General features: G+C 43.5%; 49 protein-coding genes, 3 pseudogenes and 1 other annotated feature. Of the genes and pseudogenes, 24 read left to right on the top strand and 28 right to left on the bottom strand.

The genetic code is table 11. The annotated features are described in order from the left end of the window. Window positions 1–170 (bottom strand): IS630 transposase-related protein (locus tag BM122_RS08420; protein WP_143083316.1); only part of this gene is annotated, 170 nt, incomplete at its 3' end. Window positions 171–496: 326 nt separating this feature from the next. Between BM122_RS08420 and BM122_RS23220 the strand changes: the two genes are divergently transcribed. The 6 genes and pseudogenes from BM122_RS23220 to BM122_RS08440 all read left to right on the top strand — a co-directional run bounded on the left by BM122_RS23220 (window position 497) and on the right by BM122_RS08440 (window position 1,991). Beyond that, a complete protein-coding gene (locus BM122_RS23220) occupies window positions 497–679 on the top strand; it encodes a helix-turn-helix domain-containing protein (protein ID WP_177198079.1) in 183 nt (60 codons plus the stop codon). After that, a complete protein-coding gene (locus tag BM122_RS22335; protein WP_218152041.1) occupies window positions 639–974 on the top strand; it encodes a hypothetical protein in 336 nt (111 codons plus the stop codon). Before BM122_RS23220 ends, BM122_RS22335 begins: the two co-directional genes overlap by 41 nt. A gap of 39 nt (window positions 975–1,013) precedes the next feature. Beyond that, window positions 1,014–1,208: pseudogene (locus BM122_RS22340) on the top strand (transposase); the annotation flags it as partial. Between the two features lie 175 nt (window positions 1,209–1,383). Then, complete coding sequence (locus tag BM122_RS08435) at window positions 1,384–1,623, top strand: hypothetical protein (RefSeq protein ID WP_143083369.1); 240 nt, start codon at window positions 1,384–1,386, stop codon at window positions 1,621–1,623. Next, window positions 1,620–1,754 carry a hypothetical protein gene (locus tag BM122_RS25005; protein WP_256211960.1) on the top strand — a complete coding sequence of 45 codons (135 nt, stop codon included), beginning with the start codon at window positions 1,620–1,622 and terminating at the stop codon, window positions 1,752–1,754. The genes BM122_RS08435 and BM122_RS25005 overlap by 4 nt, the downstream gene beginning before the upstream one ends. A gap of 9 nt (window positions 1,755–1,763) precedes the next feature. Continuing rightward, the gene (locus tag BM122_RS08440; protein ID WP_074905160.1) at window positions 1,764–1,991 is read left to right on the top strand and encodes an HAD-IC family P-type ATPase; all 228 of its coding nucleotides are present in this window, start codon (window positions 1,764–1,766) and stop codon (window positions 1,989–1,991) included. Here BM122_RS08440 and BM122_RS24120 read toward each other — a convergent pair. The 3 genes from BM122_RS24120 to BM122_RS08450 form a co-directional block, all read right to left on the bottom strand. After that, window positions 1,979–2,203: a transposase gene (locus BM122_RS24120; RefSeq protein ID WP_218152042.1), complete on the bottom strand. Its 225-nt coding sequence runs from the start codon at window positions 2,201–2,203 to the stop codon at window positions 1,979–1,981. The genes BM122_RS08440 and BM122_RS24120 overlap by 13 nt on opposite strands. A gap of 15 nt (window positions 2,204–2,218) precedes the next feature. Further along, window positions 2,219–2,383, bottom strand: coding sequence for a hypothetical protein (locus tag BM122_RS24125; RefSeq protein WP_218152043.1), 165 nt, complete (start codon window positions 2,381–2,383; stop codon window positions 2,219–2,221). A 61-nt stretch (window positions 2,384–2,444) separates the two neighbouring features. Further along, complete coding sequence (locus tag BM122_RS08450) at window positions 2,445–2,804, bottom strand: IS630 transposase-related protein (protein ID WP_074905161.1); 360 nt, start codon at window positions 2,802–2,804, stop codon at window positions 2,445–2,447. Window positions 2,805–2,855: 51 nt separating this feature from the next. Between BM122_RS08450 and BM122_RS08455 the strand changes: the two genes are divergently transcribed. Beyond that, window positions 2,856–3,131 (top strand): hypothetical protein, encoded by a 276-nt coding sequence (locus BM122_RS08455; protein ID WP_074905162.1) that lies wholly within the window; start codon window positions 2,856–2,858, stop codon window positions 3,129–3,131. A gap of 572 nt (window positions 3,132–3,703) precedes the next feature. Here the strand turns inward: BM122_RS08455 and hpf are convergent. Further along, window positions 3,704–4,252, bottom strand: coding sequence for a ribosome hibernation-promoting factor, HPF/YfiA family (gene hpf, locus BM122_RS08460; RefSeq protein WP_074905163.1), 549 nt, complete (start codon window positions 4,250–4,252; stop codon window positions 3,704–3,706). A gap of 35 nt (window positions 4,253–4,287) precedes the next feature. Further along, window positions 4,288–4,740, bottom strand: coding sequence for a CBS domain-containing protein (locus BM122_RS08465; RefSeq protein WP_074905164.1), 453 nt, complete (start codon window positions 4,738–4,740; stop codon window positions 4,288–4,290). Window positions 4,741–5,304: 564 nt separating this feature from the next. Between BM122_RS08465 and BM122_RS08470 the strand changes: the two genes are divergently transcribed. From BM122_RS08470 to BM122_RS08485, 4 genes are all read left to right on the top strand, one after another. Next, complete coding sequence (locus tag BM122_RS08470) at window positions 5,305–6,801, top strand: PAS domain-containing sensor histidine kinase (protein WP_256211961.1); 1,497 nt, start codon at window positions 5,305–5,307, stop codon at window positions 6,799–6,801. Then, the gene (locus tag BM122_RS08475) at window positions 6,798–7,421 is read left to right on the top strand and encodes a response regulator transcription factor (protein WP_074905165.1); all 624 of its coding nucleotides are present in this window, start codon (window positions 6,798–6,800) and stop codon (window positions 7,419–7,421) included. The genes BM122_RS08470 and BM122_RS08475 overlap by 4 nt, the downstream gene beginning before the upstream one ends. Before the next feature lie 140 nt (window positions 7,422–7,561). After that, a complete protein-coding gene (locus tag BM122_RS08480; protein ID WP_074905166.1) occupies window positions 7,562–8,137 on the top strand; it encodes a nitroreductase family protein in 576 nt (191 codons plus the stop codon). A gap of 485 nt (window positions 8,138–8,622) precedes the next feature. Next, window positions 8,623–10,536 carry a glycosyltransferase family 39 protein gene (locus tag BM122_RS08485; protein WP_074905167.1) on the top strand — a complete coding sequence of 638 codons (1,914 nt, stop codon included), beginning with the start codon at window positions 8,623–8,625 and terminating at the stop codon, window positions 10,534–10,536. 15 nt (window positions 10,537–10,551) lie between these two features. Here the strand turns inward: BM122_RS08485 and BM122_RS08490 are convergent, their stop codons facing one another. The 8 genes from BM122_RS08490 to BM122_RS08530 form a co-directional block, all read right to left on the bottom strand. After that, window positions 10,552–11,730 (bottom strand): O-antigen ligase family protein, encoded by a 1,179-nt coding sequence (locus BM122_RS08490; RefSeq protein ID WP_256211962.1) that lies wholly within the window; start codon window positions 11,728–11,730, stop codon window positions 10,552–10,554. A gap of 120 nt (window positions 11,731–11,850) precedes the next feature. Continuing rightward, window positions 11,851–13,029 carry an N-acylneuraminate cytidylyltransferase gene (locus BM122_RS08495; RefSeq protein ID WP_074905169.1) on the bottom strand — a complete coding sequence of 393 codons (1,179 nt, stop codon included), beginning with the start codon at window positions 13,027–13,029 and terminating at the stop codon, window positions 11,851–11,853. Further along, complete coding sequence (locus BM122_RS08500) at window positions 13,029–13,907, bottom strand: N-acetylneuraminate synthase family protein (RefSeq protein WP_074905170.1); 879 nt, start codon at window positions 13,905–13,907, stop codon at window positions 13,029–13,031. The genes BM122_RS08495 and BM122_RS08500 overlap by 1 nt, the downstream gene beginning before the upstream one ends. A 26-nt stretch (window positions 13,908–13,933) precedes the next feature. Continuing rightward, entirely contained in the window at window positions 13,934–15,334 is a 1,401-nt protein-coding gene (locus BM122_RS08505) for a surface carbohydrate biosynthesis protein (protein ID WP_074905171.1), read from the bottom strand. 25 nt (window positions 15,335–15,359) lie between these two features. Continuing rightward, on the bottom strand, window positions 15,360–16,451 hold the full coding sequence (locus BM122_RS08510; protein ID WP_074905172.1) for a phospholipase D-like domain-containing protein: 1,092 nt from the start codon (window positions 16,449–16,451) through the stop codon (window positions 15,360–15,362). After that, on the bottom strand, window positions 16,442–17,746 hold the full coding sequence (locus BM122_RS08515) for a sugar-transfer associated ATP-grasp domain-containing protein (RefSeq protein WP_256211967.1): 1,305 nt from the start codon (window positions 17,744–17,746) through the stop codon (window positions 16,442–16,444). Before BM122_RS08515 ends, BM122_RS08510 begins: the two co-directional genes overlap by 10 nt. 1,188 nt (window positions 17,747–18,934) lie before the next feature. Continuing rightward, window positions 18,935–20,008: a glycosyltransferase family 2 protein gene (locus BM122_RS08525; RefSeq protein WP_083398406.1), complete on the bottom strand. Its 1,074-nt coding sequence runs from the start codon at window positions 20,006–20,008 to the stop codon at window positions 18,935–18,937. Window positions 20,009–20,119: 111 nt separating this feature from the next. Continuing rightward, window positions 20,120–21,451 carry a hypothetical protein gene (locus tag BM122_RS08530; protein ID WP_074905175.1) on the bottom strand — a complete coding sequence of 444 codons (1,332 nt, stop codon included), beginning with the start codon at window positions 21,449–21,451 and terminating at the stop codon, window positions 20,120–20,122. A 279-nt stretch (window positions 21,452–21,730) separates the two neighbouring features. Between BM122_RS08530 and BM122_RS25010 the strand changes: the two genes are divergently transcribed. The 3 genes and pseudogenes from BM122_RS25010 to BM122_RS25020 all read left to right on the top strand — a co-directional run bounded on the left by BM122_RS25010 (window position 21,731) and on the right by BM122_RS25020 (window position 22,678). Then, complete coding sequence (locus BM122_RS25010; protein WP_256211963.1) at window positions 21,731–21,916, top strand: hypothetical protein; 186 nt, start codon at window positions 21,731–21,733, stop codon at window positions 21,914–21,916. 335 nt (window positions 21,917–22,251) lie between these two features. Further along, a complete protein-coding gene (locus tag BM122_RS25015) occupies window positions 22,252–22,440 on the top strand; it encodes a Kdo hydroxylase family protein (RefSeq protein ID WP_256211964.1) in 189 nt (62 codons plus the stop codon). A 5-nt stretch (window positions 22,441–22,445) separates the two neighbouring features. Beyond that, a pseudogene (locus tag BM122_RS25020) lies at window positions 22,446–22,678 on the top strand (Kdo hydroxylase family protein). Window positions 22,679–22,966: 288 nt separating this feature from the next. Here the strand turns inward: BM122_RS25020 and BM122_RS08540 are convergent. From BM122_RS08540 to BM122_RS08555, 4 genes are all read right to left on the bottom strand, one after another. Next, window positions 22,967–23,305, bottom strand: coding sequence for a rhamnan synthesis F family protein (locus tag BM122_RS08540; RefSeq protein WP_371264906.1), 339 nt, complete (start codon window positions 23,303–23,305; stop codon window positions 22,967–22,969). Window positions 23,306–23,840: 535 nt separating this feature from the next. Then, window positions 23,841–26,309, bottom strand: coding sequence for a vitamin K epoxide reductase family protein (locus tag BM122_RS08545; protein WP_143083370.1), 2,469 nt, complete (start codon window positions 26,307–26,309; stop codon window positions 23,841–23,843). 330 nt (window positions 26,310–26,639) lie between these two features. Beyond that, window positions 26,640–28,214, bottom strand: a complete 1,575-nt coding sequence (locus BM122_RS08550; protein WP_074905177.1) for a bifunctional aminoglycoside phosphotransferase/ATP-binding protein — start codon at window positions 28,212–28,214, stop codon at window positions 26,640–26,642. Between the two features lie 28 nt (window positions 28,215–28,242). Then, entirely contained in the window at window positions 28,243–28,641 is a 399-nt protein-coding gene (locus tag BM122_RS08555) for a TraR/DksA family transcriptional regulator (protein WP_074905178.1), read from the bottom strand. 884 nt (window positions 28,642–29,525) lie between these two features. Here BM122_RS08555 and BM122_RS08560 point away from each other — a divergent pair. The 8 genes and pseudogenes from BM122_RS08560 to BM122_RS08590 all read left to right on the top strand — a co-directional run bounded on the left by BM122_RS08560 (window position 29,526) and on the right by BM122_RS08590 (window position 36,630). Further along, on the top strand, window positions 29,526–29,762 hold the full coding sequence (locus BM122_RS08560) for a hypothetical protein (protein ID WP_074905179.1): 237 nt from the start codon (window positions 29,526–29,528) through the stop codon (window positions 29,760–29,762). A gap of 448 nt (window positions 29,763–30,210) precedes the next feature. Continuing rightward, the gene (locus BM122_RS08565) at window positions 30,211–30,660 is read left to right on the top strand and encodes a nitrosocyanin (protein ID WP_256211965.1); all 450 of its coding nucleotides are present in this window, start codon (window positions 30,211–30,213) and stop codon (window positions 30,658–30,660) included. 744 nt (window positions 30,661–31,404) lie between these two features. Further along, the gene (locus tag BM122_RS08570; RefSeq protein ID WP_218152044.1) at window positions 31,405–32,562 is read left to right on the top strand and encodes an endo alpha-1,4 polygalactosaminidase; all 1,158 of its coding nucleotides are present in this window, start codon (window positions 31,405–31,407) and stop codon (window positions 32,560–32,562) included. Window positions 32,563–33,425: 863 nt separating this feature from the next. After that, window positions 33,426–33,542, top strand: a sequence feature (AL1L pseudoknot). Next, a complete protein-coding gene (locus BM122_RS26555; protein WP_177198080.1) occupies window positions 33,468–33,635 on the top strand; it encodes a hypothetical protein in 168 nt (55 codons plus the stop codon). Its footprint overlaps the feature before it by 75 nt. A gap of 76 nt (window positions 33,636–33,711) precedes the next feature. Next, window positions 33,712–33,903: pseudogene (locus BM122_RS26560) on the top strand (hypothetical protein); the annotation flags it as partial. A gap of 1,072 nt (window positions 33,904–34,975) precedes the next feature. Then, window positions 34,976–35,920: a hypothetical protein gene (locus tag BM122_RS08585; RefSeq protein ID WP_074905181.1), complete on the top strand. Its 945-nt coding sequence runs from the start codon at window positions 34,976–34,978 to the stop codon at window positions 35,918–35,920. A gap of 173 nt (window positions 35,921–36,093) precedes the next feature. Further along, the gene (locus tag BM122_RS22345; protein ID WP_143083371.1) at window positions 36,094–36,336 is read left to right on the top strand and encodes a hypothetical protein; all 243 of its coding nucleotides are present in this window, start codon (window positions 36,094–36,096) and stop codon (window positions 36,334–36,336) included. A 66-nt stretch (window positions 36,337–36,402) separates the two neighbouring features. Then, window positions 36,403–36,630: a hypothetical protein gene (locus tag BM122_RS08590; protein WP_074905182.1), complete on the top strand. Its 228-nt coding sequence runs from the start codon at window positions 36,403–36,405 to the stop codon at window positions 36,628–36,630. Between the two features lie 566 nt (window positions 36,631–37,196). On the opposite strand, the gene BM122_RS08595 is transcribed toward BM122_RS08590, so the two are convergent. After that, on the bottom strand, window positions 37,197–38,081 hold the full coding sequence (locus BM122_RS08595; protein WP_074905183.1) for a hypothetical protein: 885 nt from the start codon (window positions 38,079–38,081) through the stop codon (window positions 37,197–37,199). A gap of 1,492 nt (window positions 38,082–39,573) precedes the next feature. Here BM122_RS08595 and BM122_RS08600 point away from each other — a divergent pair. Beyond that, on the top strand, window positions 39,574–40,686 hold the full coding sequence (locus BM122_RS08600; RefSeq protein WP_218152045.1) for an endo alpha-1,4 polygalactosaminidase: 1,113 nt from the start codon (window positions 39,574–39,576) through the stop codon (window positions 40,684–40,686). A 123-nt stretch (window positions 40,687–40,809) separates the two neighbouring features. On the opposite strand, the gene BM122_RS08605 is transcribed toward BM122_RS08600, so the two are convergent. From BM122_RS08605 to BM122_RS08635, 7 genes are all read right to left on the bottom strand, one after another. After that, on the bottom strand, window positions 40,810–41,910 hold the full coding sequence (locus BM122_RS08605) for a hypothetical protein (RefSeq protein ID WP_143083372.1): 1,101 nt from the start codon (window positions 41,908–41,910) through the stop codon (window positions 40,810–40,812). Window positions 41,911–42,116: 206 nt separating this feature from the next. Further along, window positions 42,117–44,522, bottom strand: coding sequence for a Lon protease family protein (locus BM122_RS08610; protein ID WP_074905185.1), 2,406 nt, complete (start codon window positions 44,520–44,522; stop codon window positions 42,117–42,119). Between the two features lie 141 nt (window positions 44,523–44,663). Further along, the gene (gene dnaK / locus BM122_RS08615) at window positions 44,664–46,559 is read right to left on the bottom strand and encodes a molecular chaperone DnaK (RefSeq protein ID WP_074905186.1); all 1,896 of its coding nucleotides are present in this window, start codon (window positions 46,557–46,559) and stop codon (window positions 44,664–44,666) included. 326 nt (window positions 46,560–46,885) lie between these two features. Further along, window positions 46,886–47,236 (bottom strand): DUF488 domain-containing protein, encoded by a 351-nt coding sequence (locus BM122_RS08620; RefSeq protein WP_074905187.1) that lies wholly within the window; start codon window positions 47,234–47,236, stop codon window positions 46,886–46,888. Between the two features lie 251 nt (window positions 47,237–47,487). Next, a complete protein-coding gene (gene tkt, locus BM122_RS08625) occupies window positions 47,488–49,479 on the bottom strand; it encodes a transketolase (protein WP_074905188.1) in 1,992 nt (663 codons plus the stop codon). Window positions 49,480–50,119: 640 nt separating this feature from the next. Then, entirely contained in the window at window positions 50,120–51,424 is a 1,305-nt protein-coding gene (locus BM122_RS08630; RefSeq protein ID WP_074905189.1) for a M18 family aminopeptidase, read from the bottom strand. A gap of 450 nt (window positions 51,425–51,874) precedes the next feature. Then, window positions 51,875–54,106: a RelA/SpoT family protein gene (locus BM122_RS08635; RefSeq protein ID WP_074905190.1), complete on the bottom strand. Its 2,232-nt coding sequence runs from the start codon at window positions 54,104–54,106 to the stop codon at window positions 51,875–51,877. 52 nt (window positions 54,107–54,158) lie between these two features. Here BM122_RS08635 and BM122_RS23230 point away from each other — a divergent pair, with 52 nt between their 5' ends. Beyond that, entirely contained in the window at window positions 54,159–54,311 is a 153-nt protein-coding gene (locus tag BM122_RS23230; protein WP_177198081.1) for a hypothetical protein, read from the top strand. A 256-nt stretch (window positions 54,312–54,567) separates the two neighbouring features. Here BM122_RS23230 and BM122_RS08640 read toward each other — a convergent pair whose 3' ends face one another. Both BM122_RS08640 and BM122_RS08645 read right to left on the bottom strand, forming a co-directional pair. Then, the gene (locus tag BM122_RS08640; protein WP_074905191.1) at window positions 54,568–55,275 is read right to left on the bottom strand and encodes an N-formylglutamate amidohydrolase; all 708 of its coding nucleotides are present in this window, start codon (window positions 55,273–55,275) and stop codon (window positions 54,568–54,570) included. 948 nt (window positions 55,276–56,223) lie between these two features. Beyond that, window positions 56,224–57,231 carry a hypothetical protein gene (locus BM122_RS08645; protein ID WP_074905192.1) on the bottom strand — a complete coding sequence of 336 codons (1,008 nt, stop codon included), beginning with the start codon at window positions 57,229–57,231 and terminating at the stop codon, window positions 56,224–56,226. Window positions 57,232–57,671: the final 440 nt, after the last annotated feature.

A 57,671-nucleotide genomic window follows, 5' to 3' on the forward strand; every position in this document is an offset into this window, starting at 1 on the left:
AGATCAATCTTGCGTTGGCGAAACCCTTGAGGTTTACGATGGATGTTCTTAACCCAACGCGTCACGCTCGCCACGCCAACATCAAACCGGGCCGCAACCTCGGCTATCGTAAGTCCTTTTTTCTCTCTGACAGACAGGACTTTACGGCGGAAATCCAGTGAATAGGCCATCTCTAAATTATAATCAAAATTATCTGGTTGTGCTATACCGCAACAGGTGTTTCAATAGGCTAGGCGTGTTAGCTTCGAATGCGTCTTATTCCATTCCTAAATCAAAACTGATTTTGTCGACTTCACCTTGCCGTATTATTTATACTGTCTGCCGTTCGCCTTCGCGTCATTTTTGATTTGGAAATGGGATTATCCGCAATGGTGGCATACATGATACGGCCAAGCCTACCCTTGGTGGACGACGGCACGAAAATCTTTCGCGTGAAGAAAAAGTTGCTTTTCTGGCGCCCTTTATAGAAAAAGCACCGGCAGGAGGCATTTTGATTGTGAGCGAAATCAAGCAAGCATTGGATGCCCGCTTAAAGCGCAAAACATCGCTCGCAGCCACCTACAACCTACTGCACCGTCATGGCTGGCGCAAGCTTGCTCCTGACAAGCGTCACTCCAAAGCAGACGTACTCGCTCAGGATGAGTGGAAAAAAACTTCGCGATACTCTCATAGAAATTGACCGGGCGTGGCATGCAGAAGGGATACTTCGTCTGATGTTTCAGGATGAAGCTCATTTTGGGCGTGTTTCCGATACACGCCAATGTGGGTGCCCTCAACCTATCCGACCATTATGCCAAGCCATAATCACCCAGGAATATGTCTATGCTTATGCTGCTGTCTCTGTCGCTGATGATGAACTGGATATACTTATCCTGCCTCAGGTTAATAGCCATTGCAGGCAGCTATTTCTGGATGAAGTAGCGTCACGTCATCCCAATGACCGGAGTATCCTGGCGCTCGATGGGGCAGGATAGCATCGTAGTCACACTCTCAAGCTTCCACATAATCTACGCTTACTGATGCTTCCACCCTACTCACCGGAACTCAGTCCTGTAGAGAATCTTTGGGATGAGCTACGAGAGAAATTATTCCACAACCGTGTATTCGACAGCCTGGACGCACTTGAAAATCACCTGGAAGCAGCAATGCGCGATATGGAAAAGATTGTGAATGTGTCCAGTCTATCGTTGCATGGCCCTGGATTATAAATTCACTTATGAAATAGAATTGGAATAATACGGCAAGGTGAAGCCGACAAAGTCATTTTTGATTTAGAAATGGAATTATCCCTACACAGAACAGCGGCGACGCGAAACCACAATCATCCGTATTAATGGGCGCATCATTGCGGTGAGCAAGGGATCACCTGAGATGCTTTTCGAAATGCCCAAACTCACTTTAAGTCAGCGATCTGTCTGGTTAGCTCAAGTTAACCAGCTTGCTGCAACAAATCACAAAGTGTTGGCCTACCTACGTTGGGATATAGGTGAATTCTGGGCAGGAGTAGAACCTGACCAGAATGGCCTATTCGCTGGCCTGCTAGCTTGTGAAGATCCGATTCGTCCAGGAGTAATCAATGCAACACATCAATGCTGTGAAGCAAGTATCCGGGTCATCTGGTGAGTGGAAATCACCCAATCACGGCAGTAAGCGTTGCACGCGAAATCGTTTTGATCGACCAGCCAAATGGAGTAGTATTGGGTGATGAGCTGGTTTTGCAACTCGCGCAGGGCAACACAGCTATTCTTAAATAATTATCCGTCGTGGCACGTGCTATGCCGATGCAAAAACTGTCACTGGTGCAGGCTCTCAAGGTAAAAGGAGAGATCGTTACAGTGACAGGAGACGGTATAAACGATGTTCCTGCGCTCCAATGTGCTGATATAGGCATCGCTATGGGAGAACGCGGTACGCGCAGTGCACGAGAAGTTGCCTCCATCGTTCTGCTTCAGGATATAGTTAATCCCATAAAAATGATTCAAATTTCATAAGCGGTAAAGAGCTGCTCGATGGAACAACCCTCCCTTTTTCTGATGGCTTTGGCCTGGGCTCGTTTTGGCTCAATGTCATTAAAGTCTGGGGAATAAGACGGTAGGTATTCAAGTGTATGCCCGACATGGGCAATGGCGGTTTGGATATCCTGCCGCTTATGAAAGGTTGCGTTGTCCATGACAATCGCGCAAGCGAGCAGAAGTTTAGGCAAAAGGTCCTGCGTCACTCACGCATAGACAATGTTGGCGGTGATATGGGCTATGAACAGGCCTACGGTCAAGAGTGCCTTTCCGATCAGGGCGCCGATCACATGGGTTCGGCCTCTTGCATGCCAATCTTTTACGTCATGGCAACGCTCACCCATTGGCGCATAGCCATGCGTGCGCGGCATGTCGTGAGCAAAGCCGCTTTCATTAAGGTAGACGATGACGCGACCTTCGCGTTCATAGCCTTCAATTTTTTGCTGGAAGATACGCCACTCTTCTTCGCTGGCTTTGGGGTGACGCAGGCTTTTTTTTATAAGTCACGCCTAGACGCTTTAACGCGTGATTGATGCCCTGCGTACTAACTCCAAGCCGTTTGGCGCGCTCATACTGATACGCGTCCAGATAATTCTTGACGTCTTGCGCCAACATTTCCCTGTCAATCTTAGTTGCAGGCTTGTTACGGGTTGTCTTGGGATCGGGAGTTTTGATCCAACGCATCACGCTGGCCATACCTACACCAAAATGCTTGTCTACTTGCGCGATTGAGAGGTTCTCCTTCTCTCGAACAGATAATACTTTACGGCGAAATGATATCGGATAGGTCATCGGTAAATTATAATCAATTTATAGGAGATATGCTATAACTTCAATACTATCGTGCGCGCGATCACCGAAGGCCGGCAGTTATTCTGCAATCTCCAGCTCGGTTTTCAGTACATCCTGCTCATGCACATCCCTCTGGTGGTTACAGTGATTTTTATTCCATTGATAGGCCATCCCATTCTGTATTTACCCATTCACATCGTATGGTATGAAACTATCATTTATCCCACCGCACTGCTGGTATTTCAAGAATTGCCGACCCAGGGGCCATTAAAACCTGTTCGTAAACGGCAGGCGCCCGTTTTTTTTCGCATGCTGAATGGAGTTTGATTGCAATTATTGGTATTTTGCTCATACTCTTTACTCTATAGAGCTATCACCGTGGTTTGTTTCCTGGCCCAAATATCGAACATGTCCGGGCGATGACAATAGTCGTCCTCAGCCGCACCAACGTTTCGGTGATTGCCCTGTTAAGTAGGTTACGCACTTTCAGTGCCCGACTGATTACATGCTTAGCGCTGATATGCTCAGTTTTGCTGGTACAGACCCCGTGGTTTGCATCTTATCTTTCGCTTCAGCCACTCCATCTGGATGATTGGCAAATTGCCGCAATTGGCGGATTCCTCTGCGTCACCCTGCCTATCATCCTCTTTTCCCTCGGAGGTAAGTTAAAATGGAATTAAGGGCGCCTCTAAAAATTCATATTTCATCACAATACGTTGTTGTTCTCGCTTCGTTGTTTATAACTCTAATTTTTAGAGGTGCCCTAAAGATAAAATCAAGTAGCGTAAATCTCTATCAAATCAAAAGGCATAAGAGTTTTAATCGCCGTAACTTCATCAGAGTAGTATTAGGCGTCAATGTTCAAGACATAATGGTCCTATAAATAACTACACCTTTATTCACTCCGGCAGATGATGTTTACCGACACTGACCCGCTTGGCTTGTGGAGTTTCGGCTCCCAACTCCTCTATGAACTTGACTTCATTACCCACCTGCAAAAGATCAAAGCTTGGATCGATAACATTATCGCGATGAAAATAACGTTCGACGTCGTCCTGTCCTCTAATGAAACCATAACCTTCTTCATAAAAGATACGCGCAACGTGCCCAATCTGATCAACAGCATGTGCTTTAGTTTTAAGCTGCATGCGACGCACATGATCCTCAAGCTGACGCTTGGCAGCATCGAAAGCATCGCGCAAGGCTACATACGGATCTTGATGATGATCGCGGTTAACCACAATATCGCTGCCGGGCACACCGATATTGATGCGGACATTGAACTCTTTCCCTTGATGATGATGCTTATGCGGCATTTCGACTACTACATGGCAGGAAACAACGCGATCAAAAAAGTTTTCGAGCTTTTCCACTTTGTCGCGAATATGCGCTTCTAGTGCATCGGAAGCAGGGATATCGCGTATGGTGATTTGTAGTGGGCTTTGCATAATATTGTTCTCCTTCCATAGTTCATCTTTAATTACTAGCGGCGAATACCCGCCTCCTTTTGCTGCTCGTGTGCCATGAGCTTAACGAGTGCATCTAGCTCCTCAGATAATAATCCTAACAAATCATCGAGCGTAACAATACCGATCAACGTATTATTATCATCCACTACAGGCAAACGACGTACCCCCTTGACACGCATATATTGAATTGATTCAAATATACCCGTATTTTCCTTTACACTAGCAAAATCAGAGACCATAATATCACCAACAGTGATAGCGTTAGTATCGAGTTCCGGTGCAATAACTTCCATGACCAAATCGCGGTCAGTCACAATACCGACCGGCACTCGTTTCCCTTCTCTCCCATCATCGATTACCATTACATCTCCAACATGGTGCTGGCGCATCAGCTTAGCTGCCTGTAATACGGTATCATCACGTTGAGCAACGACGACTTCACGTTTACAAATTTCACCTATAGGCATGTTATTTACCTCTCATCTATGGTTAATTTTTCTAAATTAGAATACTTTATTTAGTATGAGGAATTTTCGGATCCTCAGTGCCTGAAGGGCAAGACTCTTCCGCTAATTCTTTACACTTTTCAGCTTAAGTTTTTTTACATTAGGCGCACGTGGATCATCAGCAGGGTAAATCTTCTCTGCAGCTGCTTAACTTTCTTCAGCAGCACTAGACTCAGGCTTTAGTTCCATTGGTTCACCACAACCGGTAAGAGCCAACGATAGAAAGGCGATAATAACGACGAGATAGCTCATCTCCAATCTCCTTTATTAAAAGTTGAAAACTCGAAAAAGTGATTTAGCTTTCATACATACAATCTGCAATCAGGCTATACTTTTATCTTTATTAAGTTTATATTTGTGCCGTTAGAGATATGATTAATCTATCCAAAAAAGAGAAAGAATTAAATACGTGCAGACACGTATAGGCATATCCTTATTCTGTATTGATTGATAGATGCAAGCTGTTTTTGTTTTTTGTCGTAGACTGTATTTATTCAGAACACGAATCTAATCATTAAACATACTGTGATTGACTCATTTACAGGGCTAAGTTTTCAAACACTGCTCAATGCAGTATCAGATGCTATATTGTTAACCGATGATTCGGATCACATTGTGCTAACAAATGTGGCCGCACAACAGCTATTCGGTTATGTAGATCATGAACTTTGTGGTCTAGCGATCGAAGAACTCATCCCCCCTCACTATCGGGATCTTTATCAGTACTACCGTGAAGTTTATTTAGGCAAGCCATGGAAACGCGACATAGGGAATGACAGGACGCTGGTTGTCTTAACTCGAGACAAACAGGAGCTGAAGGTAAATATTGGTCTGAATCCCCTGACAGCCCACGATCGATTTTATATTTTAATCACACTGAATATTAGTGATCGACGTCGTCAGGCAGAAGTCGCGCTGAAAGTTAGTGAAGAACGGTTGTGGCTAGCCAAACAAGCAGCAGCATTGGGCGTTCTTGATTTCGACTTAGAAAACAACGTCATACACATTGATAAACGGATGCGCGAGCTCTGGGGTTGCGGAACTGAGAAAATCATGACTTATGAGAAATTTATCCGCGCGATTCATCCCAAAGATTATGCCACTCACCAAGCCGCTTTTGAGAAAGCCATGGATCCTGCTGGAGATGGTCACTATCTTGCAGAATTTCGTGTTATTAATGCTGCTGATGGATTTGAGCGTTGGATTACCATAACCGGGCAAGTCCACTTTGAAATAAGGCGCGCAAATCGCCTTGTCGGCATGGCGCGCGATATCACTAAACGCAAAACACTCGAGAAAGAACTTCAAATGCAGCGCGCTGAATCAGAAGTGCTTTTTAAGCAGCAAGTAGCGATTCATACGGCTTCTGCCATTGCCCATGAGCTAAATCAACCGCTTACTGCAATTTCTGCATATAGTGAAGTCACATTGCGCGCAATGGAAAGTGAGGCTTTCAATATTGACGAAGTAAGACAGATGCTTGAAAACTGTGTCAAACAATCTCAACATGCTGGTCGCAGGCTGCACGAACTGGTTGCCTTTCTGCAAAAAGGAGAAATGGTTACTGAAAAACTCAGTCTGAATGAAATGGTAATGGATGCTTTAAAAATTGCCCACAGCGAAGGCTATAACGATTTCCATCACGTGTTACATTTGGAACCCAATCTTCCTGCAGTGCTTGCCAATCGTCTTCATATACAAAAAACCCTGGTAAATCTATTGATAAATGCTGTGGAATCAATGCGCGCAGCGAATGTCTCATCCCCTGCAATTACGATTGCCATCAGCACATTAAACGAAAAAAACTTAGCCACGGTCTCAGTACGTGATACTGGCCCTGGAATTGATCAAGAAATAGTCCGGTATATTTTTGATCCCTTCTTCACAACAAAACCAACAGGGATCGGCATGGGATTGTCGATCAGTCGCGCCCTCATTGAGGCTAATGGCGGTCAGCTCTGGCTTGATCCGGATACCACGGAGGGTGCTAAATTTAACTTCACGCTACCTTTTGCATCATGACTTCTCAACACTTCATTGTTTTCATCGTGGATGATGAGCCAGCAGTAAGAGATTCCTTGGCCCTTCTGCTCAAACAGGAAGGAATCTGTGTACAGACTTTTGAAAATGCAGAAAGCTTTCTAAGTGCTTATCAACCTGATTACAAAGGTTGCATTATTCTTGATGTACGCATGCCCGGAATAGATGGCATGCAGCTTCAGGAAAAACTCTTAAATTGTAAAAATATAATGCCCATTATATTTCTTACTGGGCATGGTGATATCCCTATGAGTGTCAGAGCAATCAAAGCGGGTGCAATTGATTTTCTAACCAAACCCATTACCCGCGTAAAACTTCTTGCCTCCATTCAATCAGCTTTTCTTGAAAGTGAAAAACTAATAGAAGCGAATAAACATAATCAGGATGCGCTATCACGCTTATCAAGCCTCACGAAACGTGAGTATGAAGTTATGATGATTGCTATTCAGGGATATCACAACAAGGAAATTGCATCTCGTCTCGGTATCAGCTTTCGCACGGTAGAAATTCACAGATCCAATATCATGCACAAGACAGGCGCAATCAATCTGCTTGATCTTGCACGTATTGCCTATGAAAGTGGATTAAACACCTCAACATAACGCTGTGCTTTGCCAGCACTAGCTCAACGTCACCTCTACAGTAAGCAGCCAAGGATATATATACGTATTTATACGGATAGCCTCTCGCAGCGATTCTTGATACGGTAACCCAAACAAGATTTGCAATAGAGGAGTGAGCTATGCAAGAAACACAGGTTGAAATGACTGTTTTTGAGGCAATTCTAGCTAGGCGCTGTGTTCGTAGTTATACTGAGCAAGTAGTTGACTTGGACGCTATACACATACTGCTAGAAGCCGCTATACATGGTCCTACAGCACTACATGAGGAACCATGGACATTTGCCATCATTCGCGATAAGCAGCTATTAAAATATATTTCAGATTATGCCAAACCTCTGTTTGTTGAAGAACTTCGAAGAACAGGACGCGCCCCCGGTTCCTTTACTGAACCTGATTTCAATATTTTCTACGAAGCGAATACGCTGATTCTGATTTGTTCGAAACAAACCGGGTTTTTTGTAGCTGCGGATTGCTGGCTGGCAGCCGAGAATCTGATGCTGGCAGCATGTGCCATGAAATTGGGGAGCTGTGTGATCGATGCTGCATTGACCGCTTTAAATGCGCCAGATATCAAGGTTAAATTAAATATTCCGGAAGAATTTTCCATTATTGTCCCGATTATTCTTGGTTACCCAAATGGGGAGACGCCACCTACTCGCAGAAGGAAACCTATTATTATAACGCTAACCAGTTAACTGTTTGGTTTCATGTAAACCAAACAAGTTATCTCTGCTCTTTCAGGAATTCGGAAATTCAAAAAGCTATCCCATTTGAATGGTCATACCATGTGAATAGTACGAACATATACTCACGATTTTTGTAGAATATACTCCAAGCAATCGAAGAAGTATGAGCCTGAACTCTACTCCCATTTGTGCAATAGTCGAGATCAGAAAAGCTATGCAACAGTTTGTCAGGAGTTATTGCTAGACGAGTGTTCGATAAGATTTAATTCCATTTCCAAATCAAAACTGACTTTGTCGGTTTCACCTTGCCGTATTATTTATACTGTCTGCGGCTCGCTTTCGCGTCAATTTTGATTTGGAAATGGAATAAGACCGTATTCACAATACCAGAGGTAAGCTGCATATAAATCCTATCCACGAAACGTAAACTGATCGAATTCTAAATGGTATCTTTAACAAAATTTCTCAGGTGGCCTCATTTACAACGTTTAACAATGCATCTTAACAATGTACTTCCCAGCAACATAATCTGGCGGCTTTGGTTTATCGGATTACTTGCTGCGGCAGTGGATGCAGGTTCTTTCCTATTGCTGATGCATAGTGAGGCTGGTCTTTTATTGGCGCATATCACAAGCTTTCTCATAGCTGCTGCGATAAATTACTCATTCTTTTCGAAATGCTTGCCTCAACCGGTTCACCCAAACTCCTTGCGATGGCAGCTATTCAGTCGCTACTGGATAGTCAGTATCTTGGTTTTGTTAATGCGCGGTGGCCTGCTAGCCTTGCTCCTTAACGTCTGGCATATATCACTCACACTGGCTATTTTTCCGGTTATCGTTATAACCGCTGCGATGAGTTATATGGGGCTCGTATTTTATGTATTTCCACTTCTGCAGAAGCTGCCTTCTCCAGCTATAGGCTGGCGTGAAGCCACGATTGGGATTATCGTATTTACTATCCTGCTGCGCTTGATCTATTTAGTTCAAGCCCAGCTAATTCCAGATGAAGCATACTACTGGGTATATGCTCAGCATATGGATCTGAGTTTTTTCGATCACCCCCCCATGGTTGCATGGCTGATCTGGCTTGGTACCGCACTCTTTGGTGATAATGAGTTAGGGGTCCGCATCAGTGCATTTATTTGCAGTTTGATAACGATGGGTTATCTATATGCATTAGCATGCAACCTTTACGATAAATCGACGGGGTTGCGCACACTGTTGTTACTGGCCATCTTACCCTTTAGCTTTGCAACCGGCATGCTGATGACAGCAGATGCACCCTTGATCGCAGCCTGGGCTGCTACACTCTATTACATGGAACGTGCACTGATAGCTGGTCACAGTTCTGCCTGGCTGGGTATGGGGATCTCATTCGGCCTGGGTCTCCTCTCAAAATATACAATTGGCTTATTGAGTATTGCAGCTTTATTATTTGTTATCCTGGACCCCATAGCGCGTCACTGGATGCGACGCCCTCATCCCTATCTTGCTGCCATGCTTGCCTTATTATTATTTACCCCGGTCATTATCTGGAATGCCGAACATAACTGGGCTTCATTCTTATTTCAAGGACGACGGCTAGAAGGAGCGGGTGATGATCAATTCTCAGTACATCTTCTATTTCTTAACATTTTAGTGCTGCTCACACCGGCTGGATTCCTTGCTGCCGCCTGGGCGCTAATAACAGGTGGCAATCACGATAGCGATCAATCTGCACAAAGGCGTCGCTTGTTTATGCGGGTTTTCACTGGAACGCCATTTGCAGTGTTTTTTGTTCTTAGCGTGTTCGATTCAATGCGTTTTCACTGGACTGCACCGCTATGGTTAGCGGTATTGCCGACAATCGCGTGGATGATGGGGCAGACCCATCGTTTAAGCAGTATCACAAGCCGCCTGCAAGCAGCATGGAACCCGACTATCGCAACTTCCATGATTGCTTATGCATTTATACTGCATTATGTCGTACTGGGATTTCCAGGTATTCCCTATCCGGACTTCATGAAACGGTATTTCTGGCGCGAAACCACTATTGAAATTGAAAAAATTGTCCAGAATACACAGCAACAAACTGGACAAAAACCACTTGTCGTAGGTATGAGCAAATGGCCGATTGCGAGTTCGCTGTCTTTCTACAATCGAAAAGAACCCATGGATATTCGCTCACGTAACATGTTTGGTGATAGTGGCGCTATGTATCAATTCTGGTACCCATCGGAACCGCCAACCACTCGGCCGATTATATTGGTTGGTATAGAGAAAGACCATCTTGAGCAGGGCCGCTGGGGTAACGATATTACTCACATGCTTGACCGACCTGCCCCTATACAGAGCCACTTAATCATGCGTGAGGATAAACCGTTGCGGTGGGTATATTATAGAGTTGCCCAGGGATATCGGGGTAATTGAGCATGGTGGATTATTCTAGAGGCGGTTCTCAAGTTCAATTATTCCCGTTTCTTTTTGCCAGCTGATGGCAATAGCGGTGATGACAAGTAGCAAAGTAGGAATTTTGCTATAAAGAATAAAGGTATCCGTTAGGCCTGATAAGAAAACAAAATTTACCAGCGTGGCTCCCAAGACGGGAAGTTGGCAAGCTCGTAGCGTTTGAAACCAGCCTCTTAGGAGGAAGACTAATGCAAAAATACCAAGCACTCCGACATGCATGCCAATTTCAATCCAATCATTGTGATAGTTAGTTGTTTTATGATATTCAGGTAAATTCTTATAACGACCACCCTTATAGGTTATTATCGTGTCTTCGAAATAACTTCCTGCTTTTCCTGTACCATATCCAATTAAAGGTTGTTGCATAATACCGTGCAAGCCAACGTCCCAGATGGCAAGACGATATCCAAGGCTAGTGCCATACTTTCCTTGCTGGTATAACTCTACACCGTCAAGGATTTGAATAAGCCTTCCTTGAAAGCTGGTGCTATTGAATGCAAATATAAGGATCACAGCAATTAATGACGACGCAATGCCAGCCAATATTCTGATGTTTGTTTTATAGAGCAGAAGAATTAATAAGCCCGTCGACATCAGGGTTGCCAGGAGAGGCCCACGTGCATCCTGATTGAATTGAAGAAACAACAAGAAGGCTCCAAAAAACCAAAGTGCTGACTTTAATTTTTTATCGCTATTTATGCTTGCCAGGTAGATCGTCAGCATGACCCCAATCCCGAGCATTAATGAAAAATTTAAATAGCTAATATTGAGAGGAGGGATTCCTTGTACTCCAACAATCGCCCATTGATAAAACCCCATCAGTAAAACACCGAAATAACCTATGAGCAATCCCGAGATTGCCCAAGGCAAGCGCTCTTTATTCAACAAAGATAAAAAAGGAATAAAGACTAAGAATGCAAAATATCTTCTCCACTTTATATATTCAAACTCAGGGTAATCGCCCCAGAGTGTTCCGAGTGCAACCACACCAGATAAAATGAGTATTGCCATTACGAAGGGATCTTTGATCATTCCCCTCAGCCGGCTAAACCCCCCTTCCAAAATCCAGAGTACAGTCAAAATGATACCGGCAGGCAGGCTCAACCACTTGCTCCACAAAGCAATACCAAAAAAAAGGAACATGGCTTTTGTCAATATGTTGTGCCATGCATAAGAAGTCTGTATCAGATTGGCTGAACTGACTAGTTTCTCTTGCATCAGTAATTTTTATACTTAATCTTGAGATAATCTGTGAAACAAACCCAATAATCGCTTTTAAGAATTATTTTTTAGAGAAGTAATGGTCATCCCTAGATTTTTTCCAAGAATCAGGTCACATGCTTCACGCACAGCACCATGTCCAGCCGCGCGGGTGCAAACGTAATGAGCTCGCTGCATAATTTCTGGAACGGCGTCTGCTGGACAGATAGCCGCTCCTACCCTGCTTATGCACTCTAAATCACAAAGATCGTCCCCCATATAGGCAACATCGAGTAAAGACATACGCCAAAGCTTAGCCTTGCTCTGGAGCACTTCAAATTTATTTTTTATTCCTGGATAGTAATCATCAATATTCAATTTCTTCATTCTGGCGGCAACAGCAGGGCTATCTTCGGAGCTCATGACACAGACCTTGATGCCGTTTTCACGCAGCAATTGCAAACCGTGTGCATCGCGAGTATTAAACTTCTTTAATGCTTCACCATCCGATCCATAATACATACCGCCATCAGTCAGTGTGCCGTCCACATCAAGGATGAACGCTTTAATCTGCGAAGTACCTCGGTTTGATTTTAATTTTTGCCTTAGCAGAAGTTGCTCCACCACAATCCAGTCGACTTCATCATCAATCTCAATTGCAGTTTCAGCAGTCATCTCATGAATACCGATACGTCCCCCCAAACGGCTAGCCGTTTCTCTCAGCAATTTCGCTCGTGTTAGGTAAAAGGCCCCATTTTCCATTAGACATCCTTCAAAATCTTGCCGTCTTGGACGATTAGCCGGATCATAATTAATAGGTATTGCTGATTTGGTCCAGAAAAAACGTTTCGATGACACGGCAGTTAGCAGAGAATCCAGATTGTCAGTAACAAATCTATGCTTAGCCATACGAAAATCATCTGCACGGGTAAGCGGTGAAGTAGCCTGGATCAGACTAACTACATCAAATGATATTTGCTGGTGAAACTCGAGCATAGCGCTTTCGGTACTCGCTGTGTCTGTGCACGTTTCAGCCGAACGATCCAGCACTTTAACAGCAGAAGGAAATTCTTCCAGTACTATCTTTCGGATTTTCGGTGAATCGGTGGCAACGTAAATCTCATCGAAACACTGTGATGTAATTGCTTGTTCCAGACTCCAGGCAAATAGAGGCCGACCTGCGATGGAGCGGATATTCTTATCAGGAATCGATTTCGAATTTGCACGCAGAGGCATAAAAGCAACCCAGCGCATCAGTTGAAATGAACTCCTTGCAAACGTTTGAGCTTATTACGCTGCGGTAACTCAATTTCCAGTATAGGTATCTCCTTAAATGTCAGTGCATTGGAGACGGCGTGCACATCTCGTACCAGCTTGCGTAACCCATCCGGTTCCAATGAGGCGGCATGATCAGTTCCCTTCCAAGTTCGATCCAGAGTAAAATGCCGCTCAATCCAGGATGCCCCCAATGCCACGGCTGCAGAATCAATGGCTATCCCGAGATGATGTCCAGAAAATCCAATTTCCTTAACGCGAGAGCCAAATCGTTCCTCTATAGCTCGTAACTCCAGCAAGCAGACTTGCTCAAAAGGAACGGGATAGCCTGAGGTACAAGCATATAACACGATCCGATGAGCAGCATCATGTGCTTCCATCAAACTCACAATCTGTTCTAGCTCCAGAGGTGTAGTCATCCCCGCGGAGATATGAATATCACCGCTATAGTTACGGGCAAGGAATTCCAGCATAGTGAAATTGAGGTTGCACGCAGAGGGTATCTTAATGAATTCTGGATTGAGATCTGCAATTTCCTTTGCAGAGGTAAGATCCCAGACTGAAGTTGAATAACCAATACCATGCCCTTCGCACCACTCTTTTAACTGTTGATGTTGCTCAACATTAAATTCTAGAAATTCACGATGTGCACCATAAGTTTCCCCATAACTATTCTGTGGACTGGGATGAGGTGCATGGTACTCCTCAGGAGTAAGCAGCTCCTTATTCGATCGTTTCTGGAACTTGACGAAATTGCATCTAGCAAAGCTCGCGGCGACTTTTATCATCTCACGTGCAATCTCAATGTCACCTTTATGATTACAGCCTATTTCAGCAACAACTCTGGGTGTTTTCATAGATATCAATCAGTAAAGTAAGAAACTTAAGTGCTGATCCTGAATACATGCTTAGCATATGGCGCAACTTTAATCTTGTCAAAGCGCTTTAATAGCTCACCAAAACGCGCAATTTTTTGTTCAATTTCTTCTACTGAAATTCCAGGAAAACGGTGATTATGATAGGCCAGCCGATTAGGACCTGGTCGACGCATATAGAGATTCGTTAAACCAGCTTTTAGCTTGGTAAATAGCCATCCTTGAAGATAGGTGCCGATTGGTTTAGCCGGTGGTTGTTCTTTACTGTAACCACTGGCTTCCAAAATATCTACAATCCGCTCACAAGCTAATGAGCCCTCTTTTGCCGCCAGGAAGTAATCGATGAGATCTTGGCGTTCCTGACCATCCGCTGCCCCTATTTCACCCTTAAGAATCTGAGACAAAGTCTCTGCCATTTCCTCAAAATTGAAACATTGATAACTCAGTTTAGTAGGCAGACCTTGAAAGTCATAGTCGTAATATTTGTTAAGCGTTGCCAGATAAGAGATCGCAGGGACACCAAGCACATAAGCCTCCAGCCCGGTCGTGCAGCCATTGTGTACCATCGCTTTTGCAGCGAGTAACCAAGGAATGACATTGCCTTGATTAGTTATGACTACTCGCGGGCATTTCGCAGCAATTTGATGATAGATTTGATAACTTTCACTGGGATGAGGACGAATAATAATAGTTAGCTCAGGAAATGCCTGCTCGAGCATTGGAATAAGTTGCTTGAAATCCTCCAGAACTGACAGTTTATGCTCTCGCAGACCTTCAGCAAACTGCCTGCTCATGCCAATACCAGACTGACCCAAACGTGCTGACTGCGAAGGAGCTTTTGTTGGCAGAAATAAGCCCACACTGGGAATATAGGGGTTTACATCACTAAAATTGGTGTTAATAAGAATGAAATCTCCATAAAGACTCCTCAATTTTTCAACGTCAGAGGCAAAGTAAGGACGAATTTCTGGCCGCAGCATATCACCACGCGGATTTCCAGTAATATGGATGGGCATATTCTCAGGTAGCGAAGGATATTGTCGAAGCAGATCAACATTTTCCTGACCCCAGGCAAATACATGCGATACATTTTTGATTGTCATAGGAGACAAGCGAAGGGAAAAATACGTCTCTGGAGGTGGATGAACCAGCGCCTCTTCTTCCCATGCAACAATCTCATGACCCAGTTGGCGCAATATCTTAAACATTGAACTACTCAGGCTACGCATACTTTTCGCTAAATAGATGCCCCGAGGAACGGAGGCTACCTGGAAATGAGCGTAGGCTCTAGAACCCATGATGACTGGAAAACCACGCTCGGCTGCAATACAGGATAAAAGAATTTTCGCATCCAACTCACGAACTTGGCTTTCGACAGGAATAATAAGCGTTGAAGCTCGATTTTTCATATGATATAGCACTAACTTAAAACCATTAAACAGGAATTAAACTAAACCGCTCGGGTGTGATAGGTGTTATGGCTTTTTCATTTGCTAATATCCTCCAACGATCGGAAAAAGCATTAAAAATATGAGAATTGCTGGAAATAGCAATAATTTCGTGATTCAACCAGAATGAAGGCTTCGTCCAATTAAAACTACCAAAAATGGACCACTTCTGATCACCGGCTTCAACTAGTATGAACTTAAGATGCATGGGCAAATTATCACAATTTCGCTTGAACCGAATCCCCGCTGAGAGCAATCGCTGTTCTACGCTCGAAGTAACCCGCCTAAGTGTTTGTTCTGCAATGACTTCCACCATTGCCCCCCGCTTAGCAAGCCCCACGATCACCTCAACAGCCCGCTTTGTTCTGATATGTGATGCTGCAATACGAATACGCGCATCTTTGCCTATTTCGGTCAAGAATTGTATGACGGGATGGGGGCGCATGCTGGGTAAAAAATAAATGGTAGTATCGGTACCTTTGATGGTGCGATTTGCACGCTCAGAAAATCGATAAAATAATCCTGGTGATTTTTGGTGTAACTGTCGGGCATGCTTTACCAGTTGCTCAATGAGCAGCGGATCATAGCACCCAATCAGCATATTATGACCCTGATCCTGGTCACCAATCTCTCGAATAATACCCAATCTATCTTCCAATCGGTTTCCTGATGGATTAAAAGAACCGATGAAGGCGACGGGTTTCGGATGCGAAAAACAATACAGCTTTTCATGTAACTGAGGCCTCCATGCTCTTCTTGGTGGGGAAGGTATTCCGGTAAGCGTGACAGTACGAAGCTTATCACCTAAACCTTCTGGTGCTGAAAGCATGGCAATCACGTCATCATTGGCATCGGAAACACGTGGCTTGCCGGCTAGACAAATGGTCACTTTGACGCCTCGTTTTTGCGCTTGGATGAGTGCTCTGGCAAGATCTAAATCACGAAAATAATAAGTAACCCAATCGATAGAACCCCCTGCTGGAACAGCAGCGATCTGCTGTGCCAGCAGATCGCGCAGATAACCTGATGATCGGTCAGGCCCACCAAAATAAACCTCGTAAGCTGATTTCATTTGCATAATGAATTTACCTCCAAGGGAGCATATTTAGCTTCGATTGTTTGTCTCAAATTAAATGCCAACAACTTGCCAAGCCGCTCATTGCCAACAGGCCCATCCCTTGTACGTTGGATGATATCTAAATCAGGCGCTTTATTAGCCTCGATTAAGCAAAGACCCGTGTCGAGTATAGCAACATCCCAGCCGATTACCACCTGATCAGAGAAAAGACGGCCATGAGCATCCTGAACAAAGCGGATCAATTCAGGCCAGCACGGAAGCTTGCGATCCTGGAGGGGCACATTGATTTGCGGATGCCGGTCGTACCATCCATCAACAACTATTCCCCAGGCTCCGCGAGTGCCTCTGCCTAGTTCATCCGTCTGAATATCGACATTCACTGCAATGCCGCCGGCATGATAGTTGTCGACGACAGTTTTGCTGCTTCGGGCGATACGAAAGACCGCATCCTTCACCTCGTAGTTATCTGACTCATTACGACAGCTCATAACACGAATAGTGGCCAGCGTGCCATTGGCAAGATCAGTGATTTCTCTGTGGTTTATGGGCCTTGGCTGCACAAGATAAGCCTTATGTTCTGAGGCTTTTCGCAAGTATTCAATTAATTGATCTCCCGTTGCAACCTTCCCATCACTACATCGAAATTGCCCCGAACTGAGATAATCCCAACGCGAAGCACCTCCTCCACCCTGTCCAGATAACGGTTTTACGAAAAGATCAATTTCGGGCAATTTTTCATCCTGCCAATCAAGTTTCCTGATTTGTCCTTTCTCAAAAATCCAAAAGATAGGTGTGGTTGCAATACCCTTATCATTACAGCGAGCCTTAAGGTATGCTTTATCCTTGATGCACGCTGTAGAACGCTCAACGGGAATGGGGAGACCACCAGTGTATTTTCGTAATAACTTATAGAGACCCGCTTTTATTTCAAAGCGATTAAGATATTCACCTGCGTGTTCTCTCTTATTCTCATCGTGCCATTCAAAAATGTAGTACCAGGGAGATAGGATTGCATATCGGGTAGTGAGCCTGATTTGCTCGTAAATTTGCTTGATTATTTCCTTATCTGTTCGCTTTTTGATAAAGCGTCCACTAAGTGTGCCGAAGACTATTGTCAGCAAAATGATCACGAATGGCACCAATGGAAGCGCTGCATACATTATCAGGCGATCAACCATCTTGATTTCATCCCAGACTTCACGCTGGAAATATCGATGAATTAATGTAGCCGCCGTATCATCATCGGATAGTCTGGGCAAGATCAAAAATGCATCAATCAAATCACGTGTAATCATCACACGTGATCCTGTCTATGCCTAAATCCAATTTTTCCATTGCAGTCATCTCTCCATTTCGCATCAAACAGATGTATGATGATTTGAGCTAATTTGCTACACTTCTTTGCTCCTGATCTAGAGAACACAATTTCCTTCTTTAATTCATCCTGTTTCTTGAATCGCAAATTATGCAAAATGGTTATTCTATGTACTTGTCTTATAAATAGATAGAACTTTCCTTCAATGCCATAAAAATAATGAATGTTTGTTTATAAAATATCGATTAGTTATTTTATAAAGATAAGCGATAAGCGCTTAAATACGCAAAACGTTCTCTATGCCAATCTGTTTGATTAAAAAAATGTAATTCTTGAATTGTGAAAATCTCGTGAGGACTTCTCGTCATCCCTTCAAGATGCTGACTTGCTGATACTTTCCTGAGCGCAGCATGAAATTCGCTCATGATTAAGCTGTATAGTTGCATAATAGAGTGTATTTACTTTCTTATCTTATCCCTCATCTAATTCCATTTCCAAATCAAAAATGACACGAAGGCGAGCCGCAGACAGTAAAAATAATATGGCAAGGTGAAGCTGAAAACTCAGTTTTCATTTAGAAATGGAATAAGAAGGCACACTTTTTTTCTCGTTTTCACTCTATAAATGAATTACAAATTAACTTAAAACCATTCATAAGTGAATACGTATAAATACGTAGAAAAAGCTTTATGTTATTCCATTTTTAACGGTCATTGTCAGTTTGCTGCCGACCCCATATAATGAAACACATTTTTAGGAATGCTTGCTCGTTATCCAATACTAGAAATGCCAGGGGTGGTGCTTGGCAGAGATAACTGAATAAGCATTCAATTGGCCAATATTCCGCATCACAGCATTCGACCGCGAGATTTTTCTGCGCCCAAATTTTGTGTTATTTCACGCTAAACTAGCTTTGTTGGCTTCACCTTGCCGTATTATTTATCCTGTCTGCGGCTCGCCTTTGCGTCATTTTTAGTTTGGAAATGGAATTCGTAGCTGAAATAGATTTATTTATGGAAATTAACAATTTTTATTGCCATTAATTCATTTTATAGCGTGAATAGGAATTGGCTATAATAGGGTGATATCAGGAGTATCAATGATCAACAAGAAACCCTGATAAATGGATTGATTATCTACCTTTTCTTTTGGTCATAATATGGATAAATTATTTGGAAAGTAATCTAACTGAACAGTCTTGTATCGTCTTTTCTTTAAACGATAGTTCTTTTATTTCCAGTCCAAATGCACGGCCCCAAAATACCAGTGAGATGCGCAACAAAAGAGGAATGCCGGGCATCATCCAGATTCCTGTAATGCGCTTGTCTACCCGCCGCCAACCACGAAGAACAACACTGATTAACGCACTTAAGCATAAGGGTTGGCTATACATCTGCAAACACAGCAATGTAGGAGATATAGCCGGTATAAGCCAATGTACATAACCCCCTTCATGGAACACATTCTCTATTGCATCGAGGGCCGACGGAGGAAAGTCTTCTAATGAACAATCTCCTGAGAGCAGAAGTATATTCTGTCGCGCTTTGGGGTAGCGTGAAAGGTATAGAGTGCGATTACGCTTGATTAGTTTCTGGAAGGCTCGTCCACGGCCGAAAGAGCCGCCCACTTTATGGTAAATATGTGCGCGGGGATGTACGCCAAAGCGCCAGCCACGAAGATCAAGTCGGCGGCCAAGATCAATATCTTCATAATAACCTCGCCCAAATACAGGATCGAAGCCACCCATTTCCTGAAAAATATCACGACGAATCATAATGGCATGCCCTCTCAGGTAATAAGTCGGTATATAGCCGCCTTCTCGCAGCAAATATTGATCCAGGTTATATTTGGCATAACTGTTACCCGCTGGAATGATGGCCGCTAACTTAGCATCAGCAGCTAATGCTGCACATAGCAATGGCAGGAAATCATGGCTTATTTCAGTATCTGAATTAAGAATTAATACATAGAAAGCATCAGATCGATTAACTGCTTCATTCACTGATCGACCAAAGCCCTGATTCTTTTTTGCATGGTAGACATCCACGCAATCGTACGGCAGGTTATCTAACATCTGCCGTGTCTCACTGGCGGAAGCATCATCCTGAATAAAAATACGCCTGATGGAATTGCCAAGATAGGCCACGACAGAATCGACGCAGCGCCGCGTCAAATCAGGTGCATTGTAAACAGGAATCACGACATCAATTGATTGGTCGGAAGACGCCATCGATTTACTCATGATAACTTACTCAAATTGCAAGAAACCAGACAATGCATACCTACTCCATTTTGTGCTCGGGCTATCCATTCACTCTGAAAGACCGCGCCGGGGATCGCTAGTTCTTCCAATTTAGCTAATTCTAAGATCAGATTGAGATCGCTTCAAATTATTATTACTCTTTATCTTTCCCTCCGAACGTATTTGTGCTTGCGTCTCCAGCAAACTTACATAACGCGGCAATACATCGACATCATAATTATCGATCATTTCTTTGATAAAGCGCTGTCGATGCTTCTCGATATAGAAGGAGTTGCAACCATTAGAAAGAAATTCTTCTATTTTTTGAGAGACGTCATCACGACATCGTAGTTCTGTTTCCGGTATAAACTCAGCGACTGCAGAACGGCCCGCATGCAGGTAATCCGCTGCCAATACCGGTTTTTTTGCCTTGACCGCTTCAAACACTACCGAAGTTGCAAGATCGATAATGACATCCGCCCAGTTCATCAAATGGATCGAGTGAATGTAGTCGTCAGCGATGCTCACATTTGGTAAGCGGCGCAGGGAAGCATCTTTGGTCAAAGATTGTTTCCAGCCGCCACGAGTATGGGGCTTGATCACCAATACAATTTCTGGGAAAGTAGCAATCATTCGAATAACTTCGCCCACTTCCTCCCAGAAAATGGTGAAATCATCCTTTCTCAAAAACATCGCTATTTTGAGTCGATTGCTGGAGCTTGCCAGCGGTGCAGGAGGTAACAATTCCTTCAATTTAGCGAGCCATTCATCGCAATAGCGCGGCGAACCTAGTATTGCTAATGAATGATCAGTCATAAAGGGATAAAAGCGTTTGGCACATAATTCATTCGGCACGACTAGCTTGTCAAATATTCGCCCAGCGGAATATAGCGTGTTCGGCTGAAGACTCCATTCGCCATGCCGTATCAATTGATTAGCATGCGGACTATCTCCGTGAGGGAGCGATACTGCCCCTAAGCCCATGGTGTGAGCCATGGAGACTACTGTTTCAACCCACTCCAGACATACTGGCGAATTTTTTGTAATCCAGTCAAATACCACAACCCCCTTATCCAGATTTACAAAACTATATCTTAGCAGCTGATGAGCAGTAATTCTCCAAGTGCGTTCTCGTTGCTCATTATCAAAAATTCTACACAAGGCAACAGCAAAGGGTCCTATAAGCGAGCGTCTTAAACTATGGCTCAATAACAGCGTTTGAATTCGCCATGCGGCATATACAAGTGCTGGCAATAACTCTCGTATATGAGCAACGCGCACAGCCGCCAGAGTGGCCAAATACTGAATGCGGTAATCATCCCGAAATTTTGGATTGCCTATCAGAATGACGTCACAAGTATGACCAGATTCAATCCATTTGGAAATGACCGGGGTAATATGATCAATATCATTATAATGGCGAAGAAAGAAAAGTGCTTTCATTCAATATTTTCTAAAATATTCATTCAAAATGGTGAAATTAGATTAACCCTGGCAAAGCTGAGCGAAGACCTTAATTTTTCTATCCTGCCCAACTAAGGAATCTAGGTTTAATGAATCATGGTAGCAAATGGCTTCTTCAACAAACGCGACGCTAACATGTTACTACATGGTACTGGAAATGAAGTCAAAACTAATTTCATCCAGACAAAAAGTCGGCAATGTGGTGATATTACTTGGCTTGCAGCTTGTTTACACTTCTAGATAAATCAAGGAATTGTTATGGTAAGTAATAAACATATTCTCCTATACGAAGAAACTGAAATCGTAAGAATGCTGGCGATTGGGTCGGGAGCCGATTTATCGGTGCCGAAAGTACGGTACAAAGCCATCGAAATATTGGAAGGGGGGGAGTCATCTATTTGCCCCGAAGTGGATTCGAGTTATCTGAGCGAGAGCGAGAATTGATCTCGAACACATCGAATATATTGACACGAGTGCCCGATGTCGAGGACGACCGACGATCATTTTCGATCCAGCGCATGGTCGCATCAAGAAATATCATTACGTACACGTAAAAGAGAAAATGATGCGAGCCCAAGTCAAAGATACAGCACGCCCTGACCTTGAGGTAATCATGTCGCGTTATAGCAAATAGGGTGATAATGTGATCACGCAATTGTTTCCTAGCTACAAGCTAGCGCTCGACCGTAAACGAACCACTTATCGGTCGATATCTCGCAACAGCAGCCAATCATTACACATCGACTCCGAGCTACAGATGCCCCACTCAAGGACGCAGTATGCTGCGCATCTTCACTAACATCAATCCTGCCAATGGACCACGTATCTGGCAGCTCGGTGAACCATTCGAACCCTTCATGCGCCGTTTCCTGCCTGCTGTACGCCTTAGTAACCAAGTTGGGTTTTCTCTATTCTTGCTCACCTCGGCATTATTGACGGAACAAAAACCAAATACGACTAGTACATAGCCACGTTGCGCTCTCTTGGTATCCGTGACGAAGAGTATCAGCGAACATTATCGCGCAAAATCATGGAATTTCCGGCTGGATCAAGCTGGATCGCGCTCACCGATTTGGTACTACATGGTGCGATGGGGGGCAGCACAGTCTCGACCAAATATTCTACCTGCCGGCAGATGCGATGAATGACCCGTCATGCTCTCCATTACACATCTTAGAAAGATTAACCAGCGAAGCCTTGGCTTAAGGATAAGCCGACCCCGTTAGATATACCGAAATCATTTTGATGATCGGCAAATAAAGGTGCCTTATCGCAAGGGTGATTCTGAATTCCAAGATCGAATTTAACTGGTTAAAATATAAAGACGAAGTTTAATTTGATGCGTCCATTAAACTATGGAATTCAGTAGGCACGATATACTCCGCTAGCATATCGATAGTCTAATTTGAACCACTTCTCGCAAGTATCTATGAAACTTGTTCGATACTTATTCCCCTTTTTATTAACAGTTTTTTGAGAAAAGGAATGTAAAATTCAATAAGGAAGGGCTTCCATAAGCAGGTAGTCGCATCTATCCAATTCTTTGTCATCATAATGGATTTGATTTAAGATATTTTCCAAGCTATAAACAGCTGATAGTTTAAAACGGTGACCAAACGATTGAGAAAAGCCAACTTCATATTTTCTTATTATCGCCATCTTAAATTCTAACACTTCAACTTTGCTAAAAAATTGGATGAATTCCTGTGAATTTATTACAGCCTTTTTGCAATAAAGGAAATATGATTGTAGATGGAGAGAAAAATGTAGAGAATCTGTCATTCCTATAATATCAGCATTATTATTTTCCAATCTTGCAATTATATTTTTAATACTGAAAAATGACCCTAGAACGCTATCATTTGCTAAAAGTAATGCATTGTGTAAATGATATTGAGGGTATTTCCTGCAATCCTATATTCCAACCATAGAAATCATAGCCCCTGTTCTCCCGTACAATTATTCTTATACAAAGTTTCGAGAATTCCTTTCGATCTGTATCTAAGATCATATCGCTTGAGCTGATGGAAATGATATCGAACCCTGCTAGCTTAAGCTCGCTAAGATAATAATATACATTCTTCCTAATGACGCTCTTTTCGTCAAAACTGTAGAATAAACATATTGGTCTAGCATATTTGGATGACAAATACCCTGGTTTTGAGTATCGCACTTTTGGCTTTTCATATCTTCTGCTGTTTATGAGTACGCTAGCCAGCATCTTACGCAAAAGCTTTAAGTCTTCAACTATTTTTTAGTTTGCCAAAATATTGATGTTTTCATAAATCTTTGCTGAAGCCGCATAAACCTCAAAAATTTTAGCAGGGGCAAGCGATTTTGCACCGACACATGTGTTGCTCTGCATGATTCAAACAATAAATCGATCCCAAGTTCCGTAGCGGTTGTGTACCGGACCACGTGGCAAACTGAATATGATCAAAAGTAATCCGCAAACTATGCTGGAAATGAGTGACTCAATACTTGTGTCATAAAAGAAAGGCGTAACTAGTAAAGCTAAACCAAGTGGTATGAGAAAAAATCGACTGGCGCGACCCGATTCAGCCAGAGCAGTAATGGCTACGGTCAACACAAGCGAGCCAATTAAATGATCTGCATTGGCCATGCTTGTTCCAGCATCCAGCGTAATACGCGTAAACATCAGCCAAATTCCAATCGGTAGACACATTACTAAATTCCAGGGCAAAGTCACGCCGCCCCCTAATATTTCCTTGAAAATTTTTGAGGGTCTTTGTGCAAAATTTTCTTCAATTACTTCCTGTTTTCCTTCATCTGTATCTCCCTGAAAGAAAACGTGTAGGAGGGAACGTCCCTGTTTTTTTCTACGATATAGAAATTGGCACGTTGCGATCAGTTCATCAATAGAATAGGGAATTTGTATTAGCATGGCCACTGCAGCAATCAAGCATAACGTGCACCATGTTCCGATCAAGATCGGTTGAATAATAATAAAGAAAATGGAAACAATGCCCAATGGCACAATCATAATACCAAATAATATCACCAGCCATGGCATAGTCCGCCAGCGCCTTGCTGAGCCTATCATGCCGGTCAGAATTTCTAATGCATAAGTCAGTGCTCCCAATCCAGCATCGGGTACCGGCCAAGCTTTCGAAATGGATGAAGTGATTATTTTTTCGGTTCCATTGCGCGGATCTTGTGGTGAACCTGCAAAAAATGGTTCCCATACGCCATCGATATGGCCAAGCTGATAAGCACACAAATAGCGGGAGATAAAGAAACCAATAAACGCCAGTATGATAATGGGCAAACGCTGAAACCAGCTAGAAGGGGAGTACGACCAACCTGGGGGTATCGTCGGTCCGGTTTGAGCAGCAACTGCTGAAACACCGGGTACTGGGCGAGTTAAAATTGCAAAACCCATAACCAGCATCCCGACAATTGTGTCGTTGAGATAGGCAGCCGCGGTTGGTGCCCAGAAGATCAATGGCGCACTCAATAACCAGAAGCCTACTGCGCCACAAAGCCAGCGAGCAAAACCAAAGCGCCACGACAAGGACATGAACGATAAAATAAGCAGCACCACACCGGAAATAACATCGCTCCAGACCATAGCTTGCGATTCATATGCCAGGATAAAAGGAGCTGTCATGAGCCAGAAAGCCAGGCCTAGATTGAGGAAATGCGCCCAAAGGTTTTCGTTATGTTGCCGAAAGTACTCTGTTTCATGTTTGTGTCTGATCTGGTCCGCGTTGAGATGTTTTTCTTGCGCTGCTCGTACCCAGTCTGGTAATAAAACACCGTTTCTTTTGTACCAGGCAACAGGATCTTTCTTCAGGCTAGCAATGAGATTTTTTAATCCTTCATAGATCCTATGCTTCGGTTGCCAATCCAGTAATTTTTGTGCACGACTAATATCGAGATCGTAATGATCAGAAGCCAGGTCGATCATAAATGGTTTGATAAAAGGTTTTTTGCCCTGATCAATGGTATCAGGAACAACTGGCTCAGCCTGTTCCTCCAGCCATGCACCGGACTTGGCAATAAATTCCGGAATATCTACCGTTTGCCATTCCTTCTTGCCAAAAATCAGATAACCAATCCGATTCTGCAATTCCTGATAACTCATCACCTCATCCTCGCCAGCCAGCATGATGTTGGTGTGCGGTAATTTCTTGCGGCGGTCTACTACACGTTTGAATAGATCTACCATGTCTTCTTTATGGAGAAGAGCCTGACCGGCCATCAGATCGCCCGCATAAAGATGGCTTCTAAAGTCGCGTTCATAAATTCTGGCTATTTGATGAGACAATGTCGGTACCGCCTTATCGTTATCATATACACCAGCTAACCGCAAAATGGTGTAAGGAATCTTGTTATGTTGCTGCTTGATAACTTTTTCTGCTTCGACCTTGGATAGTGGATAAGCCCACCGGGGCTTAAGCGGCATACCTTCATTGATTTTTTGACCTGGTACAGTTGGTTCGTGAACCAACATTGTGCTAGAAAAAATAAACCGGTCAACTTCAAAGTCTTGCAGGATGTTAAGCAAACGCTGGGTACCTTCAATTGTGACACTCTGATAAAGGGGATTAGGTTGCCCGGTAAAATCGAAATAGGCGGTTAAATGGATAACAGCAGCAATTTTTTGTCCACATTGGGCGCGTATTTCATTAAATGCTGATTTGACAGAATTTTCAGAGGTTAGATTGCAATCAATACTGATATCTGCTTTATCACACGGATTGATATCAAGCCCAACCACGTGGTAACCTTTTCTCAAGGCGTCACAGAGTGAACCTCCTATATTTCCGGAAGCCCCAGTTATAATGACAAGCGGTTTTTGTAGATTAGTCATATTTTTCTGATGATTCATCTTAAATGAATTTGCTCCAGAATTATTTTGTATACTATCAGCAAACAGAACATCTTTATGACAAAAAGGCAAACACTAAAATATAAAAAGCTGTCTCTTGGCATCATAGATCTTTACTGCATTGCTTTATGGCCACACAAGACTTTAAGTATAGACAAAATTATTAGAATATAGACTCTTGAATCAGTTTCACCTTATTACGAATAATTCCATTTCCAAATCAAAACTAACTTTGTCGGCTTCACCTTGCCGTATTATTTATACTGTCTGCGGCTCGCCTTTGCGTCATTTTTGATTTGGAAATGGAATTAGTTAATTATGTGATGTGACAGCAATCTTCAGCTTTGCCGCCACAGATTCAACAGTTGTGGCCTCTATTACCATATGTGCTTCAGCATGAGTCAGTGCTTCCTGAGTTCTCAATTGAAGCTCCAGAACAGAAATATCGGCCTCGGAAGCATCCTTACCTGTTACGCTACGAGCTTGAATGCGCTGCCTGAGCAATGCTTCCGGCACCAGAAAATCCAGGATGCAAAAAATTACTCCGCAACGCATCGCAATCTGCTGAAATAACTCACGTTGCCAACGCGCAATGAAGGTAGCATCGACCAGTACAGGCCAGCCCGCCTCAAGCAGTGTTTCGGCAAGTTCTGCCAAAAAATCATAAGTGCGCCGGGAAAATTCCCGGCTATAAATACCACTTTCAGCAGATGAACCGCTTTTAGTCAGCGCCTCCAGTCCAGCCAAACGTTTGCGTTCAATATCCGAACGCAGGCTGATCATTTCAAACTTCATAATGAGACTCTGACTAAACACGGTCTTTCCCGAACCAGATAAGCCATGTGTAATCATCAGAACAGGTTTTACCGCCCGGGTGAGCCTTTCAGCTAATCGGAGATGATACAGCCCCTGCTGTCTTTCGTATTCCACCATTTCTGAAGGCAATCCTGACTGAGCTGCACGAATAAAGGCTACTTTAGCGCGCACCATAGCACGATAAACCGCGTAGTAGCGCAAAAGCTTCATGCCGGCATAATCGCCTGTACGTTCCAGGTAGCGATTGAGAAAACGTGAAGCAAAATCATGATGATTTCGAAACAGCAAGTCCATATAGCAAAAGGCGACTTCTGACATCACATCAATCCAGCGCAAAGCTGGATTAAACTCAATGCAATCAAAAATCAATAACTTGCCTTCTTCCCAGGCCATGTTGCCAAGATGTAGATCACCATGGCATTCCCGCACATAACCTTGTACACGGCGCAGCTCAAGATCAGGCACGAGTCTATTATGCTCAGCAGCACTCCATTGATGAATAGTTTCTAGCCATTGAAGCCCTTTCGACCTCTCTCCAGCTTGTTCGCTAATCTGTTCGAAGTTTTGGGCAACCGACTCCCAGATAGTTTCTGCCGTACCCCATGACGAATCCATCAGGACACAAGGGATATTCAAATGAAAATCTGCTACGGTACTGGCAATGGTATCGACATGCTGCACTGATAGTTGCGCCAGATGATCGAGCCGATCCAAAGTTGCTTCCGGATCGAACTGATCCATTTTGATAGCGTAATCCAGCACAGGACCTGGGCCATTGAGACAAGGAGCTGCGACATCCCCGTTAAAAGTAACAACTTCAAGATAAATATCCGGCGCCAACCGGCGATTGAGTCGCAACTCTTCTTCACAATAGAAGCGACGCTTGTCCAGCGTGCTGAAATCAAGGAAGCCGAGATTCAGCGGTTTCTTTAGCTTGTAAACAAAATTACCCGTTAGCAGCACATGGGAAATATGCGTCTCTACATGCTGAATGCGCCCGACGGGATGAGGATAACACGCCGGATCAAGCAGCGCTTCAATTATCTGCTTTTGTGCAGCCTCTTCTTTCATGACCCGTTGCTATTTATTCATACCTTGTTTAGAGACTGGGATGCCCTTCATGCGCATACATCTGTTCGCGCCTTTCCTGGCAGCTCACACACCGCATGGCTATCGGATAAGCCAGCAAACGTTGCAACCCAATTTCTTTGCCGCAATCACTACATTCATTCGCACTGCCTTTTTTGATCTGCGCTAATTTTCTTTCGATTTCGCGTAGTTCATTGATTTGGCGATCTACACGTACAATGTTCAGATCAGCCAGCACGTCAGCGAGCGAGAAGTCACCGTTATCACCAGGATCATTCCCCATCACAGCAGCAAAGGATTGATTTTCGCGCTCGTCCAATTCATCACGAACTTCTTCGAGCAAACCCTGCTGGCGCTGGCGTAATTTATTCTCAATCGATTCGATTTCTTTTCTGGTCAATTGCGTCATGATTCACCTTCCTGCTTCCTTGTTTAAAAAATAATTATCTACTCTTAACAACGAATGCCCACAGAAAAATCACTTATGGGTACCTCTAAAAATTAGAGTTCTAAACAAGACAAGGCGAGAACAAAAAATGTTGACGCAGCCTATAACTGATAGGTAAGGAAACATTTTTTGTGAACAACGAAGTATTGTGACGAAATATGAATTTTTAAAGGTGCCCTTATTGTACTTTTGGAGCCAGGCTTTAGTTTGATGTTCTCACTTTTTCCATTTGTTTCACTGCCTGGTTCCAGATCTGACCCATCGGTATTTGATCTCTCGCACACAACCTGCTGAAATTAAAGCAGTATGATGTCCTACATTCTATCCTTCCAAATATCATCATGGTCTGCTATAAGCTCTTTGCTGACACAGATATTCAAATAGAGCGTACGGAATGCAATATGATTCAAGTTTTTAAGTGGTCGCTCTAAAAAATTCACTTAAGTGAGTTGTCACAAAATACTAGACCAGATCAGGCATTCTGCAGGACTAATCCATACGTGTTCACACGTATTTAATCATTACTTCTTTCCTGGTAGATTATGATGACTAGGCCAGTGAAGAAGTGATATTAAGTAGCTTTATTCAGCCCTTCATGTAATTTGCATGAGTAAATTTTTAGAAATACTCAATAGGAAGTGCTCAATATTCATTGAAAATGCCAGTTAAGATTGGAATGATTTCCCAACTTCATTTCTAATTTGTATCACAAATATGTCATTACAAAGGGTTAAGATATAACATTGGACGCCCTTCCCTAGTCTGATCTGTAATTAAATATGGCATCTGTTGTTGCTCTTCTGTTTTTATAGTTTGTTTATGCTTAAATTAACAAGGAAAACATCATGATCATCGACAATAACAAATATTTTAAATCGAACTTAGTAGTTGAGTTAATTAATCTCAGACAAGAGAACCCTCAGCCCGATGTTACGACATACGCGTTTTCATCGGATGATCAATTATTATCAATTGTAGTCATTAGTACCGATCAAAGAGAAAAGCAACGCGACACGACAATTATTCCCCTTCACCTATATAACGTGAAACGTTCCTTGAACGACCAATGGGGCGGACAATAAACTGAGCAACGATGCACAGGCGGTGCTCACCTTTCTGCTTACAGCAGCCATAATCATTAATAAGCCACCATAAATTCAGATCTCATCAGAAGTACAGTGCATGGCAAGACAAATTCTTAAAGAATCAACGCAATAGTTTTACGATTTCGGCTGTTAGCACGAATGAGCAAGATTGGCACAGCCTTAGAATTCTGTCCCCTTTAAATTCTCAACAATATTGACAACCTTGATTATCCCATCTAAAGTAACGCAGCGTTACTAGACACAAAGAATGTAAGTCCTCAGGAAAGCATAAACAAAATTCAATGCTAATTACGAGTAATCGCCTTGGATGATCTGCGCATATCCGAGAGCATTTGTTCTGCTGGCTAAGATGCAAGCAGTTAAAATACTTACCGAAAAGGTGAGTGCAATTTCACTAAAATCTTAATTCTTATGGAGGGAAGTAATGATAAAAACAACCAAAGCATTGTGTGCGAGTTTTGTACTTGGGTTGCTGTTGACAGGCCCTGCCCAAGCAGAAGATAAAAAAGCAGAACATCACCATAAAGACAAAGCAGAGCAGCACTTCAAAGTGATTGTGAATGCTTATGACACCACTATTCCTGAGCTCAATGTCGAGGGTGTAACCGTTAAGAACATTCGTGCTTTTAATGTTCTCAATGAACCTGAAACGCTGGCTGTCCATAAAGGAACCAAAGTAAAGATTACCATAGAAAACAAATCTCCTATCAGTGAAGGATTTTCCATTGACGCCTATGACATTAAGGAAGTGATCAAAGCAGGAGAAAGCAAAACAATCTCTTTCGTAGCAGATAAAGCCGGCGCCTTCACCATTTGGTGTCAGCTCCATCCAAGAAACATCCATTTGCCAGGCACATTGAACGTCCTGGAATAATGAGTTAGTTGGAATCTGCAAAAAATCATTAGCAGACTCTAACCAGCCATTTCTCGTGATCGTATGGCCGGATTTAATCTGGCCATACTTTGTTACAAGGTTTGTTAAACCCCTCTTTTCGCTCGTCGCAATATTTTCTGGTATCTGTTTACCAGAAATCAATTCTTGATCGGTTATTGTGACGGTTTATCGTTCAGCCTGTTTATTCCATTTCTAAATCAAAACTGACTTTATCGGCTTCACCTTGCCGTATTATTTATCCTGTCTGCGGCTCGCCTTCGCGTCATGTTTGATTTAGAAATGGAATTACTATCAATCCGTTGAGTTTTTGCATAACTTTTGTCAGTGTCACCATAAAAACAATCTTTCTCTTATCCACCTGAAAATTATTTACGTGATCCCCTGTCTGAAAATTTAATCTTCAAGAATGTGAACATAAAACCAAGTTGATAGGACTTGGATAAAGTATAAAGGGAAGATTTGCTTCTCGCTGGCTTGATAGCACGGCAATCAAATTGCATAAACTGTTCTTTGCGGTGCACCTCTTAGTGAGAAAAAAAATGTATACGTTTGCATTATTGTCGCCCTATTTTATTTTTCTTAATATTGAATATGTCATAAAGTTTAGTTAATTTGAATTATTGCTTTCTATATCTCTTAATTAAATAGTTTAAGTAGCACTTCAGAGAATAGATTCCGATTCAAATACTTTATTGTTTATTAATTCTGCATCTATTTTAAATTATGCGCATAAATAATAATGTCATACGACTCATACTAGCACTTTTTCTTCTATTGACTAATAGTCTTGCTTTAGCAGATCCACCAAAGCCACCTCTTATCATAATAACGCAAGATCGCACCAAGATATCCATTTCTTGGTCTCCAGTTGCAAATGCCCATGGTTATCAGTTATTTTATGCGCCTTTTCCTTTTACCGGCCCAGAAAGTATTAAAAATGTTGACATGGGTAACGCCACCTCTGGCTCAATTGAATTATGGGATGCTGCTGCTTTCATCGTTGCGGTAAAAGCGCATAATGATGCAGGCAGCAGCGATTACTCCAATATTGAATTATTTATTCTCTCTAAAGCACCGTTGCTTGATCCTGATGCTTCACCGGTTACCGGTAATTGGTACAAACCGCCTGTAGCAATAACCTGGCAATGGCAGCTTATAAAAGGTGCCATGAAAGATGCAATGAAAGATACCACCAATGAAACCAGTGAAATCGATACAAATCATCCAGTTCAACTTTATGATATTGATCTGTTTAATTCTTCCCCATCCTTGATTAACACACTCAAAGCTTCTGGCAAGAAGGTTATCTGTTATTTCTCGGCAGGGAGTTATGAAGATTTTAGAGAAGATAAAGATAAATTCAAGCCTGAGGAATTGGGGAATCCTTTGATCGATTGGCCAGATGAGCGGTGGCTTGATATTCGTTCACACAATGTAGCGGAGATCATGATCTCACGGCTTAATCTGGCTTTGCTAAAAGGCTGTGATGGCGTGGAACCGGATAATATGGATGCCTATGCCAATAACTCCGGCTTTGATTTAAGCGCCAGGGATCAGCTAGCATATAATAAATTTATTGCCAACGAAGCACATAAAAGGGGGTTGTCGGTTGGACTCAAAAATGATATGGAACAAATTCCTGATTTAATTAATTATTTTGACTTTAGTATTAATGAGCAATGTCATGAGTTCAATGAGTGTGATTCGCTGACCCATTTTATTATAAACGGCAAGCCCGTGTTAAATGCAGAATATCAGCAGAGTTATATCGACAATCCAGTTGCGCGCCAGGCGGTTTGTGATGCTTCTAAGGGTGCACAATTCAGTACCTTGATTCTGGCAAAAGATTTAGATGATAGTCGGCGATTTAGCTGTTTTTAAAAATGGATGATCTGTGCTACCTTACATATGAGGCAAAGTACAATCAAATTAGATCCGCTGAAGTTGTATAGATATACTGCAAAATATAAAACACACCCTAAGCTGTGAGATTGGATTTCAGTTATAGGGCTATATTTTGTACTCGTATAATTTCCCGTTGAGAGGATATTACATGGGTACCGCTTCAGCTCTTTAACGGCCTTATCTCTTCGTCAGGGTTAAAGCAGTCAACGTAGGGAATAAATATCGGAATATGATCGATATCATTTTGACGGAATAGATCATATTATTTAACGTGAATTCAGCATAAGGGCCACACTATCGCAATTGGAAGAGCTTGAGGGACTCTTGATATTAAGAGAAGGTTGCTTCTTGTGGTATGTATAAGTCACCAAGTCAGCTATCAGACTAAAAAAAGAAATTAAATGGGCTGCGATGGCAGGCATGTTTTATCTACGAAATATTTTCAATTAATTGTTCACTATTTCTATTGTCGAGTATTTACGCAATAAACATTGCTAAATAACAGCAAAACTGAACCGCCGCGGATTTACCGAGGACTCTATTTCTTGAGAGGATAGAGTAATGAAAGAGCAAATTAGATATTCACCGCAGATACGGGAACGGGCTGCCCGTCTGATGCATGGACACCAAGGGGAGTATGAGTCGCAGGGGATGGCGATGGTATCGATAACAGCAAAGAACGGTTGCACGCCGGAGACTCTGCGTACATTGGTGCCTCAGTCAAAAACAGCTCAGGGTATTTGAGTACGCTTGTCAACTTCGGAGCGGGAAAGACTCAAGGAATTGGAACGCGAGAATAGGTAATTATATCGTACCAACGATATATTACGAAAAGCATCAGCTTATTTTGCCCAGGCAAAGCTCGACCGCCGACCGAAGTGATGGCGATATTTGTCGCTCGACATAAGGAGCAGTACGAGGTCGAGCTGATCTGCAGGCAAATTCAGATTATCCCGTCGAGTTACTATAAGTATAAAGCACGAGAACGAGATCCTTCTCGGTTACCTGATCGTACTAAACGAGATAAAGCGCTTGAGCGAGGTAGATAATGTATAGAGGAAAAGTAATTTCAAAGTTTATGGTGCCAATAAAGTATGGTGGCAATTAACACGTGAAGGTACCCGGGTTGTCCGTTGTACCGTTGAACGGCTGATGAAGAAGCTTGAAATACAAAGCATCAGGCGCGGTAAAAATGTTAGACAACGATGGCAGATAACTTGCTTGACTGACCAACAAATAGGATTAACCGGCACCACACTCGATCAAATCAGTTGTAGGTGGCGGATATTACCTTTGTCGCAACATGGACGGGACTGATGTATGTGCCTTTTATCAAGGTTGTTTTTGCTCGGTCTACTATCGGTTAGCGGGCCAGCCGCTCATTGCATACCAGGCTGGTGCTGGATAACATTGGAACAGGCATTGTGGACACAGCGGGAAACCAGTGGGTTAATCCATCATAGCGATCATGACACTTATTCCACTTCCAAATCAAAAATAACGCGAAGGCGAGCCGCAGACAGTATAAATAATACGGCAAGGTGAAGCCGACAAAGTCAGTTTTGATTTGGAAATGAAATTATATCTGTCGATTCGCACTACCGAACGTTTAGCAGAAACCAATATTGATGCTTCTGTTAGCAGCTTTGTCGATAATTATGTCAATGCGCTGTGAGAAACGACAAATGGATTATACAAAATAGAAGTCATCTAGCATGACGGCTCCTCGCCCAATATTAATGAAGTAAAATTTGCCACTTTGAAATGGGTCGGCTGGTTCAATAATCGCAGATTATTGGAGTCGATTGAAAGTATTCCTCCGACTGAATTTGAAATGGCATATCATCGCCAATTGAAGAAGCCAACTAATAAAGCCTGACTCAGACTAAAAAATTACGGAAAAACAGTGACCTTTGATTATCCCTCTCTGCCATCATTGTTCCTTTTTCATTATGGTTAACGATGAACCAAAACTATCTCCTCTCTCTTAGTCAAGCAAGTTAGTTGTTTAAAATGAGCCGATAAAATATAGCCATAATTTCATAAATGGTATGTCATAAATGTATGCACTTGCATTATTGATATGGCATGTTTTTTCTCATAGCATAATCACAAATAAAGCTGGATTATTAATTAATCAGGTTGGTGTATGCCTTTGTTTTATAGTAAGTTTCAGTCCGCTTTATTTTAATTGATCTATCCGACAAGCAAGGTTTAAAGAGACCAACTAGTGATTAAGGTTGCCTCTATTTCTAAGACTTCACTATAAATCTAGCTGGGTTATTAGAACGCTGTTTTGCTGGATGGGCATTGTTGAGAAACAGGATGTAATTTTTCTTTTTATCGATTCTTTGGTTTTATGAATTCCACTCATTAAAAGGAGACAATCATGAGTGCTAGTAATGAACAACAAAAAGAATATGATGCACAAGGGTATGATCAAAAAGGATATGATCGTCCAGGGTATGATCAAAAAGGATATGATCGTCCAGGATATGACCGGCCAGGGTATGACCGAGAAGGATATGATCGCCCAGGATATGATCGTCCAGGGTATGATCGAGAAGGATATGATCGTGAGGGATATGATCGTAAAGGATACGATCGAGAAGGGTATGATCGACAAGGAAAAGATCGTCAAGGAGATGACCGACCAGAAAATGATGGCCATAAACATGGTGATAAGAACCATGGTAGTAAAGGCTATGATGGTAAAGAGCAAGGCGGTAACGACGTAAACGGTAATGACCAGAGCGGTAAAGACTATGCTGGTAAAGACGAAGGCAGTAAGGACCACGGTAGTAATAAAAAAGACGGTAAAGACTGCGGTGGTAAAGATCGAGACGATAAGGACTACGCTGATAAAGATCATGGTGGTAACGACCACGGCGGTAAAGACTATGCTGGTAAAGACCAAAGTGGTAATGACCAAAGCGCTAATGGCCATGGTGGCAATAACCAAAATGATAATAACCAAAATGGTAATGACCAAAATGGTAAAGATTATGGTGGTAAAGACCATGGTAGTAAAGACCATGGCGGTAAACATAAACATGTCGATGCACGTCCCGGTGAGGCTTGCCGTGGTGAAGATGGTGCCGAAAATTTTGTCTTCCATGACAAGGGGCACTGGAAAATTGACAACTATAATGGGCAGGAAGGAGATATGCTCGATTTCACTGAGTATGGTGTAACTCGTGAAGAAATAGCTAGTCATATCACGAATATTACAATTGAGGCTAATAACTTCATTGTCAACTTTGGCGACAATGTATCGATTACGCTGGTAGGCCAACCGCCCACCTGGGATAACGTTATTACTGCAGAAGCTTAATAGCGTATTAGAGAGGAAAAGTCTTTCCCTCTCTTGCTAATGTAGAAAATTTGGGGCCGGAGTAAATAAATAAAAGTTACTTTGGCCCTAATTTTATCCGCCAATTCTTAAAGAAAATTTTGAAATAATTAGATTATTTATCAGGGTATTGTTTTATATTTTGCAACTACTTTATGAAGCTAGTGAATCAAAGCGATTTATTAGACAAAGAATGGGTCCTAGTTTCCCACCATTCTGAGCAAAAAGATGCTTGTGGGAAAAAGCCGATTCACAGCAAATGCGTTATCGTCAATGTGGTCTGGTATGTAATGATGTATGCTGCCAAAGGATTACCCGTCGTGGAAAACTATTTACTACCATTATTGGCGCTGCAACCAACGAGAGGCTTGAGAAGTTGCCCTGGACGAGATCGATGAAATCCAACAAAAAGTTTGGGAACATAGACTCATAAAATGTTAAGACTTTGTCATGCAGTAATTTCCATGGCTTTGATGAGGGCGAGAAAATCACGGATAGGACGCGCATATTGTGGTTATACGTTAGGCCATCTGATCCAAGTCGTCGTTCATGCTGGAAATATTTATGTCACCAAGGCTGCTCATTCTGTGCTGCACGCAGCAGTTGAAAAATCTTCACGCATTAGCGCCTTCTCTGATGACGTAGACTATTGCGGTACCGCTGTTGGCTTTCGCAAGCAGACGCCTGATTAAAAATATATATCTCTGAACGCATCAAGGATGTCTTTGCGGTTTTATCCGTTCGTTGGATTGTAGAGCAAACTTTTGCTTAGCTAGGAAATTTCAGGCAATGTCTAAGGATTATGAAATTCGAACCCATAGTACTGAAAATATGGTACGTATCGCAAGGCTAAGGCTAATTGTAAGAGCTAAATGCATATAATTTTTTCAAGACAGCTGTTTAAACGCGACTCGTTTTGCCGTCAATGTTGTTTCTGTGATAGCTTCAACAAATACTGCTCCTACTATAGTTCAAAACACTTTACAAAGCCACTAATCGTCCAAAAGATCGCTATAGTATTCATCCGAACCTAGCTCCTCTCATGATGAAACACTTTCTAAAAAATCCTTTCAAAGGAATTCAGATTCCTTTGAAAGGATTTTTATATTGAGCACACCTGAATTAGGTAATCTGGCTATCTCGCTATTAAGAATTGGCCTTTAAAAGCCTTAGGCTAGAGTAACCTTATATTTATTTTACTCCGGCCCCAAATTTCCAACATTAACAAGAGGAGAAAGACTTCCTCTCTAATACGTTATTAACCTTCTGCAGTAATAACGTTATCCCAGGTGGGCGGTTGGCCTACCAGCGTAATCGATACATTGTCGCCAAAGTTGACAATGAAGTTATTAGCCTCAATTGTAATATTCGTGATATGACTAGCTATCTCTCCACGAGTTAAACCATACTCAGTGAAATCGAGCATATCTCCTTCCTGCCCATTATAGTTGTCAATTGTCCAGTGCCCCTTGTCATGGAAGACAAAATTTTCGGCACCTTCTTCACCACGGCAAGCATCACCCGGACGTGCGTCGACATGTTTATGTTTACCACCATGATCTTTTTCACCGTGGTCTTTACCACCGTGGCCTTTATCGCCTTGATCTTTATCGCCTTGATTTTTACCGTATTGGTCTTTACCGCCTTGGTCTTTACCGCCATGGTCTTTACCATATTGGTCTTTACCGCCTTGGTCTTTACCATATTGGTCTTTACCATATTGGTCTTTACCATATTGGTCTTTACCATATTGGTCTTTACCGCCTTGGTCATTACCGTTTTGGTCTTTACCGTATTGGTCTTTACCGCCTTGGTCTTTACCGCCATGGTCTTTACCATATTGGTCTTTACCGCCATGGTCTTTACCATATTGGTCCTTATCGCCTTGGTCATTACCGTTTTGGTCTTTACCGTATTGGTCATCACCACCTACGTCGTTACCGTCCTGGTCTTTATCATGATAGCCTTTAGCGCCATGGTCTTTATCATCATGTTTATGGCCTTCATGTTTATGGTCATCATGTTTATGGTCATCATGTTTATGGTCATCATGTTTATGACCTTCATGTTTATGGTCATCATTTCCTTTCCAATCGAATCCTTTCCAATCGAATCCTTTGTGCTGGTCATTGTTAGTACTCATTATTATTCTCCTTTAATGAATGGATCCATAAAAAGTAAAATTACATCCTGTTTCTCAACAATTTCTATCTAGCAAAACAGTGTTTTAACAACCCAACTAAATTTATAGTGAAGCCTTAGAAATAGAGGCAATCCTAATATGAATAGTTGGTCTCTTTAAACCGTGCTTGCCGAATAGATCAGTTAAAATAAAGTGGACTGAAATTTGCCATAAAGCAAAGGCAAACATCGATCTAATTAGTGCTTACCCGAAAACTTTCAAACCAAATAAAAAATAAAAGGTTGCGCCTAATTTAAAAGTGCAGGCTTATAGGAATTTGAGAAAAATGAAGATTTTTAGGAATGTCAGTTAAACTAGTACAATTCAATTAATTAACGCCACTCTATCCCAGGCTTTTAGAAATCTCCATTTCATAAACTATGGTTAAACTTATCGTTTACTACGGAATAATAGTTTTCGGGTAGACACTAATTAATAATCCAGCTTTATTTGTGGCCATGCTAGGAGATATAAAGTATCATGTCAATAATGCAAAAGCATACATTTACACTGTAAATCATTAAGTTACGTGCATCCCAGCAGCCAAGATTAGATAAATAACTTGAGGGCGCCTCTAAAAATTCAGAGCTCTAAACAAGACAAGGCGAGAACAAAAAATGTTAACGCAGCATATAACTGATATGTAAGGAAACATTTTTTGTGAACAACGAAGTATTGTGACGAGACGGGGTAAGCAGGCAATCCGCGAAGCGGATGCTCGCAAATATGAATTTTTAGAGGTGCCCTTGATTGACTAATAGATAGAAAACAGTCTTGTTCATCGTTAACCATAATAAAACGTAATGGTGATGGTAGAGAAGGATAATCAAAACCATAGTGTAGAGAAACTGTACGAGATATTCACACCCTGCAATGCACCAAAGTTCTTCGGCAAAAGAAATGTTACGTATAACGCTGGAAAGTCTGCTTGATGAAGACAGTATGAGCATTGTTTTGCCGACGGGAAGGTATCAACCTATTTTCCTCATCTGACGAAATCAGAAACTCTGCATATTATTATCACTATTTTTGTGCCCGAAGCTTTTGTGTGATGCCTATGCTTCTAGTCATATTTAGCCTTAATCAATAATTGACAGGAATTCATTCCTGTATGTTGATATAACTGCACAGTTATTGTTGGGAAAATTCAAGGTTGCGCATAATTCAAATAAATATGTTTTTTAAAATTCTAACGCAGTTACTAAGCTTTTCAACGGCTTGTTAAAATGTTTAGTCCCACAGTGTGCTGAAGTCATATATAGCGAGTTATCGCCCAATAAAATTGTATGCAATTGTATTATTGTCTCCCTGTTTTTTATCTCTTAGTATTAATTACGTAATAAAGTTAGGCTAGTTTGATTTATTGCTGCTGGTTTCCCTTAAGTGACATTTATGAGATTGAATCCCGATTCAATCATTTTATTGTTTATTTACTTTTGCATCTAATTAAACTATGCGCACAAATAATAATGTCATGCAAATCATATTGATGATTTTTTTTCTATTGATTAATAGCCTTGCTTTAGCGGATGAACTAAAGTCACCTACTATTTTAGTGACGCAAGATGGCACCAAGGTATCCGTTACATGGTCTCCAGTTGCAAATGCCAGTGGCTATCAGTTATTTTATGCACCTTTTCCTTTTACCGGACCAGAAAGTATTAAAAGTGTTGATATGGGTAACACCACATCTGGTTCAATCGAATTATGGGATGGAGCTGCGTTCATTGTTGCGGCAAAAGCACATAATGATGCGAGTAGCAGCGATTTTTCCAATATTGAATTATTTATTCTCTCTAAAGCGCCGTTACTTGATCCTGATGCACCACCGATTACCGGTGATTGGTACAAACCACCTGTAGCAACAACCTGGCAATGGCAACTGAAAGGCGAAGTCAATACAAATTATCCGGTTAAACTTTATGATATTGATCTGTTTAATTCTTCCCCATCCTTGATTAACACACTCAAAGATTCTGGTAAGAAGGTCATCTGTTATTTCTCGGCAGGTAGTTATGAAGATTCTAGAGAAGATAAAGACAAATTCAAGGCTGCTGAATTGGGTAATACTTTAGTCGATAAACCGGATGAGCGATGGCTTGATATTCGTTCACACAATGTAGCGGAGATCATGATCTCACGGTTAAATTTGGCTCTGCTAAAAGGCTGTGATGGCGTGGAACCGGATAATATGGATGCCTATGCCAATAATTCCGGCTTTGATATAAGCGCCAGGGATCAGCTAGCATTTAATAAATTTATTGCCAATGAAGCACATAAAAGGGGGTTGGCGGTTGGGCTTAAGAATGATATGGAACAAATTCCTGATTTAATCGATTATTTTGACTTTAGTGTTAATGAGCAATGTCATGAGTTCCATGAATGTAACATACTGACCGGCTTTATTATAAACGGCAAACCTGTGTTAAATGCAGAATATCAGCAAAGTTATGTTGATAATCCTGCTGAGCGGCAGACGCTTTGTGATATTTCGAATGGCACACAATTCAGCACGCTGATTCTGCCTAAAGATTTAGATGATAGTCGGCGATTTAGCTGTTTTTGAAGATGATACTTAATACTGCCTAGCACACTCGTGATACAAGGCACCAACAATTAGATTCTCACAAGCTTGGAGAGGTGGATAGATAATGAAAAAACTAGTCACGCTCTAAGCTTGTCAGATTACTTAGCAATTATCAAGCCATGTATCGAATTCGCTGTAATTTTCCATGGAAAAGATCTTGCATGGGAATTGCTTCAGTTCATCAGCGACGACCTCAAGTTTACACAGATTATGCGTATCTTCGTCGGTAATTAACGCATCCACGTAGGGGACAAATGTTGAAATATGATCGATATCGTTTTGACGAGAAAGACCATATTTAGTATGGAATTTACTTGGTTTATTGATGATCACTCCGCTTTCGCGGCATTTCCAGAGCAATGCGGCTTCAAGAGCGCTCCTAATCCTGATATAGGCGCATAAGTTATTGGCTGAATGGTTTTCTAATATTTCCAACCATCGCTTAAGTGTCAATTCCTCATCCAGTCCCTGCACTACTTCTTTAACGATTCGATAAAATGGCGCAAGTTCTTTCTGTGCAGGGATCGCTGGAATTCGCCCTGCTTCTAGCTCATTGACAATATGCTCCATCAGAAGATACAGGTCGCGCTGCTGCCGCCAAGAAGCAATTCCTTGTCGAATATCCTTGCTCCAAAGGGCGCGAACATAACTCAAGCATTCGAAAACATCTCTACAATTGAACGTATTTTCCAATTGTCTTTCCAAGACTTCTCGAATCTTTTGATTAACTCCCATCTTTTGATTAACTCCCTCAGGTAGACGTGCTTTATGCTGATGTAAAGATAATTTTAATTGCCAGTTGTTTGTAGGCTGAATCCTCACGCCTATCTCAAATTGATGAGGATTCACAAGCCCGATGTCGGCAGTAGGAAAAGAATCGTGGCTCTCCTGACTGGTAAGTATTCTTCTCCACTGAGCGATAAATACTTCTTCTGAATTAGGCGAAATGAATCCATTAGCCAGATCATTCTGGAATTGCCAGAGTTTTTCTCTATTTTCAACATATTCCTCAGGAATAGCAGCTGTTTCGCGACTATGAATCTCTGAAGTGACTACAAAAATCTTCTGTTGTTGTTTTAATTTTTGCAGCTTAGAGAAAAGATGCAGTGCATGTTGAGATGCGAGTTTATCAGCTTCAATACAAACAGCCGAAAAAAACCATTGATCCAGATAAATCAATTTTTTGCGAATTGATGGGAGCAAAATAGGAAACCATTTTTTACAATGTGAACAAAAACCACGAGTCTTACCGGATTTTTGATCCTGTTTGATATTTTCAATAGGTATAGCATAACCGCAGCAAGAACACTCAATTGGAAACATAGAAATTCTGTATATTGAGAGCCTGAAAGGTATCAGAAACTAAACATTTCAATTAAATAAAGCAATCGAAATCATGTTGATTTTTTCTAATTTTTACCCTGCTGCTGCAACTGCACATACGACTTACTGATCGCAGTAAGCTCTGCCAGTCGTGCTGCCACCTGGTGATTGATACTGCCTTCAGGATAGGCTCCGTTAGCATCAGCTTCGCCTGCTGGCACACCAGTCAGCAGGGTAATAGCTTGATCGATATTTTCTACGGCATAGATATGAAACTTGCCCGCGGTTGCGGCCTCGACCACATTCTGACGCAACATCAAGTGTTGGACATTGGTACCAGGAATTAATACACCTTGTTTGCCAGTTAAGCCACGTGCAGCACAGATATCAAAAAATCCTTCAATTTTTTCGTTGACAGCACCAATGGCTTGTGCCTGACCGAGTTGATTAACGGAACCGGTTATCGCCAATGACTGGTTAATCGGGACATTCGCCAGATTGGAAAGCAATGCGCACAATTCGGCTAATGACGCGCTATCCCCTTCGACCATGCCATAAGATTGTTCAAACGCGAGACTGGCGGACAGTGCCAGCGGCTGATTTTTTGCATAACGTGCAGCAAGAAAAGACGAGAGGATCAACACACCTTTAGAGTGAATCGCTCCTGAAAGCTTAACTTCACGCTCGATATTGATCAAATCCCCTTTGCCAAACCGGGTCGTGGCGGTGATTCTGGTCGGCTGTGCAAAGGCGAATCCGCCTAGTTCGATCACTGAAAGACCATTGACCTGTCCTGTCACCGCACCTTGTGTATCGATCATCAAAGTACCACGCAGAATTGCCTCGTATAATCGGTCTCTCACCCTATCTTTGCGGTGAATTTGTGAATCGATTGCCTGCTGGACATCACTTGCCTGCACCACCTCATGACCTGCTTCACGCGCCCAATAATCTGCCTCATGCAATAAATCGACAATGCTGCGCATATGTATGGAAAGTTTCTTCGAATCGCCCACCAGGCGAGCACTATGTTCGATCACTCTGGCGACTGCATAGCGGTCATACGGTAATAACTTCTCTTTACGTGTCAGCGTAGAAATCAATTGTGCGTAAAGCATATGGGATTGTGCATTACGTTCGATCGTCTCTTCGAAATCTGCTGCGACATTGAACAATTCCTGGAACTCTGGATCATATCTCTGCAACAAGTAATAGAATAAACGATCGCCGAACAGCACAACTTTCACGTCAAGTGAAACCGGCTCTGGCTCGAGCGATACGGTACTGACGAGGCTGTATAACTGTCCCAGCGATTCGATATGAATTTTGTGCGACTGCAACGCCCGTTTTAATCCTTCCCAGGCAAACGGCTGCATCAGCACCTTGCGTACATCGAGCAACAAGTATCCTCCATTGGCACGATGCAATGCTCCCGGTTTAATCAGCGTAAAATTGGTAACCAGCGCACCAAACTGGGCGACATGCTCCACTCGTCCAACCAAATTGCTATAGGTCGGGTTATCCTCACTGATGATCGGCGCACCAGGTTTTTTATGGTTTGAGGCTAGCACATTGACCTGGTAATTATTAAATGTCTGGTGAGTGATAACCGTCATGCCAGAAATGTTGACGGATTCATCGGGCTTGCGGAAATCATCCACATGCATGACCATGTCCTGTTGCACTGCATCGAGAAAGTCGAGCACGTCAGGTAAATCAGTATAGATTGCGCGCAACTCGTTAATCATGTGCTCGACGATAGAGAGCATGATATCGCGATTTAGCTGCTTGATCCGCTCACTACGCTCGCGACGACGCTGGGGCAGATGACTTAGAATTTTTTCTAGATGTGCTTGCAATTCAATAATGGCGGCTTTTATTCGATCTTTCTCCTCCTGAGGCAATTTTTCATATTCATCTGGAGGTATCACTTCCCGATTATGGCTCGGCGCCAGCGCGAACCCTTCGGGTGTGCGCAGCAAAACAATCTCTTTTTTCTCAGCTTCTTCTCCTAATTGCTTTATCTCCCGTTCCTGCAGTTCATTAAATTCTTGCTGAATCGCGCTCACCCTGTTTCGGTATTCTTCGCTCTCAAACTGCGCTGGAATGGCGCTGCGCAAATAATCCACCAGTCGTTCCATGTGCTGCCGCAACTCCTCTCCCCTCCCGGATGGGAGCTTGAGCACTTTCGGCTTGTGTGGCTGGGCAAAGTTATTGAGATAGCACCAATCCGACGGTTCAGGCTCCTTGCTTGCTTTTGATTCAAGTAATTCCTGGACTAAGCTGCGCTTGCCCATCCCGGACGGACCCAGCACAAAAAGATTATATCCCTCGTGGCGAATACCAGAGCCAAAGCGCACTGCATCCATTGCACGAGCCTGACCAATGATCTCCGTCAAATCGGTTACTTCTGCCGTAGTCTGAAATGTGAACTGATCGAGGTCACAGGATGAATATAACCGTTGCGGTTCCAGAGGAAGAATAGTTGTCATTGTTCTATAAAGAGATCATATTAAAATAATGCCACCCTGATTAACCAGCCTGAATAGGATGACAACAAATTATCAACAAAATAGCATATTATTTCACTGCGCGAATGCTCCCCGCCGATAGGCATATCGATCATTTAAAATTTACTTGTTTTCCTGATATTCGGCATCCACTACTTTACCTCGAGGGCCCGATCCACTGGGACGTGATTCACCAGGTGAGGTGCCAACATTATGAGGTGGCTCGGATCCTTCCCAGCGTGTTTCTGCATAAGGGCCTCCTTTGGACGCCTGGCCTGATTGCGCGTAAAGCGTTGCACCCGCTTCCTTAAGCAACTTCTTGAGAGCTTCTGCCCGTTCAGTAGCCAGCGCAACATCCTTCTTGATGAACGCTTCCTTGGTTTCACGCAAGGATATTTCCAAGCGCTTCTTCAGATCATCAGTCAATTTATCGGCAAAGTTGGCAAGCATCTTCTCTGCCTCATAGCAGGTTGCATCTGCTGTATTAAGCTTTTCCGCATCTTCACGCCGTTTTTTATCGGCCTCGGCATAATGTGCAGCATCATCCACCATACGTTTCTTGTCTTCTTCCGACAACCGTGTTGAACCAGTAATACTTATGGATTGAGATTTACCCGTCGCCAGATCTTTCGCTGCAACACTTAGAATACCATTTGAATCAATATCAAAAGTTACTTCGATCTTCGGTATTCCTCGAGGCGCTGGTGGCAATCCTTCCAGGTTGAATTCGCCCAGGCTCACATTATCCGGTGCCATGGGACGCTCTCCCTGAAAGACGTGGATAGTAACACTGGTCTGCATATCAGCCGCCGTGGTAAACGTTTCCGTTTTTTTCACCGGTATGGGGGTATTACGTGCGATTAAGGGTGTGGCAATTCCACCTAATGTCTCTACGCCTAATGTGAGAGGTATCACATCTACCAGCACAATGCCGCTCACTTCTCCTGCCAGTACACCGGCCTGAATCGCTGCACCTGCTGCCACACACTCCATTGGATCAACGCCCAGCTCCGCCTTATGTCCAAAAAGATCCTCAAAATAGGAACGCACTGCCGGCATACGCGTTGGCCCTCCCACGAATACGATGCGATCCACCTCGCGCGGACTAATGCCTGCATCATGCATGGCCTGTTCGACCGGGCGACGACAACGCTCAATGACCGGTCTTACCAAACGCTCAAGTTCCGTCCGGTTCAAATCCATTTCGAGATGGTGAGGCTCCCCAGCTACTGAGGTCAAATAGGGTAAACTGATATGCGTGGTCACACTGCTGGTCAATTCGATCTTAGCCGTTTCTGCCGCATCTAGCAAGCGTGCTGCTGCTTTACGGTCAACCCGAATATCCACACCAGTTGCCATTTGAAAACGCTCTGCCAAGTGCTCGAAAATACATTGATTCATATCCGTGCCACCGAGCTGCGTATCGCCACTGGTTGCTTTCACTTCAAACACGCCCTTGCCAAATTCCATGATAGTGACATCAAGCGTACCACCACCCAAATCGATCACAACAATGCGCAATTCCTGACCCAGCCGATCCAAGCCATAAGCCAATGAAGCAGCAGTCGGCTCATTGACTAGACGCACTACCTCGAGGCCAGCAATGCGGCAGGCATCCTTGGTTGCAGCCCGCTGATTGTCGTCAAAATAAGCTGGCACCGTTACGACCGCTTTTTCTACTGGCTCACCCAGAAAAGCTTCGGCATCACGCTTGATTTTTTGTAATAAAAATGCAGAAAGCTGCTCGGGCGTATATTCACGATCTCTGAGACGAATCACCTCACGTTTGCCCATTTTGCGCTTAAAAGCAGTTACCGTCCCTTCAACATTCGCTGCCATCTGCCGCCGCGCAGGCTCACCCACCAGAATTTGTCCGTCGGTGGTCAACGCTACATAGCTTGGAAATGCTTTGCCGCCGAGACTGACACCTTCAGCGCTGGGAATGATAACGGGACGCCCTCCGCGCAAGACTGCCGCCGCCGAATTGGAAGTACCCAGATCAATACCGATGATTGCCATATGACCTCCTTCGTATCTAATTCAATTCAGTAATAAAAGATAGATGCGCTATAACCTCATGATACTTCATCCAACCACATTGTTAAGTGTTGACAGCACTAATAACACAATACCTCTCAACGACCACAACGCACACTGCTGACAATTTGGATTGTCAGATCGGAGGATAAAATCTATCGATTTATTTAAGCGATGCAGTTACCAACATAACTACATAATTCCACTCCAAATCAAAAATGACGCGAAGGCAAGCCGCAGACAGTATACATAACACGGCAAGGTGAACCCGACAAAGTCAGTTTTGATTTAGAATGGAATAAAACCTGTTATTTTATCTTTTCTTCAAGATACTCCTTCAATGCAACGGCATTATTGTAATCGGGTTCTCGCGAACTGTAGATCAAGGTGACCGTTCCATGATGGGCAGCGGTAAGAAGGGGTTTCCATATTTCTGGCCTGGAATCTAATTCAGCGAAATATCGTTTACGAAAATCATCCCATTTCTTCGGGTCGTGAGCAAACCATCGGCGTAGATCATGGCTGGGTCCAATATCCTTCAGCCATTCATCTATTTTCAAGTCGGTCTTTCTGATACCACGTGGCCACAGGCGCTCCACCAGAAAGCGAAGACCATCAGTGGTTTCTGCTGCCTCATACACACGCTTCACCTTGATCATTTCTCAATCTCCTGATGATGGGCGCAAAGAAGAGCGATCGGTCATCAACCGTTTCTTCAGAAAGCAGGTTAATTTTTTCAAAACTTCATAGAACGCCTCTACATCATTATTGTGCAATTCACAGAATACCTTAACGTAATCATCCTATAGAACGTTATCATCATACACTGGAGGCTCTGCACACGCGGCACAACGACATGATCTTGCAAATTCACGGCAACAAAATGAATATGAAGGAGCCATTTCGAAGTTCACGATAACAACGTCAGCGCGCGTGCAGTCACGTTTTCTACGTTGAATCCGAACTCTCGCATGACGATTTCGCCTGGAGCTGATGCACCAAACCTGTTCACGCTGAGGATATCTCCAGAATCGCCGACGTATTTGCGCCAGCCAAGAGGTGCAGCCGCTTCCACTGCAAGCTTAGGTATTCCGAGCATCAGGATACTTTCTCGATACTCACGCTGTTGTGCATCAAACAATTCCCAAGATGGCATCGAAACTACACGCGATTGCACATTCTTCGCAATCAACATTTCGCGAGCTTGCAAGAGGAGAGAAACTTCAGAGCCTGTTCCAATCAGGATCAAATCCGGCCGCGCCGCCTGCGCTTCCGCAAGAATGTAGGCGCCACGTTGCACACCGGATATAATGGGATAGCGGCTTGGATCGAGAACAGGCAGCTTTTGACGGCTCAGTACCAGCGCTACGGGGCCGCGATGAGATACGGCAACTTGCCAGCATACACGCGTCTCGTTAGCATCAGCCGGACGCATAACGATGAGGCCTGGAATAGCACGAAGGCTGGCTAACTGCTCGACAGGCTGATGCGTAGGACCATCCTCCCCAAGACCAATACTGTCATGCGTAAAAATGAATATGGAATGAGTCTGCATCAGCGCAGCCAAGCGTATAGGCGGACGCATGTAATCAGAAAAAATCAAAAACGTCGCACCGTATGGCAGGATTGCGCCATGAAGCGCCATGCCATTGACGATCGCACCCATTGCATGCTCGCGAACACCGAAGTGGATATTACGACCGCAAAACTGATCGAAGCCAAAGTCGCTATAACCCATTAGCGTGGTCTTCGTGGAGGGACTGAGATCCGCCGCCCCCCCGATCAATACCGGTAACTTTTCCGCAAGGACATTCATAACCTTACCGGAAGCGTCTCGCGTAGCAATTTGGCCCTCTTTAGTCGAAAAAAAAGGAAGATCCTCATCCCAACCACTGGGAAGTTCCTGATGCAACAAGCGACGCAAGGTAGCCGCCAGATCCGGATGTTCTCTTTGATAAGCGTCGAGCATCTCGTTCCATTCCTTCTCCCAGTGAGCACCATTTGTTAGTGCTGCCTGAAAATGCACTTGTGTTTCTTCAGGAATATAGAATTCCGGCTCCAAGGGCCATCCAAGATTTTTCTTTGTTGCCTTCAATGCTTCTTCACCAAGCGGCTCGCCGTGAGCACTGGCGGTATCTTGCTTTGGGCTTCCACAACCGATATGTGTTCGAATCAAAAGCAGGGAGGGTCGAGATAATTCGCTGCGAGCAATTTTGATAGCGTGTTCGATGGCATCAATATCGTTGCCATTAGCAACCGGCAGCACATGCCATCCATATCCCTCGAAGCGGCGCTGAACACTCTCGGTAAATGCCAGATCTGTGTCACCCTCAATAGAAATATGGTTGTTGTCGTACAGATAAATTAGTTTGCCGAGACCTAAGGTTCCTGCCAGCGAAGCCGCTTCGGAGGAAATACCTTCCATCAGGTCTCCATCCGATACGATGGCATAAGTGTAGTGATCAACAAGTGGAAAACCTGGACGATTGAAACAACTGCTCAAATGTCGTTCTGCGAAAGCCATTCCTATTCCCATGGCGAATCCTTGCCCTAGCGGACCTGTTGTCGCTTCTACTCCTGGGGTCTTGCCATATTCCGGATGTCCCGGCGTCTTCGATCCCCACTGCCTAAAACGCTTCAGGTCATCGAGCGAGAGGTCGTATCCTGTCATGTGCAAGAGCGCATAAAGTAAGGCGCAGCCGTGCCCGGCCGACAACAAGAAGCGATCACGGTTTAACCATGAAGGATTTCTTGGGTTATGCCTCAGAAAACGTGTCCACAGAACGTAAGCCATGGGCGCTGCACCTAACGGAAGCCCGGGGTGACCAGAATGCGCGCGCTCAACGGCATCGACAGCGAGAAAACGCAGCGTATTGATGCAAAGTTCATCTAGAGAATTCACACAACCTCCCTCGTGGAAATTTTGTGACAATTCGGGCGAGCATAGCCACACAGATGATGCTCACGTCAACACCTACTCCAGTTTTGACATTCTGATGCCAAGCGGCAACAACTTAAGGCATGCGCTAGATGTCCGACCTTATCATGCCCACTGATTAAGGTAAGCCTTCAATCACATCCCACCGAGAATAACGACGCACGGCTTTAAAATATTGCCAAAACTGATGACTACAAATCTCATTCCGATTCCAAATCAAAAATGACGCGAAGGCAAGCCGCAGACAGTATACATAACACGGCAAGGTGAAGCCGACAAAGTCAGTTTTGATTTAGAAATGAAATCAGGCATGAGTGGTTCGCAATGTATAGCTAAACCAGTTAGAAATGATTCAAAGAGTATTCTCATTGTCTTATCGAACACAAATGGGAGCAGGCCAAAGCACTGCTTAAACAACAAAACTAAACCATCGATATGTTTTTCAAATCCTAAACATTCTGAATCATTCTTAACTGGTTAGACTATACAAGAAAAATTAGCGTCTTTTTATTGAGCCCTATTACTTCAATAGATTATCGAGATAAACGGGTTAAGAAAATACGTGCGAATACGTAGGAATAAAAAAGAGCTGCTTTTGGCGCGCTCAATCAATAAAAAACCGTTTCAGCACCCTGATCATATACTCATGATCCTGCACACCGGCGCTTTCGCGGATGCTATGCATCGCCCACATTGGACAACCTACATCAACACTGCGTATGCCGAGCTTTGCCGAGGTAATGGGCCCGATCGTGCTGCCACAGGGTAGATCTGAACGGTGCGAGTAGCGTTGATAAGGAATACCCGCTTCCTCGCACCACTGGATGAAGCGTGCAATGGAGATACTTTCAGAGCTGTAGCGGCGGTTCGCATTGGATTTGATCACCGGACCTTTGTTGACGAACACTTTATGGTCCGCATCGTAGGCCGCGGGGAAGTTGGGGTGATAGGCGTGTGCCATGTCCGCACTGATCAAAAAGCTCTGAGCCAGCGCACGTGCAGTGTCCTCACGATCCGGAGATGTGGCGATGCTAATCCGCTGCAATACATCAGCTAAAAAGCTGCCAGCAGCACCCACATGGCTTTCACTGCCGATTTCTTCATGATCGAAAAATGCGCAGACCAGCGTACTCTCGGCATGATTCAGCACACTATCATCAAGCAAAGCTTGCAGACCGGCATGGCAGGAAGCCAGATTATCGATCTGACTGTTGGCGTAAAATTCGTGATTTGCACCCCAGAACGTGCCTTTTTGGGTATCGTACACCGCCAGATCCCACGACAATATTTGGGAAGCGCTGATGTCTGCCGCCTGTGCCAGTAACGTTAGGAAATAAGTCTGCGGCAACTGGTCACTGGCCAATTGCGCGAACAACAGCGGCAATTCATTCTGTTTATGGAGCTTTAAACCATCTTCATTGACGCCCCGGTTCATGTGTATCGCCAAATTCGGCAAACGCAACAGCGGTTGTTCGAAGCGCACCAGCTTATGCGCGAGGCGCCCTTGCTCATCGGCATAGCTGATCCGCCCAGCCAAACTCAAATCCCGATCGGTAAAGGTCGCGAGGATGGGTCCGCCATAAGTTTCGACACCGAGCCGCGCGATGCCATCACTCGCCGTGGCAACATTCGGTCTAATCCGTAACCCCGGCGAGTCGGTATGTGCTCCGATAATCTTGAAACCCGCGTCGGCAGGGGTTTTGCGTCCCAGCACGAACAGGACAATCGAGGAATCGTCGCGCACTACATAATAGCACCCACCCGCTTGCAATGCCCATTTGGCAGTTTCATCGAGTCGGACAAACTGAAATGCCTTGATCGCCGTTTCGATCGAGGCAACCCCATGCCAGGGACTCGGGCTGTTGTCGATGAAATCCAGTAAATGCTGCGCGCGCTGCTTAACTGCCATAATTTATATTTATATTCAGATATTTATAGTAAAGACAATACCTTTTAACTATACGTAAAGCCAGATATTTAGTCAAACACGCTGCTGAGCAATCAAAGAATTTGTTTTATGGGGTATTAAAAATGCTAACAACGAGAGGTATTTTTGCCTTTCAGACACAGAATACGCAATAAGGAAGCTCTGAAATGGAAAGAGCAAGGAACAAGGGAAATGATTTAAAAATACGACGAGTTTAAAAATTTGCAGACTTTTCCAGACATGCAGCGCGTTAAAGAATGCGCCTTATTCCAAATCCTAATAGAAAAGTAAATAATTTATATATTAATATAATTTATTTACAGATAGTTACATTATCTTTAATTGCTGTTTATATTAAAAATTGGAATTACGCGCTATTATTCGGACTGCACCAGGCGGGCTACATTGTAAATGCGCTGAAGAATATATCCCCTACTCCCGCCGCCGCGCTATTATTACGTCAGGCAGTTGCTGAATCAGCGCGAGCAGGCGTTGCAGCTGCTGCAAATTAATGATCTCAAGTGAAAATTGCATCTTTGCAATATTGCTACGGCTTAGGGTGTTAGCTTTAGTGGCATTAACCTTGGTAGCGTTCACTTTTTCACGTACGAATAGATCGCTGATATCGCGCAGCAAGCCTTGGCGGTCATGGGCTTCTACTTCGATATCGACGCTGGTAGCAAAATTTGCGTCAGTACCCCAGTGGGCGTGCAATAGGCGGACATGCCGATCTTCTGGCAAACGAGTAATAAAAGCGCAGCTTTGACGATGAATGGTCATTCCACGATCGCGCGTCATATAGCCGATGATACCATCCGGCGGCACCGGTGTGCAGCACTTGGCCAGGTTGATGAGCAGATTGCCGACGCCCTCGACCACAATGCCTGGCGGCACCTTAGGCGAAGACATGCGCTTGGCAGCCAAGACGGGGAGTGATTCCGCGGACTTGGGCAATGTAGCTTCTTGAACGGCAAGGGCAATCTGGTGCTCGCTCACATCGCCACGGCCAATAGCGGCAAGCAAATCCTCAAGATGGTTGTAGCGCAGCTTCTGTGCCAGCTTTTCCTGGTTCATACTGCCGACACCAGCCCTATGCAGTTCACGTTCCAGTTTGGCGCGGCCAACCGCCACATTCTCCTCGAAGTTTTGATGCTTGAACCAATAGCGCACTTTGGCACGGGCGCGCGGGCTTTGCAGATAGCCAAGTGCCGGGTTAAGCCAGTCGCGGCTGGGTGTACCCTGCTTGGAAGTGAGAATCTCCACACGCTGCCCATTGTGTAGACGGGTGTTGAGCGGCACGATTCTGCCGTCCACTTTGGCACCGCGCGTACGGTGACCAAGATCAGTATGCAGCGTGTAGGCAAAATCGACCGTCGTCGAACCCTTGGGAAGGTCGATCACCTTTCCTTGCGGTGTGAGCACGAATACCTTATCCTGAAAAAGCTCGCTCTTGAATTGCTCAAGCAGCTCGTCCCCATCGCTCACTTCGTCTTTCCACGCGAGGATCTGACGTAGCCAAGCGATTTTGTCGTCAAATTTGCTATCCGGCTTGCCACCCTCTTTATAGCGCCAGTGCGCGGCTACGCCCAGCTCAGAGTTGTAATGCATGTCATGAGTACGAATCTGCACCTCGAGCGCCAGGCCGCGTGGGCCGATCACCGCAGTGTGCAGTGAGCGGTAGCCGTTGCTCTTGGGGCGCGCGATGTAGTCGTCAAACTCGCCGGGAATCGGTTGCCACAGGTGATGCACCAGCCCCAGCGCAGCGTAACAGTCCTTAATGTCGTCAACCAGGATACGCACTGCGCGTATGTCATAGAGCTCGCTAAACTTCAGATTTTTTCGCCGCATCTTGTTGATAATACTATGGATGTGTTTGGGCCGTCCGTTGACTTCACCTTTGATACTGGCCTGTAGTAGCTCCTGCCTGAGCTGGATAAGTACTTCGTCGATGTACTGCTCGCGATCCACGCGCCGCTCGTCGAGTAGACGGGCAATTTCCTTATAAAGTTGTGGTTCTAAATAGCGCAGGGCAAGATCTTCCAACTCCCATTTTATTTGCCATATCCCCAGCCGGTTGGCAAGCGGCGCGAAAATACCGCGCGTCTCATAAGCGATTCGCTGCTGCAACTCGCTGCTGGCACCAGCAAGATAACGCATGGTCTGCATGCGTTCAGCCAGCTTGATCAGCACTACCCGGATATCTTGCACCATAGCTAGCAGCATTTGGCGCAGGCTCTCGATCTGCTTCGCCTGGTCGACTCTGCTGTCTGATGTGTCAAGTTGCTCAATTTCGCTGAATTGGCGGATCTGCTCCATCCGCGAGATACCTTCCACCAGCTTGGCGATATGAGTGCCGAATGGGTTTTCTATTTGCGGATACCAATCATCCATATAATCAGGCACCGCGTGCAACAGCGTAGCCGCGGCAGTTTCGGCATCCATGCGCATACCAATAAGAATAGAGGCTGCACCTATCGCATGCTTCAACAATGGCGTACCGTTCAGCGTGACTTGTCCCTCATACAACGGAGTAGCCATCGCGCAAGCCCGGCGCAGCAGCGCAATTTCATCTGGCACAAATTGCGTGGCCAGCTTATTCAGCCAGGCTTCGGTGTCAGTATAATCTGCAGCTGAAGGAAGAGATAGGCTATGTGTTAAAACCATAAAACGCTTACTGATCCTCCGATCCGGGGGTTACCTTGAGTGCTTCCTGAAAATGCGCAATCATGCTGCCCGCGATTTGGCCATGCGGCAGGACGGCCTTAAAACATATTGGAAAAATAAATTCCCCTTATTATCAGAAATGAGTGCGATAAATGACGAATGGATTGTCGGACATATTAAAGAAGTAATCAAGAAAAGCACTTAATTCCAGCACGATCAGCACAAAAAATTACAGAATTAGAAACATTTTTTTCTTTTAGGTTCAAGATGTCCGGAAGAAAGAGTCAACCTTAAGAAAACAGATAAAAATATCATTTTATGCTTCAATTCTTCTAATTCCATTTCCAAATCAAAACGACGCGAAGGCGAGCCGCAGACAGTATCAGTAATACGGCAAGGTAAAGCCGACAAAGTCAGCTTTGATTTAGCAATGGAATAAGAGACAGTAAGTAATCAATGTTTCATCCCACCACATCATGGAGAGTTTCCAGCACTAAATGACGCAGCGCCTGCCAGTGCTGTCTACCGTTGGCAGCATGTTTCTGGTTGATTTCCAACTCGATCCCTACATACACTTCCGCTGGAAATTGACGACGCAAGTAAGCAGTCAAGCCATCCGCTTTACCAGCATAAGGATAATTGCGTCGAATGATTAAATCGGGTGCCTTTGCTTTGAGACGTGCCTGCCAACGATAGCATAAATCACGTTCTCCCAGTCTCGATGGATCATAAAGAAGGCCGATATCGGCATGACGCACCACTTCATCAAGCATAGGCGTGAAACTATGTGAAGAAATATGAATGACTTGGCCGTCTTTTCTATTTATTACTTCAGCGATAGTTTGCTCGACCTGATTACGATAAGGCAGATAATAACGCGTCAGAATCTCTTGCCGAATACTAGCCGATATAGATTTGGTCGCAGCGGAAAATAATTGCGGATGGCCAATAGAGCGATTAAGATCTATCAACAAACGACTAGTAGTCGATACAAACAAGGAAGCGTTCAATAACTGAGCCAGATCCTTCGCCATGCGCAATGCCCCACGATCATAGCCCCCATGACTATGCAATAAAACCTCAAACCCATGAAATAGATGCCGGTACTGAGTTGGGATACGATTACCACCATGTTCACAGCTAATGACAAAATGAGTTGTTGAAGCCAATTTTACTCCCCAGTCTTGCCTTTAACAGATTCCCTGAAATAGTCATTCTTCATCCAAGTAATTACTGAGTTTCGAGTAAAATGGCTGTAATCGTGTTCGGCTAAAATCCTGATTGACTGCTTACAAAATATGACGTGCCAGGGGGCATTATTCCAAGCTTGTGGTTAATGCCTCTTGCTAGAATTTTATCCTTTGATTTCATATCATTGTTGTTATAAGGTGCTGCCACATTTCATGTGCGCTGCAGTGTTGTTTGGGGTAAACCCATAAGTCGCAATTATTCCGGCTCGATAATCTTGGGTTGTTCGACATACGAATATAGTTATGCAGGATCGTGCCCAGAGGATCCATGCAATTACTTGCTGATCTGTGAGCGATACAGTTAGCTGGCCAAAAAAAGCATGCTCGATATTGTGTATCATGAAAGCAATAGCCAGATTGGCTTACAGGCACTCCCGCACTTCCAGGGTTGTAATCAATTCGCCAACGAATCAATCGTAGTTATAGAAAATTTCATTAATTTATGGTTGATCTTACTGTGTACAGGATTGATGATATTTTTTACAACCTTAGTATGGCAATTCGGGCCAACCTAACCTATATGTGTGGAGATCAGGCAATTACACTATGTTATTGCTTGTGCCGTTCGTGACCGCTATAACATCTTTTTTAAGGGTATTGAAGTAAATATATTTTTATAATTAGTCAGTGATCGATAATTATTCCAGTAACTCTGTTCTCTGCAAAAATGAATCAAAATTAACGAAGCACTAAAAATCTTCCCGAGACTGATTGTGCCAAAAATCAATACTGGACATGCTGGCACGCTTGTGAGCGGTTTCCTATTTACTTATGTTGACTTTTGCTGCCTGCATGTCAGATATAAGACACTGATCATGACACATCTGGGGATTTTTTCGTCTCTGGTTTAAAGGAGGCATACTAACTTTATCCAATAATGTGCAGATTCGTATAAGCATAAGTTATGCTGGGTTCTCCAATAAATTGGAAATTCTCAACTTCACTGATAAATAGATCGGTACCGTTATCAGTATTTGTGATATGAACGCCAAATTTAAGATCTGTGCTATAGAACTTATAATCAACGAAATGGCCTTCCAGGACCAGCAGATCTTCACCTTTACCACCTAAAATATTGCCAATTCCGTTTTGCAGGTTAAAGGTGTCATTACCTTGATCACCATAGATCAAGACATCTTGAATACCAATGTTAACGCCGCCACCAGTGGCAACCACATTTACAGAATCATCCCCTTTTCCACCGTAGACCACAGCATCTCGAATACCTATATTGACGCCATCACCTGTGGCAATGGCATTGACTATGTCATCACCAGATCCTAGACTGAATTCTCCATCTCTTATTCCGATGGTTGTAGCAGTTGCTTGAGCTGTAGCAGCGGCTACTGCATTTGCCAACGCAGTAGCCTCGCCATTGTTATTTGTTGATGCGAAGGCTAACGCTAAGGATTGTGTAAACGTTTCAGCAACTGCAAAGGCACTAGCTTCACCAGTTATAATATCCTTTCCTTCGCCAGTGTCAATTTTGCCCAGATTGTTTATTCCCACAACAGTGATATCAGCTATAGCTTGAGCAACGGCCGTTGCACTACTTATGGCAGTAGCGCTAGCTGTATCATTGGCAATGGCGATCGCTGTAGCCGTGGCAGATGCTACAGCCATAGCACTCGCCCCGCCCGATGCTATGCCTTTGAGGGCATCCTTCTGCTGGCCAGTTTCAATTATTCCCTGATTCTCATAACCAATGAGTGTAAGTGAACCAGTGCTAAATGACGAAGCAAAGCCTATAGAGATTGCAGTCCCTTTAGAATCACCTGAGATATTTAAAATTGTTTCAGCAACGGCCTGAGAAGTAGCCTGAACTTTCAGAATCCCTTTTGTTTCTCCAATAATTACATCTTTTTTAGGTTGCATGATTGACCCTTAAAATTAAGATGCTCGGTTTGGGTTTGGTTGTTAAAATAACGTGAGTTCGACATAAATCTATATGGCGAAAATCCTTCGCTATAGCTATAGAAACATCCAGAGTTCATCAATATATTTTTAACCTAACCCTTTATTAGATTAAATAAATGTATTTTATTATGGTAAATAATAATAGAAAATCAGCAAAAAACTTAATTTTATATAAAGAAAATCTTTAAAATAAAGAAAATCATTAAAACAAACTACCATTTACTAAAAGTGGGTAAGTTAGAGCAACTTGTGTGCAGACGACTAAAGTCGTCTATCCACCTCAAGCTAAACATGCATGAGTCAACATATTTAAAGTCAAAGTCACCGTTTGAAGACGGTGGTTTTTACCAAATTTATGAAAATAAAATAAATATCGTTAAGCCACTGCAATTTGGAGT

This window comes from Nitrosomonas communis, from assembly GCF_900114745.1.
Taxonomy (GTDB): domain Bacteria; phylum Pseudomonadota; class Gammaproteobacteria; order Burkholderiales; family Nitrosomonadaceae; genus Nitrosomonas; species Nitrosomonas communis_A.

Excerpts from the sequence above, each read along its gene's own strand:
- BM122_RS22335 (WP_218152041.1), top strand. The coding sequence starts at position 639 with ATGAGTGGAAAAAAACTTCGCGATACTCTCATAGAAATTGACCGGGCG.
- BM122_RS08435 (WP_143083369.1), top strand. The coding sequence starts at position 1,384 with ATGCCCAAACTCACTTTAAGTCAGCGATCTGTCTGGTTAGCTCAAGTT.
- BM122_RS24125 (WP_218152043.1), bottom strand. The coding sequence starts at position 2,383 with ATGCCGCGCACGCATGGCTATGCGCCAATGGGTGAGCGTTGCCATGAC.
- BM122_RS08450 (WP_074905161.1), bottom strand. The coding sequence starts at position 2,804 with ATGACCTATCCGATATCATTTCGCCGTAAAGTATTATCTGTTCGAGAG.
- hpf (WP_074905163.1), bottom strand. The coding sequence starts at position 4,252 with ATGCAAAGCCCACTACAAATCACCATACGCGATATCCCTGCTTCCGAT.
- BM122_RS08465 (WP_074905164.1), bottom strand. The coding sequence starts at position 4,740 with ATGCCTATAGGTGAAATTTGTAAACGTGAAGTCGTCGTTGCTCAACGT.
- BM122_RS08475 (WP_074905165.1), top strand. The coding sequence starts at position 6,798 with ATGACTTCTCAACACTTCATTGTTTTCATCGTGGATGATGAGCCAGCA.
- BM122_RS08480 (WP_074905166.1), top strand. The coding sequence starts at position 7,562 with ATGCAAGAAACACAGGTTGAAATGACTGTTTTTGAGGCAATTCTAGCT.
- BM122_RS08485 (WP_074905167.1), top strand. The coding sequence starts at position 8,623 with ATGCATCTTAACAATGTACTTCCCAGCAACATAATCTGGCGGCTTTGG.
- BM122_RS08495 (WP_074905169.1), bottom strand. The coding sequence starts at position 13,029 with ATGCGCTGGGTTGCTTTTATGCCTCTGCGTGCAAATTCGAAATCGATT.
- BM122_RS08500 (WP_074905170.1), bottom strand. The coding sequence starts at position 13,907 with ATGAAAACACCCAGAGTTGTTGCTGAAATAGGCTGTAATCATAAAGGT.
- BM122_RS08505 (WP_074905171.1), bottom strand. The coding sequence starts at position 15,334 with ATGAAAAATCGAGCTTCAACGCTTATTATTCCTGTCGAAAGCCAAGTT.
- BM122_RS08510 (WP_074905172.1), bottom strand. The coding sequence starts at position 16,451 with ATGCAAATGAAATCAGCTTACGAGGTTTATTTTGGTGGGCCTGACCGA.
- BM122_RS08515 (WP_256211967.1), bottom strand. The coding sequence starts at position 17,746 with ATGATTACACGTGATTTGATTGATGCATTTTTGATCTTGCCCAGACTA.
- BM122_RS08525 (WP_083398406.1), bottom strand. The coding sequence starts at position 20,008 with ATGAGTAAATCGATGGCGTCTTCCGACCAATCAATTGATGTCGTGATT.
- BM122_RS08530 (WP_074905175.1), bottom strand. The coding sequence starts at position 21,451 with ATGAAAGCACTTTTCTTTCTTCGCCATTATAATGATATTGATCATATT.
- BM122_RS25010 (WP_256211963.1), top strand. The coding sequence starts at position 21,731 with ATGGTAAGTAATAAACATATTCTCCTATACGAAGAAACTGAAATCGTA.
- BM122_RS25015 (WP_256211964.1), top strand. The coding sequence starts at position 22,252 with ATGCTGCGCATCTTCACTAACATCAATCCTGCCAATGGACCACGTATC.
- BM122_RS08545 (WP_143083370.1), bottom strand. The coding sequence starts at position 26,309 with ATGACTAATCTACAAAAACCGCTTGTCATTATAACTGGGGCTTCCGGA.
- BM122_RS08550 (WP_074905177.1), bottom strand. The coding sequence starts at position 28,214 with ATGAAAGAAGAGGCTGCACAAAAGCAGATAATTGAAGCGCTGCTTGAT.
- BM122_RS08555 (WP_074905178.1), bottom strand. The coding sequence starts at position 28,641 with ATGACGCAATTGACCAGAAAAGAAATCGAATCGATTGAGAATAAATTA.
- BM122_RS08560 (WP_074905179.1), top strand. The coding sequence starts at position 29,526 with ATGATCATCGACAATAACAAATATTTTAAATCGAACTTAGTAGTTGAG.
- BM122_RS08565 (WP_256211965.1), top strand. The coding sequence starts at position 30,211 with ATGATAAAAACAACCAAAGCATTGTGTGCGAGTTTTGTACTTGGGTTG.
- BM122_RS08570 (WP_218152044.1), top strand. The coding sequence starts at position 31,405 with ATGCGCATAAATAATAATGTCATACGACTCATACTAGCACTTTTTCTT.
- BM122_RS26555 (WP_177198080.1), top strand. The coding sequence starts at position 33,468 with ATGGCGATATTTGTCGCTCGACATAAGGAGCAGTACGAGGTCGAGCTG.
- BM122_RS08585 (WP_074905181.1), top strand. The coding sequence starts at position 34,976 with ATGAGTGCTAGTAATGAACAACAAAAAGAATATGATGCACAAGGGTAT.
- BM122_RS22345 (WP_143083371.1), top strand. The coding sequence starts at position 36,094 with ATGAAGCTAGTGAATCAAAGCGATTTATTAGACAAAGAATGGGTCCTA.
- BM122_RS08590 (WP_074905182.1), top strand. The coding sequence starts at position 36,403 with ATGGCTTTGATGAGGGCGAGAAAATCACGGATAGGACGCGCATATTGT.
- BM122_RS08595 (WP_074905183.1), bottom strand. The coding sequence starts at position 38,081 with ATGAGTACTAACAATGACCAGCACAAAGGATTCGATTGGAAAGGATTC.
- BM122_RS08600 (WP_218152045.1), top strand. The coding sequence starts at position 39,574 with ATGCGCACAAATAATAATGTCATGCAAATCATATTGATGATTTTTTTT.
- BM122_RS08610 (WP_074905185.1), bottom strand. The coding sequence starts at position 44,522 with ATGACAACTATTCTTCCTCTGGAACCGCAACGGTTATATTCATCCTGT.
- dnaK (WP_074905186.1), bottom strand. The coding sequence starts at position 46,559 with ATGGCAATCATCGGTATTGATCTGGGTACTTCCAATTCGGCGGCGGCA.
- BM122_RS08620 (WP_074905187.1), bottom strand. The coding sequence starts at position 47,236 with ATGATCAAGGTGAAGCGTGTGTATGAGGCAGCAGAAACCACTGATGGT.
- BM122_RS08630 (WP_074905189.1), bottom strand. The coding sequence starts at position 51,424 with ATGGCAGTTAAGCAGCGCGCGCAGCATTTACTGGATTTCATCGACAAC.
- BM122_RS08635 (WP_074905190.1), bottom strand. The coding sequence starts at position 54,106 with ATGGTTTTAACACATAGCCTATCTCTTCCTTCAGCTGCAGATTATACT.
- BM122_RS23230 (WP_177198081.1), top strand. The coding sequence starts at position 54,159 with ATGCGCAATCATGCTGCCCGCGATTTGGCCATGCGGCAGGACGGCCTT.
- BM122_RS08645 (WP_074905192.1), bottom strand. The coding sequence starts at position 57,231 with ATGCAACCTAAAAAAGATGTAATTATTGGAGAAACAAAAGGGATTCTG.